General features: G+C 45.9%; 50 protein-coding genes (2 of these 50 running past the window's edge). 39 read left to right on the forward strand and 11 right to left on the reverse strand.

Features of this window, described 5'->3' with window-relative positions; genetic code table 11:
* The 16 genes in view from PRU_RS00450 to PRU_RS00525 are tightly spaced (at most 56 nt apart) and all read left to right on the forward strand, a layout consistent with a single transcriptional unit that may run on beyond the window.
* On the forward strand, nucleotides 1-602 hold the end of the coding sequence (locus PRU_RS00450; RefSeq protein WP_013064607.1) for a lipopolysaccharide biosynthesis protein. It extends 841 nt beyond the left edge of the window; 602 of the gene's 1443 nt are visible here — the last part of the coding sequence; the start codon falls outside the window, past its left edge; the stop codon is at nucleotides 600-602.
* The gene (locus tag PRU_RS00455; RefSeq protein ID WP_013065365.1) at nucleotides 599-1552 is read left to right on the forward strand and encodes a glycosyltransferase family 92 protein; all 954 of its coding nucleotides are present in this window, start codon (nucleotides 599-601) and stop codon (nucleotides 1550-1552) included. Before PRU_RS00450 ends, PRU_RS00455 begins: the two co-directional genes overlap by 4 nt.
* A complete protein-coding gene (locus PRU_RS00460) occupies nucleotides 1539-1949 on the forward strand; it encodes a sugar 3,4-ketoisomerase (protein WP_013063387.1) in 411 nt (136 codons plus the stop codon). Before PRU_RS00455 ends, PRU_RS00460 begins: the two co-directional genes overlap by 14 nt.
* Nucleotides 1915-2370 (forward strand): sugar 3,4-ketoisomerase, encoded by a 456-nt coding sequence (locus tag PRU_RS00465; protein WP_013065516.1) that lies wholly within the window; start codon nucleotides 1915-1917, stop codon nucleotides 2368-2370. Before PRU_RS00460 ends, PRU_RS00465 begins: the two co-directional genes overlap by 35 nt.
* Nucleotides 2363-3466, forward strand: a complete 1104-nt coding sequence (locus PRU_RS00470) for a DegT/DnrJ/EryC1/StrS family aminotransferase (RefSeq protein ID WP_013065674.1) — start codon at nucleotides 2363-2365, stop codon at nucleotides 3464-3466. The genes PRU_RS00465 and PRU_RS00470 overlap by 8 nt, the downstream gene beginning before the upstream one ends.
* The gene (locus tag PRU_RS00475) at nucleotides 3459-4403 is read left to right on the forward strand and encodes a glycosyltransferase family 2 protein (RefSeq protein ID WP_013063339.1); all 945 of its coding nucleotides are present in this window, start codon (nucleotides 3459-3461) and stop codon (nucleotides 4401-4403) included. Before PRU_RS00470 ends, PRU_RS00475 begins: the two co-directional genes overlap by 8 nt.
* A gap of 45 nt (nucleotides 4404-4448) precedes the next feature.
* Nucleotides 4449-5090 (forward strand): acyltransferase, encoded by a 642-nt coding sequence (locus PRU_RS00480; RefSeq protein ID WP_177168182.1) that lies wholly within the window; start codon nucleotides 4449-4451, stop codon nucleotides 5088-5090.
* Between the two features lie 4 nt (nucleotides 5091-5094).
* Nucleotides 5095-6204 (forward strand): glycoside hydrolase family 99-like domain-containing protein, encoded by a 1110-nt coding sequence (locus PRU_RS00485; protein ID WP_013065357.1) that lies wholly within the window; start codon nucleotides 5095-5097, stop codon nucleotides 6202-6204.
* On the forward strand, nucleotides 6197-7192 hold the full coding sequence (locus PRU_RS00490) for a glycosyltransferase family 4 protein (RefSeq protein WP_013063126.1): 996 nt from the start codon (nucleotides 6197-6199) through the stop codon (nucleotides 7190-7192). Before PRU_RS00485 ends, PRU_RS00490 begins: the two co-directional genes overlap by 8 nt.
* A gap of 33 nt (nucleotides 7193-7225) precedes the next feature.
* Nucleotides 7226-8278, forward strand: a complete 1053-nt coding sequence (locus PRU_RS00495; RefSeq protein ID WP_224083065.1) for an EpsG family protein — start codon at nucleotides 7226-7228, stop codon at nucleotides 8276-8278.
* A gap of 11 nt (nucleotides 8279-8289) precedes the next feature.
* Entirely contained in the window at nucleotides 8290-9393 is a 1104-nt protein-coding gene (locus PRU_RS00500) for a glycosyltransferase (protein ID WP_013065524.1), read from the forward strand.
* Between the two features lie 4 nt (nucleotides 9394-9397).
* Nucleotides 9398-10444 carry a polysaccharide biosynthesis protein gene (locus PRU_RS00505; protein ID WP_013063553.1) on the forward strand — a complete coding sequence of 349 codons (1047 nt, stop codon included), beginning with the start codon at nucleotides 9398-9400 and terminating at the stop codon, nucleotides 10442-10444.
* A gap of 11 nt (nucleotides 10445-10455) precedes the next feature.
* Entirely contained in the window at nucleotides 10456-11652 is a 1197-nt protein-coding gene (locus PRU_RS00510) for a polysaccharide biosynthesis C-terminal domain-containing protein (protein WP_013063405.1), read from the forward strand.
* Between the two features lie 11 nt (nucleotides 11653-11663).
* A complete protein-coding gene (wecB, locus tag PRU_RS00515) occupies nucleotides 11664-12830 on the forward strand; it encodes a non-hydrolyzing UDP-N-acetylglucosamine 2-epimerase (protein WP_013064153.1) in 1167 nt (388 codons plus the stop codon).
* Entirely contained in the window at nucleotides 12815-14089 is a 1275-nt protein-coding gene (locus PRU_RS00520; RefSeq protein WP_013065258.1) for a glycosyltransferase family 4 protein, read from the forward strand. Before wecB ends, PRU_RS00520 begins: the two co-directional genes overlap by 16 nt.
* Before the next feature lie 56 nt (nucleotides 14090-14145).
* Nucleotides 14146-14472: a WbuC family cupin fold metalloprotein gene (locus PRU_RS00525; RefSeq protein ID WP_306432711.1), complete on the forward strand. Its 327-nt coding sequence runs from the start codon at nucleotides 14146-14148 to the stop codon at nucleotides 14470-14472.
* A gap of 176 nt (nucleotides 14473-14648) precedes the next feature.
* Here PRU_RS00525 and PRU_RS15920 read toward each other — a convergent pair whose 3' ends face one another.
* Together PRU_RS15920 and PRU_RS15925 are read right to left on the reverse strand one after the other, a co-directional pair.
* Nucleotides 14649-14822 (reverse strand): hypothetical protein, encoded by a 174-nt coding sequence (locus PRU_RS15920; RefSeq protein ID WP_013064439.1) that lies wholly within the window; start codon nucleotides 14820-14822, stop codon nucleotides 14649-14651.
* 23 nt (nucleotides 14823-14845) lie between these two features.
* A complete protein-coding gene (locus tag PRU_RS15925) occupies nucleotides 14846-14992 on the reverse strand; it encodes a hypothetical protein (RefSeq protein ID WP_177168184.1) in 147 nt (48 codons plus the stop codon).
* 147 nt (nucleotides 14993-15139) lie between these two features.
* Here PRU_RS15925 and PRU_RS00530 point away from each other — a divergent pair, with 147 nt between their 5' ends.
* The 6 genes from PRU_RS00530 (at nucleotide 15140) to PRU_RS00560 (ending at nucleotide 21738) form a co-directional block, all read left to right on the forward strand.
* The gene (locus PRU_RS00530) at nucleotides 15140-16303 is read left to right on the forward strand and encodes an AAA family ATPase (RefSeq protein ID WP_041385480.1); all 1164 of its coding nucleotides are present in this window, start codon (nucleotides 15140-15142) and stop codon (nucleotides 16301-16303) included.
* Nucleotides 16304-16430: 127 nt separating this feature from the next.
* Nucleotides 16431-17456, forward strand: coding sequence for a DUF6371 domain-containing protein (locus tag PRU_RS00540; RefSeq protein WP_013063555.1), 1026 nt, complete (start codon nucleotides 16431-16433; stop codon nucleotides 17454-17456).
* Nucleotides 17457-17944: 488 nt separating this feature from the next.
* Nucleotides 17945-18526, forward strand: a complete 582-nt coding sequence (locus PRU_RS00545) for an HU family DNA-binding protein (protein WP_013064640.1) — start codon at nucleotides 17945-17947, stop codon at nucleotides 18524-18526.
* 339 nt (nucleotides 18527-18865) lie between these two features.
* Nucleotides 18866-19309, forward strand: a complete 444-nt coding sequence (locus tag PRU_RS00550) for an N-acetylmuramoyl-L-alanine amidase (protein WP_013064725.1) — start codon at nucleotides 18866-18868, stop codon at nucleotides 19307-19309.
* 243 nt (nucleotides 19310-19552) lie between these two features.
* Complete coding sequence (locus PRU_RS00555; RefSeq protein WP_177168185.1) at nucleotides 19553-20584, forward strand: MraY family glycosyltransferase; 1032 nt, start codon at nucleotides 19553-19555, stop codon at nucleotides 20582-20584.
* Nucleotides 20578-21738: an MraY family glycosyltransferase gene (locus PRU_RS00560; protein WP_013064767.1), complete on the forward strand. Its 1161-nt coding sequence runs from the start codon at nucleotides 20578-20580 to the stop codon at nucleotides 21736-21738. The genes PRU_RS00555 and PRU_RS00560 overlap by 7 nt, the downstream gene beginning before the upstream one ends.
* Nucleotides 21739-21770: 32 nt before the next feature.
* On the opposite strand, the gene PRU_RS00565 is transcribed toward PRU_RS00560, so the two are convergent.
* Together PRU_RS00565 and hflX are read right to left on the reverse strand one after the other, a co-directional pair.
* Entirely contained in the window at nucleotides 21771-23624 is a 1854-nt protein-coding gene (locus PRU_RS00565; RefSeq protein ID WP_013063857.1) for a DUF4954 family protein, read from the reverse strand.
* Nucleotides 23617-24948: a GTPase HflX gene (gene hflX / locus PRU_RS00570; RefSeq protein ID WP_013063118.1), complete on the reverse strand. Its 1332-nt coding sequence runs from the start codon at nucleotides 24946-24948 to the stop codon at nucleotides 23617-23619. Before hflX ends, PRU_RS00565 begins: the two co-directional genes overlap by 8 nt.
* A gap of 168 nt (nucleotides 24949-25116) precedes the next feature.
* Here hflX and nagB point away from each other — a divergent pair, with 168 nt between their 5' ends.
* The 5 genes from nagB (at nucleotide 25117) to PRU_RS00595 (ending at nucleotide 34069) form a co-directional block, all read left to right on the forward strand.
* Nucleotides 25117-25911: a glucosamine-6-phosphate deaminase gene (gene nagB / locus PRU_RS00575; RefSeq protein ID WP_013065079.1), complete on the forward strand. Its 795-nt coding sequence runs from the start codon at nucleotides 25117-25119 to the stop codon at nucleotides 25909-25911.
* A 49-nt stretch (nucleotides 25912-25960) separates the two neighbouring features.
* A complete protein-coding gene (locus PRU_RS00580) occupies nucleotides 25961-27880 on the forward strand; it encodes a glycoside hydrolase family 97 protein (RefSeq protein WP_013064376.1) in 1920 nt (639 codons plus the stop codon).
* A 110-nt stretch (nucleotides 27881-27990) separates the two neighbouring features.
* The gene (locus tag PRU_RS00585) at nucleotides 27991-30894 is read left to right on the forward strand and encodes a M16 family metallopeptidase (RefSeq protein ID WP_041385484.1); all 2904 of its coding nucleotides are present in this window, start codon (nucleotides 27991-27993) and stop codon (nucleotides 30892-30894) included.
* A 44-nt stretch (nucleotides 30895-30938) separates the two neighbouring features.
* Nucleotides 30939-32588, forward strand: coding sequence for a fumarate hydratase (locus PRU_RS00590; protein WP_013065116.1), 1650 nt, complete (start codon nucleotides 30939-30941; stop codon nucleotides 32586-32588).
* Nucleotides 32576-34069, forward strand: a complete 1494-nt coding sequence (locus PRU_RS00595; RefSeq protein WP_177168186.1) for a M6 family metalloprotease domain-containing protein — start codon at nucleotides 32576-32578, stop codon at nucleotides 34067-34069. Before PRU_RS00590 ends, PRU_RS00595 begins: the two co-directional genes overlap by 13 nt.
* 17 nt (nucleotides 34070-34086) lie before the next feature.
* Here the strand turns inward: PRU_RS00595 and clpB are convergent, their stop codons facing one another.
* A complete protein-coding gene (gene clpB / locus PRU_RS00600; RefSeq protein ID WP_013064463.1) occupies nucleotides 34087-36597 on the reverse strand; it encodes an ATP-dependent chaperone ClpB in 2511 nt (836 codons plus the stop codon).
* 202 nt (nucleotides 36598-36799) lie between these two features.
* Here clpB and PRU_RS00605 point away from each other — a divergent pair, with 202 nt between their 5' ends.
* A complete protein-coding gene (locus PRU_RS00605; RefSeq protein WP_228376356.1) occupies nucleotides 36800-39274 on the forward strand; it encodes a TonB-dependent receptor in 2475 nt (824 codons plus the stop codon).
* A 123-nt stretch (nucleotides 39275-39397) separates the two neighbouring features.
* Here PRU_RS00605 and typA read toward each other — a convergent pair whose 3' ends face one another.
* Nucleotides 39398-41200: a translational GTPase TypA gene (typA, locus tag PRU_RS00610; protein ID WP_013063277.1), complete on the reverse strand. Its 1803-nt coding sequence runs from the start codon at nucleotides 41198-41200 to the stop codon at nucleotides 39398-39400.
* A 278-nt stretch (nucleotides 41201-41478) separates the two neighbouring features.
* Here typA and rpsO point away from each other — a divergent pair, with 278 nt between their 5' ends.
* Nucleotides 41479-41748 carry a 30S ribosomal protein S15 gene (rpsO, locus tag PRU_RS00615; RefSeq protein ID WP_013063513.1) on the forward strand — a complete coding sequence of 90 codons (270 nt, stop codon included), beginning with the start codon at nucleotides 41479-41481 and terminating at the stop codon, nucleotides 41746-41748.
* Between the two features lie 76 nt (nucleotides 41749-41824).
* Here the strand turns inward: rpsO and PRU_RS00620 are convergent, their stop codons facing one another.
* From PRU_RS00620 to PRU_RS00630, 3 genes are all read right to left on the reverse strand, one after another.
* On the reverse strand, nucleotides 41825-42319 hold the full coding sequence (locus PRU_RS00620) for an S-ribosylhomocysteine lyase (RefSeq protein ID WP_013065540.1): 495 nt from the start codon (nucleotides 42317-42319) through the stop codon (nucleotides 41825-41827).
* A 42-nt stretch (nucleotides 42320-42361) separates the two neighbouring features.
* Nucleotides 42362-42991 carry a 5'-methylthioadenosine/S-adenosylhomocysteine nucleosidase gene (mtnN, locus tag PRU_RS00625; protein WP_013064410.1) on the reverse strand — a complete coding sequence of 210 codons (630 nt, stop codon included), beginning with the start codon at nucleotides 42989-42991 and terminating at the stop codon, nucleotides 42362-42364.
* A gap of 166 nt (nucleotides 42992-43157) precedes the next feature.
* Nucleotides 43158-43901 carry a TrmH family RNA methyltransferase gene (locus PRU_RS00630; RefSeq protein WP_013064064.1) on the reverse strand — a complete coding sequence of 248 codons (744 nt, stop codon included), beginning with the start codon at nucleotides 43899-43901 and terminating at the stop codon, nucleotides 43158-43160.
* A 94-nt stretch (nucleotides 43902-43995) separates the two neighbouring features.
* On the opposite strand from PRU_RS00630, the gene PRU_RS00635 reads away from it, so the two are divergent.
* The 4 genes from PRU_RS00635 to PRU_RS00650 all read left to right on the forward strand — a co-directional run bounded on the left by PRU_RS00635 (nucleotide 43996) and on the right by PRU_RS00650 (nucleotide 52674).
* Complete coding sequence (locus PRU_RS00635) at nucleotides 43996-46485, forward strand: YfhO family protein (protein ID WP_013063224.1); 2490 nt, start codon at nucleotides 43996-43998, stop codon at nucleotides 46483-46485.
* A 45-nt stretch (nucleotides 46486-46530) separates the two neighbouring features.
* Nucleotides 46531-49242, forward strand: a complete 2712-nt coding sequence (locus PRU_RS00640; RefSeq protein ID WP_013065594.1) for a bifunctional fucokinase/fucose-1-phosphate guanylyltransferase — start codon at nucleotides 46531-46533, stop codon at nucleotides 49240-49242.
* 85 nt (nucleotides 49243-49327) lie between these two features.
* The gene (locus tag PRU_RS00645) at nucleotides 49328-50221 is read left to right on the forward strand and encodes a GSCFA domain-containing protein (protein WP_013064645.1); all 894 of its coding nucleotides are present in this window, start codon (nucleotides 49328-49330) and stop codon (nucleotides 50219-50221) included.
* On the forward strand, nucleotides 50218-52674 hold the full coding sequence (locus tag PRU_RS00650) for a bifunctional UDP-N-acetylmuramoyl-tripeptide:D-alanyl-D-alanine ligase/alanine racemase (RefSeq protein ID WP_041385486.1): 2457 nt from the start codon (nucleotides 50218-50220) through the stop codon (nucleotides 52672-52674). Before PRU_RS00645 ends, PRU_RS00650 begins: the two co-directional genes overlap by 4 nt.
* Before the next feature lie 51 nt (nucleotides 52675-52725).
* On the opposite strand, the gene PRU_RS00655 is transcribed toward PRU_RS00650, so the two are convergent.
* Together PRU_RS00655 and PRU_RS00660 are read right to left on the reverse strand one after the other, a co-directional pair.
* On the reverse strand, nucleotides 52726-53196 hold the full coding sequence (locus tag PRU_RS00655) for a hypothetical protein (protein WP_139209046.1): 471 nt from the start codon (nucleotides 53194-53196) through the stop codon (nucleotides 52726-52728).
* Between the two features lie 43 nt (nucleotides 53197-53239).
* Entirely contained in the window at nucleotides 53240-53527 is a 288-nt protein-coding gene (locus PRU_RS00660; RefSeq protein ID WP_074683973.1) for a hypothetical protein, read from the reverse strand.
* A 379-nt stretch (nucleotides 53528-53906) separates the two neighbouring features.
* On the opposite strand from PRU_RS00660, the gene PRU_RS00665 reads away from it, so the two are divergent.
* The 6 genes from PRU_RS00665 to PRU_RS00680 all read left to right on the forward strand — a co-directional run.
* Nucleotides 53907-54554: a serine protease family protein gene (locus PRU_RS00665; RefSeq protein WP_041385488.1), complete on the forward strand. Its 648-nt coding sequence runs from the start codon at nucleotides 53907-53909 to the stop codon at nucleotides 54552-54554.
* Between the two features lie 2 nt (nucleotides 54555-54556).
* Nucleotides 54557-54724 (forward strand): hypothetical protein, encoded by a 168-nt coding sequence (locus PRU_RS15930; protein ID WP_177168187.1) that lies wholly within the window; start codon nucleotides 54557-54559, stop codon nucleotides 54722-54724.
* A gap of 127 nt (nucleotides 54725-54851) precedes the next feature.
* On the forward strand, nucleotides 54852-55112 hold the full coding sequence (locus PRU_RS15530) for a radical SAM protein (protein WP_013065593.1): 261 nt from the start codon (nucleotides 54852-54854) through the stop codon (nucleotides 55110-55112).
* 204 nt (nucleotides 55113-55316) lie between these two features.
* Nucleotides 55317-56108, forward strand: coding sequence for a hypothetical protein (locus PRU_RS00670; protein WP_041385489.1), 792 nt, complete (start codon nucleotides 55317-55319; stop codon nucleotides 56106-56108).
* A gap of 117 nt (nucleotides 56109-56225) precedes the next feature.
* Entirely contained in the window at nucleotides 56226-57494 is a 1269-nt protein-coding gene (gene ftsZ / locus PRU_RS00675; protein WP_013065677.1) for a cell division protein FtsZ, read from the forward strand.
* Nucleotides 57491-57671: the beginning of a hypothetical protein gene (locus PRU_RS00680; RefSeq protein ID WP_013064501.1), read on the forward strand. Its footprint extends 401 nt past the window's final position; the window shows 181 of its 582 coding nt (coding positions 1-181); the start codon lies at nucleotides 57491-57493; its stop codon lies beyond the right edge, outside the window. The genes ftsZ and PRU_RS00680 overlap by 4 nt, the downstream gene beginning before the upstream one ends.

Below are 57671 nucleotides of genomic sequence, written 5' to 3' on the forward strand. Positions count from 1 at the left end.
ATAGGGAGTTAACCAAAATGGTAACTTGCGTAATGACAATTATAAGTGGAATTCTAATTGTAATTGCCAAACCACTAATTATTCTCTTGTGGGGTGAAGCTTGGGTAGGATCTGTTATTGCTTTTCAGCTTTTGTTGTTAGCTAGTGTTATCGGCTATGTCCAATCATTAACTCTTGTGTTACTACAGATTGTTAATCAGACTGGATATACATTGAAATTGGAATTTTTGAAGAAACCAGTATACCTTGTTGTTATTCTCTTGTCCATACAATATGGGATGATAGGATTGCTGATAGCTTATGTTATTAATTCATTATGGGGTACTTTTGTGAATATGTCAGCGCCACAAAGATATTTATCATATTCTTATTTTGAGCAAATTAAAGATGTCCTTATTTATGTTGCTGCTTGGATTTTTGGTTCCATTCTTGTATGGGGATTTTCCTTGTTTGTTCATCCTTGTTACGTTGTTGATATAGTTTTTCGAATGGCAATAATGGCTGTAATATATGTTGGTTTTCTTGGCTTAATGAAAGATGAAGTTTTTATGAAATATAGTAAGCAGATATATCTAACCTGCAAAAATAAGTTAGCGTTATGAATAGAATCATTGCATATATAAAAACTTTAGGTTTGTTGTTAGAACTATTGTTTTGTAACTTCTTTCTTCGTCTTTTCTTAAGAAAACCAAACTATGATAAAAAATATCGTATAAGTCTTTGTGGCATTTTTAAGAACGAAGCATCTTTCTTAAAGGAATGGATTGAGTTCCATGAAATGATCGGTGTGGAGCACTTCTATCTTTATAACAATAATTCTGAAGATAATTATAAAGAAATACTTCAGTCATATATTGATAGAGGGCTTGTTACATTAGTTGATTGGCCTTATGACCAAGCACAAATAGCTGCATATCAGAATTTTTATGAAACTTACCGTCATGAAACTCAGTGGGTATCTTTCTTAGATATCGATGAGTTCTTTTGTCCGCGATATGCGAAAACGATAGGGGAGTGGCTTTCCACTATGGACAAGTATCCTGTATTGGTTCTTTATTGGCGGATGTTTGGAACATCTGGCAAGTTGCATCATAATAATGATGAATTAGTAATTGAGCAATACCATGTTTCTTGGGACCATTTATATCATTGTGGAAAATGTTTGGTTAATACAGACTATGGTATTTCTGTTTTTGATACTTCTACTCATCATCTTACACGTGTAAAATATCCCTTGTTTGGTGGTTTTTTCAATGTTACGGTTTTCCCTGCAAACCAATTTGGTTGGTTCGTATTTGACCCGATACATTTTGGACGTTTCTTTGATGAGTCAAAGTATTCCATACAGATTAACCATTATTGGTCAAAAGCCTGGGAAGTGTATGAAAAGAAACGGCGAATGACTGACGTTTACTTTAAGGAGAATCCAAAGTTAAACTTGTCATATTTCTATGAGCATGAGCATGAAAATCGAACAGAGAATCATACGATATTTAGATTTTTGATGCAATTAAAATTAAAAATGGGATTGTTTGATTATGAAAACAACTGATTGTAAGATATTGAATTTGCCAAAGATTGCTGATGGTAGAGGGAATCTTTCTATTATAGAGGAGTATAAACAGATTCCTTTTAAAATTTGCCGTTCATATTGGATTTATGATGTTCCTGGTGGTTGTGAACGTGGAGGTCATGCTTACAAAAAGAATACAGAGTTCATTGTCGCGCTTTCTGGTAGTTTTGATGTTGTGGTAAATGATGGGACTAATGAGCAGACTTTTCATTTGAACCGTTCATACATGGGATTATTAGTCCCCCAAGGTTTATGGCGAGTAATGAATAATTTTTCTACTAATTCATTGGCCCTGATTTTATCTGATACAGAGTACGATGCTGGTGATTATATAATGGATTATGAAGACTATAGAAAATGGAATAATCAAAGATAGACCTACGGTTTTTGATTGTGGCCTATATACATTAGAGAAGAATCACGAACCAGAGGGAAATTTAACATTCGTTTATAATGATGTGCATGTTCCCTTTGATGTGAAGCGTGTGTTTTACTCCTATGATATTCCTGGAGGCGAGTCTCGTGGTGCGCATGCTCATAAGGAATGTCATCAGTTTTTGATAGCAGCAAGTGGTAGTTTTGAAGTGGCGTTGGATGACGGAGTCAATAAACGTACGGTATTGTTAAACCGCCCGTTTTATGGGCTTCATGTTCCTCCTGGAGTTTGGGCTGCAGAACAAGGCTTTTCTTCTGGCTCAATTTGCTTGGTACTGGCTTCTGAGGGGTACTCTGAGGATGATTATATCCGCAATTATGATGAATATTTAGAATATATTAAGATACAGAATAATGGTTAAACTTTTGGATTTGCAGGCCATCACGGCTATGCATGGTGATGAAATAAAAGCAGCAGTAAATCGTGTGATTGATTCAGGCTGGTTTCTTCAAGGTAATGAAAACAAACAGTTTGAAACTGATTATGCTCAATATATAGGTACAGAACATTGTATAGCTGTAGCCAATGGTCTTGATGCATTGTATCTGTTGATGCGAGGCTATAAGGAAATGGGCTTGATGCAGGATGGTGACGAGATTATCGTGCCAGCTAATACGTATATAGCTACGATTATAGCAATCACCCGTAATAATCTTGTACCTGTTTTGGTTGAGCCTACATGGGAGAGTCTTGAAATTGATATTGATAAGGTTGAGGCTGCAATCACTCCTAGGACGAAGGGGGTGATGATTGTTCATCTATATGGCCGAATTGCCTATAATGATAAGTTAGGTGAGATATGCAAAAAGCATAATCTGAAGTTGATGGAAGATTGTGCTCAGAGCCATGGTTGTGCTTGGAAGGGAGTCAAGACAGGTGCTTTGGGTGATGCCGCAGCTCATAGTTTCTATCCTGGTAAGAATCTAGGTGCATTAGGTGATGCCGGTGCGGTAACAACTAATGACCCAGAATTGGCAGAGGTAATCCGGGCTTTGGCAAATTATGGCAGTCAGAAAAAATACGTATTTAAGTATGTAGGTATGAACAGTCGTATGGCAGAGACTGATGCCGCAGCTTTGGATGTGAAGTTGAAGTATCTGGATGAAGATAATCATTCACGTCAACAGTTAGCAGCTTATTACTATGCCAACATTAATAATCCGTTAATAACACTGCCCAAACGAATTGAAGATGAAAATAATGTTTATCATCAGTTTCCGATTTTCTGTGAGAAACGTGATGAATTGCAGGAATATCTAAAACAGAATGGTATCCAAACTTTAATTCATTATCCAATACCTCCTCATAAGCAGGAGTGTTATAGGGAATGGAATAATCGAAGTTATCCTATTACGGAGAAAATTCATGCTCAGGAGTTAAGTATTCCTATGAATCAAGTGGTTTCAATGGATGAAGCTGCAGAAGTGGTTAGAGTTATTAATAGCTATCATGGATAAGCATCCCATATTGTCGCTTTGTATTCCTACGAATGGTGCTGTGGAGTGGATACTCCCAGTTATTGAAAGTATCTATTCGCAGGGGTATGACAACGAAAAGTTTGAAGTGGTCATTACCGACAATGGTAAGGACTCACATTTACCTGTGCATATTGCTAAGATGAGTTATCCTAACCTCCGCTATAAGCAGACCACAGATGAAGGATTCTTGAATTTGGTAAGCTGCTTGAAAGAAGGAAAGGGATTGTTCTGTAAGATGATCAATCATCGCAGTGTGATGCTGCCTGGTAGCATCGCTGATATGGTTGCACTGGTAGAAAAATACAAGGATACCCAACCTGTTATCTATTGTTCTGATGGCAATATAAAGTGTGAAACAGATTTTGTTGAGTGCTCTAATATTGACGAATTTGTTCGTCACCTTTCATATTGGTGTAGTTGGAGTGCAGGTATTGGATTTTGGCATAAAGACATTCCGGTGATTCCCAATATCCAGCTTAATGAGATGTTTCCGAATGCCTCATTATTATTTGAAATTCGTAAAGAGTCCGAATATGTAATTTGGAACAAGAAATACGAGCAGATGTGTGATGACTCTGGAAAGGGAGGGTATAATCTGTTTCATACTTTTGGAGTTGTGCTACTTGATATCATCAAAGGTCTTTTTGATGACGGGCGTATAAGTTCTGAGGCATTTGGTATCGTCAAGAAAGATTTGCTTGGATTCTTAACCGAGTTGTATAAAAGCGAGGTGATACTACCTACTAAGCACACCTTTATTCTGAAAGATATCAAGAAAAATGTGGAGGTATATTATGGTGTGGGAGGTTATTGGCAAATGATAATTAAGGCCAATTTTTATGCCTTCTACACCTGTATTGTATCTATTGCGTCTAAAGTGTTGAAACCTATTCTGGCATCTTTTAATCGTAAATAGGTTATAATGAAATGTCCCATTTGGTATATTAGTTCGTTGAATATAATGATAAAGTTATCGATAAAGAAACTTCTTAAATGCTTGATGTGGATAGCCAGCAGGGTGTTTCCATACACATTGAGCGAAAGAACGCGAGCGTTCAGGGATGTTTTATACACCATGTGGATTTGTAATTATATCGGCCATATGGGGGAGCACTCAACAATCTCTAAACCATGCAGTCTTCAGGGTTGGGGACAGAAGCGTATTTCGATAGGCGATTATACCTGCATCCAGAGTCATGGCGTTCTCGGTTGTTGGGAACGGTATGGTGAACAGCGTTTTTCGCCTTCTTTGACGATAGGCAATCATTGCAGCATCGGTGAATATAACCATATCACAGTTTGCAATAAGATTACCATAGGCGATGGCCTTTTGACTGGACGCTTTGTATATATAGGTGACAATAGTCATGGGGGATTGAGTATCGAAGAAGCAACAGTACCTCCTGCTGAAAGAAAATTGTATTCTAAAGGAGAAATCGTAATAGGTAATAACGTTTGGATAGGCGATAAGGCCACTATCCTTGCTGGGGTTCATATTGGAGATAACGTAATAATAGGGGCAAATTCTGTAATAACAAAAGATGTTCCTTCAAACACAATGGTGGCAGGTGCGCCTGCTAGAATGATTAAATCATTAAATTGAATGTATGTCAAAACCAAGATTAATTGCATTATATTTACCTCAATTCCATCCATTTAAAGAGAATGACGAATGGTGGGGCAAAGGGTTTACGGAATGGACCAATGTAGCTAAAGCACGACCACTCTTTCGTGGACATTATCAACCTAAGGTGCCTGCAGACTTAGGCTTTTATGACCTTAGAGTGCCGGAGGTAAGAGAGGAACAGGCACGATTAGCAAAGGAGGCAGGAATAGATGGGTTTTGTTATTGGCACTATTGGTTTGAAGGGCATGAGTTGATGGAGCGTCCATTTTGGGAAGTTGTTAATAGCGGGAAGCCTGATTTCCCCTTCTGTATAGGTTGGGCTAATGAGACATGGAAATCCAAAATGTGGAATAAGGATGGTTCGCTAGGAGCTGGGACAAAGACATTAATTGAGCAAACATACAGCGAAGAGGATGATGTGGCGCATTTCAATGCTTTGCTGAAAGCATTTAAGGATTCAAGATATATTTTGGTTGATGGTGCGCCTTTAGTGTTTGTTCATAGGGCTACAGATATGCCGGAGCATACCATAAGAATATGGAATGAATTAGCTAAAGAAAAAGGCTTTCCTGGAATACACTTTGTAGGTAGAATTACCTTGTTGGAAAACTATGCTCAGGCAAAAGACTTGCTCCTAAAAAGAGGATTCAATGCTGTCACTGTTTCAAGATTAGGTTCTTCTGCTTTGAAAGAATCTTTATACGATAAACTACTGAGGAAATTTTGGCAGACCTTAAGATATAAAGGGTGTACTCATTTGATTTCATATAGTCAGGAAATTAAAACACTTTGTGATCCAGAGTTTGATTCGAATGAAGATGTATATCCGGCTATTTATCCAAATTGGGACCATAGTCCACGAAGTGGAAGAAACGGGTTTATTATAGTTGATAGTACTCCGGATTTGTTTGAAAAACATGTTGCTCAGGTTTTGGATGAGGTTAAGAGTAAACAGCCTGAGCACCAGATCGCCTTTATTAAATCATGGAATGAATGGGGAGAAGGTAATTATATTGAACCAGATTTAAAATTTGGTAATGGTTATTTGGAAGCACTTTCACGACAGATTGAAAAAGTAAGGTATGAATAAAAAATATCATGTGAATTTAATTTTTCGCATGAAAAATGCCGATTATAGTATAGAAAAGGTTTTTAAACCTTTACAACCAATTTTTGGTAGGCATTTTGTTGTTGATGATTGTTATGTGCCTTATTATAAGGTTTCATTATGGTCAATTATTTCTAATATGTGGTTTGCTTTTTGTCATAGAAAGGATATAAACCATATTACGGGAGTAATGCATTATTGCGCTTTACTATTGCCGAAAAAGAATACCATTATCACCATACATGACCTCAATCTTCCTGGAGCAGGACTCAAAAGGAAAATTCTGATGTGGCTGTTTGTGAAGTATCCTGTAAAAAGGGCTAACTATATAACATGTATAACAGAGGCAACAAAACGCGAACTTTTGGATGAATGTCCTAAAGCATCGGGTAAGGTGTCAGTTATATATAACCCAATATCTCCAGAATTCAAATATAGCAAGAAAGAATTTGATGTAGAAAATCCAAGAATCCTGCATATTGGAACTCGTGCGAATAAGAATCTAGAGAGAGTTATTGAAGCTTTGAATGGTGTGAATTGCTGTTTGGTTATTATTGGACAACTAAGTAATAATCAAAAGTTGCTGCTACAAGCCAATCATATTAATTATATAAACAAGTTCAGACTTACAGATCAGGAAATCTTAAGTGAATATAATTCTTGTGATATAGTGTCCTTTCCTTCTTTGTATGAAGGTTTTGGCATGCCAATCATTGAAGGGCAGGCTATAGGTAGGCCTGTTTTGACATCCCATAGGGCGCCGATGACAGAGATTTCTGGCGACGCTGTGATTTATGTAGATCCTGAGAGCGTGGATTCGATACGTCAGGGATTCCTGGAAATAATTAGAAACGAGAGCCTTAGGAAAAATATCGTGGCAAAAGGGCTGAATAATGTGAAGCGTTTCGATGCCGAAGTCATTGCAGAAAAGTATATGGCATTGTACAATATAATTCTATCTAAAAAGTAGCGCATGTATTATTTAGTCCTCTTTATATTGATAATGTTCAGCGCCATTGAGGTGGTGTCAGGTAAAAGAAGTGAGAGATGGTTTAATGTTTCTTACTTCTTAATGACCGTGATGGCTACATTCAGATATGGACAGATGGATGATTACTTTAATTATTATATTAACTATGAACATCCAGAAATATATGGACTTATTGATCCCTTGTTCGGATTACTGATTGGTGTTTTCAAAGCCTTTTCAATTGGTTATCCTGTTTTTATTGCATTGCTGTCATTGACATGTATGCTTTTGTCTTATCGCTTCTTTCATAAAGATTGCGGATTTAGTTGTCTGAGTTTGTTGACGTTCTATGGATATACCTTTATGTTGTGTCCGATGAGCTCTATACGTCAGGGGATATGCTTGGCATTGCTGATGTTTATGTTTCCTTGGATCAAAGAGAAAAAGTATAAGCAATTCTATTTCTGGGTGATTGTAGGTTGCTTTATCCATTTGTCTTTTATTGTTGCTCTGATTCTCCCTTGGTTGCTGAAATTAAAGATCTACAACAAGGTAATTGTCATTTATATGGCCTTAGGATTGACGGCATTTGCGATAGTGGGTATAAGCGTTACAACATTCTTACCGTTAGACCGACTGGCTACTTATCAAGAAGGAGAAGGGGCAAGTATCATCATACGCATGGCATTACGTATATTGATAATCATTCCAGTATTGCTATTTGAACCCGAAGAGGGAACTGATGGCTATTATGCAAAAGCTATTTGCCTAATAGGATATGCGATGTATTGTGTTTTGAGTTTCAACGATCTTGTGGCTGGCCGATTGGAATTTTATTTCAGATCTTTTATTTGCTTGTATGCAGCATTTCTTGTACAGAATTATGTTCGTACATCGCGTATGCTGGCAAATTTAGGATTATTGATGTTTGTTCATATCTTTTTGTGGATCAAGAATGTTGATGCAGCTATTGATAGAATGAATTATAAAGAAGGGATAACAGCATTCAATTTTCCATATATTTCAGTTTTCAACAAGGCGGAATTGAATGAATACTCAGGTGTTGATACCTTCGGACTTGAATAAGTGTAAGGATTATGATTATTTGTGTTTTGGCTACGGTCGCAACAGAGACTGGTGCATTAACAATATATAAACAATTTCTGAACGCTGTAGAGCGGTTCGGGGATGGGCATGAATGGCATATTTTTGTAGCTGATGGTATGCCTGTTCCCGTTATCAATCATGTCTTCTATCACGTATGCCATACTAAAGGTTTGGATAGAATGAAGTTTGATTTCTATGGTTTTAATCATAAAGTCAAGAAGATTGGGATAAAGCCTGATGTCGTGTTTTCGCTCCAGAATGGAAATGTGAGATGTAAAGCTGCAAGATATGTCGTTTATTTCCATCAGGCGCTTGCGCTTTCTAAATATAAGGTAAATATGAGAGATAAGTTTGCAAAGACTTATCTGTTTTACCATTATTTTTATCCGTTGTATGTCAAATTGTTCCTGAATAAGCGGACCTACATTGCTGTTCAGACTAACCAAATAAAGAAAGGTTTCTCGAAGATATTTCGCTTTCCGTTAGAAAGGATAGGTGTGTTTTTTCCAGATACGGATAAAATCGACATTGAAAGCCTGGGGGTATATCGATATGAGGAAGGTACTTCCGATTTTATATATCCTGCAACTCCGTTTACATTTAAAGAGCATATATCTCTTGCGTATGCTATGAAAGAAGCGTATAGGCGGAGCCCTGAGATGGCTAAGAAAATACGAATCCACTTTACCTTGGAAAAAGGAGAGATGGGTGAAATGGATAAGTATATCGTAGAGAATGGTTTAGAGCGAAACTTTGTATATCATGGAAGAATTCCTCACCAGCAGCTATTGTCGATGGTAAAGAGCTGCAATGGCTTGCTGTTCCCAAGTATGATAGAAACACTGGGTCTGCCTTTGCTCGAAGCCGCATCGTTAGGTGTGCCAGTTATTGCCAATGATTTGGAATATGTGCACGAGGTGCTGAGTGGGTACACAGGCGTAAAATATGTGGGAGTGCATCAATATGATGATTGGGCGAAACATATTCTGTCTTGTTGCTCTCAACAGCAGTATACTCCTTATTCATTGCCAGAAGATAATTCTTGGGAACGATTAATGAAATTAATAACAGAAGGAATAATACAAAATAAATAAGACAATGTCAGTATTTAAAGACAAAACACTCTTGATTACAGGAGGTACCGGCAGCTTCGGTAATGCTGTCCTGAATAGATTTCTCCGTACGGATATCGGAGAGATTCGTATTTTTAGTCGTGATGAAAAGAAACAAGACGATATGCGTCATGATTTTCAGGCACGTATGCCGGAGGTAGCTAACAAGATTAAATTCTATATTGGTGATGTGCGCAATAAGAGTACGCTGAAGTATGCTATGAAGGGGGTGGACTATGTGTTCCATGCTGCAGCGCTGAAACAGGTGCCAAGTTGCGAATTCTTCCCGATGGAGGCTGTGAAGACCAATGTGATTGGTACAGACAATACACTGGATGCCGCTATCGATGCTGGCGTGAAGTGTGTGATCTGCCTTTCTACCGATAAGGCGGCTTATCCAATTAATGCGATGGGTATCACCAAGGCTATTGAGGAGAAAATTGCTGTCGCCAAGAGCCGTTTGAGTGGCGACACCAAAATCTGTTGCACACGTTATGGAAATGTGATGTGCAGTCGTGGTTCGGTCATTCCTCTTTGGATTGACCAGATTCGCAAAGGTAACCCTATCACACTTACAGAACCTAAGATGACGCGCTTCATTATGTCACTCGAAGAGGCTGTTGACCTCGTGCTATTTGCCTTTGAGAATGGTAAGAATGGTGATATACTGGTTCAGAAAGCCCCAGCTTGTACTATCCAGACACAGGCTGAGGCCGTATGTGAGCTGTTTGGTGGTAAGAAAGAGGAGATAAAGGTGATTGGTATCCGCCATGGTGAGAAGATGTATGAGACGCTGCTTACCAAAGAGGAGGCTGCCAAGGCTATCGATATGGGTAATTTCTATGCGGTACCTGCCGACAACCGTGATTTGAACTACGATAAGTACTTCAAGGAGGGTGACGTGAAGCGTGCTACTATCGAGGAGTTTAATTCGGATAATACCCGCCGATTGAACTTGGAGGAAACAAAAGCTAAGATTGCATCACTGGAGTATATCCAGAATGAATTGAACGGTATTCCTAACCTCGTGTAAAAAAGAATATATTGGTTACAGGTGCAAAAGGTTTTGTTGGTAAGAACCTTTGTGCTACCTTATATAATATAAAGGAAGGCAAGGACAGAACTCGACCTGACCTGAAGATTGATGAAATCTTTGAGTATGACATTGATTCGACATCAGAGGATCTGGACGAGTGGTGCCAGAAAGCAGACTTTGTTTTCAATCTGGCAGGTGTGAACAGGCCGAAAGAAACTTCGGAGTTTATGGAGGGTAACTTCGGTTTCGCTTCGACATTGCTGGATACGCTGAAGAAATATGGTAATACTTGTCCGGTGATGTTAAGTTCATCACAACAGGCCTCGCTCACTGGTCGTTTTGGAAATAGCGAGTATGGTCGAAGTAAAAAGGCTGGCGAAGACTTGTTTCTGAAATATCAGGAGGAAACAGGTGCTAAAGTACTTGTCTATCGTTTCCCCAATCTGTTTGGCAAGTGGTGCCGACCAAACTATAATTCGGCGGTGGCTACATTCTGCAATAATATAGCTAATGATTTGCCGATTCAAGTAAACGATCCTTCGGTAGAATTAGAGTTGCTGTATATTGATGATCTGGTAACAGAGATGCTGGATGCCTTAGAAGGTAAGGAGCACCGATGTGAGTTTGATGGATTAGGGGTCCTGCCGAAAATTGAAGGCAGATATTGCTATTGTCCTGTTACCCATCAAGAGACTTTGGGCAAGATTGTTGAACTGATTAATAGTTTTGCAGAACAGCCTAAGACCCTGATGATACCAGAAATACCCGAGAATAGCTTCGCCAAGAAGCTGTATAGTACTTATCTGAGCTATCTCCCGAAAGAGAAAGTGGCCTTCCCTTTAAAAATGAATGTGGATGAGCGTGGTTCGTTTACAGAACTTATTCATACGTTGAATGCAGGGCAGGTGAGTATTAATATCTCGAAGCCCGGTATTACTAAAGGTCAGCATTGGCATAACACCAAATGGGAATTCTTTATCGTGGTGGCTGGTCATGGCTTAATACAGGAGCGTAAGATTGGTTCTGATGAAGTGATAGAATTTGAGGTAAGCGGTGATAACATCCAATGTATTCACATGCTGCCAGGATATACTCATAATATCATTAATCTCAGTAATACTGAGAATCTGGTGACAGTGATGTATTGTAACGAGATATTTAATCCGAGTAAACCGGATACATATTTCGAGAAGGTAAAAGAGTAAAAAGGTAAAAGATGGAAATAAAGCATTTTAAGAATGATGGAAAGCTGAAACTGCTGATTATCGTGGGTACACGCCCTGAGATCATCCGATTGGCAGCTGTTATCAATAAGTGTCGAAAGTATTTTGACTGCCTGTTAGCTCACACAGGTCAGAACTATGATTATAACCTGAATGGCGTGTTCTTCAAGGATTTGAAGCTGGCTGATCCTGATATTTTTATGGAGGCTGTTGGTGATGACTTGGGAGCCACCATGGGTAACATCATTGACAAGAGCTACAAGGTGATGGTAGAAACAAAGCCTGATGCCGTATTGGTATTGGGCGATACCAATTCATGTCTTTCTGTGATTGGTGCCAAGCGTCTGCACATCCCCATCTTCCACATGGAGGCTGGTAACAGATGTAAGGATGAGTGCCTGCCAGAGGAGACAAACCGTCGCATCGTAGATATTATCAGCGATGTGAATATGGCTTATAGCGAGCATGCCCGCCGCTATTTGGCTGATTGTGGTCTGCCTAAGGAGCGTACATACGTTACTGGATCGCCAATGGCTGAGGTGTTGCATCAGAATTTGGCAGAGATTGAGGCTAGCGATATTCATGCAAAGCTGGGTTTGGAAAAAGGAAAGTATATACTGTTGAGTGCCCATCGTGAGGAGAATATCGATACAGAGAAGAACTTTATGAGTCTCTTTACCGCTATCAACAAGATGGCCGAAAAGTACGATATGCCAATCTTATATTCATGTCATCCACGTTCAAGGAAACGCTTGGAGGCTTCTGGCTTCCAACTCGATAAGCGTGTTATTCAACATGAACCTCTCGGTTTTCATGATTACAACTGCTTGCAAATGAATGCTTTTGCGGTGGTTTCGGATTCGGGTACACTTCCTGAGGAGAGTAGCTTCTTTACCAGCGTAGGTCATCCTTTCCCCGCCATTTGTATTCGAACTTCGACAGAGCGCCCAGAGGCATTGGATAAGGCTTGCTTCTTCATCGCAGGAATCGACGAAAAATCGTTGTTGCAGGCTGTAGATACTGCTGTAACGATGAATCAGAATGGTGACTATGGTATCCCTGTACCTGATTATATCGAGGAGAATGTCTCTACCAAGGTGGTGAAGATTATCCAATCCTATACAGGGATTGTTAATCGTATGGTATGGAGAAAGAGCTGAAATCCCTGCATTATAGCCGTCCCTTGTCAAGGGACTCTAAAGGTATGGCGAAAGTTCTAATCTGTACAAATCATTTTTATCCAGAAACGTTCAGATGCAATGACGTTGCATTTGAACTGGCAAATCGTGGCTATGACGTGACGGTGCTGACAGCTATTCCCGATTATCCAAAAGGAAAATACTATGATGGGTATGGCATATTCCGTAAACGGCATGAAACGGTTAATGGTGTAAAGGTGATTCGTGGCTTTATCATACCTCGTGGTAATGGCGGTGGTATCAGACTGATGCTGAACTATCTGAGTTTTTTGATATCGTCCATATTTATTAGTATCTTTCTTGGACTCTTTAGAAAGTATGATAAGGTACTGATACATGAAACATCGCCTGTTATGATAGGCATTCCTGCAGTGATTGTGTCGAAAATCCAGAAGTTACCACTTTATTTCTGGGTGTTGGACTTGTGGCCAGAGAGTTTGCAAGCTGCTGGAGGAGTTAATAATAAGTGCGTCCTGAATGCGTTTGAGAAACTGACGACATGGATTTATAAGAACTCCAAAAAAATATTGATAAGTTCGAAAGGTTTTGAGAAGTCTATTCTTGAAAAAGGTGATTTCAAGGATAAAATCGTATATTTCCCCAATTGGGCTGATAGAGCTTTGGCTGTGAATGCAGGTTGCAAGATTCCAGAATTACCAAAGGGCTTTATAGTGATGTTTGCTGGTAACATTGGCGAGGCGCAGGACTTTGATCACATTATGGAAGCTGCGAACTATCTAAAAGATGAGCAGAGTATTCATTTCGTGTTTGTGGGGGATGGCAGAAAACGTCCTTGGGTAGAAAAATACCGGGATGAACATAAACTTCAGAATACAGTGCATTGGTTAGGAAGACATCCGGTAGAGACAATGCCATTGTTCTTTAGACAGGCTGATGTGATGCTGATGACCTTAAAAGACGTGAGCATTTTCTCGTTGACAGCTCCGGCAAAACTCCAGGCCTATATGTCGGCAGGCAAGCCAATTTTGGCTATGATGAATGGCGAAGGACCAAGAATCATCGAAGAAGCTTCGTGTGGCTTTTCTGTTGCAGCTAGTGATTCTCGCGCTTTAGCTGATACAATTGTAAAACTCTCAAAAATGCCTAAAGACGAATTGCTGCAGTTAGGTCAGAATGGCAAGTCGTATCAAAATACTCATTTTGACTTGAATAAATCTATAGAACATCTAATAGAGCTATTGGCTTATGAAGATAATTAATGAAGAGTTGTTGAACGAAGTATCGCAACAGGCAAAGGAAAGTTCCAAGGTTGAGGATGAATTATAACTTTCACGAAGATCTGAGTGATAAATGTCAGAGATTGTTGAATGCCTTAGAACCTGGCACCGTAATGCCCATTCATCATCATAAAGTGGATGAGATGTTTGTGATACTGAGAGGTTGCGTGCGGGTGACTATTCATAATGACAAGGGCGAGGTTATTCAATCGGTAGAACTTTCGCCTCGTAAGGGCAATTATGCTGTAAATATCAAAGCTGGAGAATGGCATTCTGTAGAAAGTCTTGAAGCTGGCACAATGATTATCGAAGTAAAAGAAGGTCCCTACATCCCCCATGAAATAGGTGGAATGCTTAAAGTTTAGATGCGAGGAGGAAGGCATCAGGTGTTATAGTTTCTCAATTTTGCAAGTGTGAGTTTTCTGCTGTTTGTCGTAGTTAATGCCGACAAGCAGCAGATTTTTTGTATATAGAACTACCCTCACTGGGTATTTTTGTTTCTAGCGGGAGCTTCATGGGTGGAGCTCCCGCTGTTGTGTTTTTACGGTTGGGTGACTAGGGCGAAGAGGGTTTCGCGGAAGCCTTGCAGGAAGATGGGGGGCTCGTTGGGGAAGGCTTCTTGGAAGTCGTGCTCCAGACTGTCGAGAACCTTGGCTATCAGTTGCCATTTCTGATAGGAACTGAGTCCGGGCTTCTGCAGGAAGTAACGGAGCACTACATAGCCCTGCCAAAGGGCTATTACACTGCTTTCGCTTTTAAAAAACGGTCCCGTGTCTTGCGACCAACATGGACATACTCGAGGTTACGCACAGTGGCCTGCGCGTCGTTGTCAATCATGCCTTTAATCAAGGCACGAAATGACGGTGTTGTCATCATTTTCTTCATTGTATTTGTTAAATGTAGTTTAATTTGTGTCCCCCTAATGGAGCACAAACGGAGCGCAAAGTAACTGCTTTTTTCTTATATTTGCGCCATCAGACCATAACTCAACTGTATTTTTTACATCATTTAATCATTAACATCTTAACAATTATGCAGAACCTAAAAAATGTGGTGTTTAATCCAGATGTGGGGCATCTGATTCGTGGCGAGCTTTGGCTGGCAGGCATTTCCTGTGAGCAGGAACAACGACTGAAGCAGCTGGAGCAGCGACGTATTACACCAATCACCAAGTTACGGCCGATGGAGTTCCTGTTCCGCTTGTCGGGTAAGCCCTGCTTTGCCCGTGGCGAACTAACAGGACTATCTGGTAAGGCCAAGAGCGGTAAGACATTTGTTTCGAGTATCTTGATGGCACTATGCTTTTGCAACCAGTTGCTCTCCGTAGAGCGGATCGAGCAGAAAAAGCTGCACGTGTTGTGGTATGATACCGAGCAGAGCGAAGAGTCGACGCAAGACATCCTCAAGCATCGTATCATACCACTCACAGGCATACCCGAAGACCGGTTCCCGATGGAGCAGATGGATGTGTTTAACGTGCGTGGCGAGCCCATGAATGAACGCTTAGGCCTATTGGAGCTGTTGGTGATGCGCTATCAGCCCGACCTGGTGGTGCTGGATGGTATTCGCGACCTGGTGGCGGATATTAACGATGGCGTGGTGGCTCAGGACACCATCGAACGGTTGATGCGCCTGGCATCGGAAAACCACTGTGCCATCGTGTGCGTGCTGCACCAGAACAAGAGTCAGGAGGACAAAAACCTGAGTGGTTGGATTGGTACAGAACTGAAGAACAAGGCCTTCGAGGTGTACGAGTGTTCCAAGAACTCGGAGCATATCTTTACGTGGGGACAAACGGATACACGCAAATACACCATCCCGACACCATTGCAGTTTGCTGTGAATGATGACGGACTGCCGTATCAATGCAGCCACGAGCAGCTACTGGAGGCGCAGTTCCGCAGTCAGCAGAAGATGGTCGATAAATTGCAGGGCTCGAACAAACTGCCCGATATGAATCCGAAGTACGTACACAAGGAAGGCCGTAAACATGTGTTCGACGTAAAACAGCTGTTTATCGATATCATGCAACCCGGACTGGTATATTCCGAGGAGCAACTGAAGCCGCAGATTTTCGATCTGACAGGCGCCATCAAACCTAAATTGCACGATGAGATACTGCAAAAGGCGGTTGAAGAAAACGTGATAGTGTGTGTAACGAATCCCTTTGGCAAAAAAGAATATGGCCTGCGGTGAAGCGCTAACGTTCCCCACATACTACATTCTCTCTCGTAGAGAGAATTACGTATGGGGACTTAGCATTCACCTACGGAGGAAGTAAAAATGCAAAAATTGAAAAATGTAAGAATGTAAAAATAAAAAAATGAAATACAATGAATTAGATCTTCAAAAAATCCGCGAGATGCCCATATTTGATGTATGCTCGAAATTGGGCATTACGCTGAAAGGAAAGGGCAAGATTACCAAACGTACCCTTTGCTGGCACCACAACGACAAGCACCCATCAATGCATATCAACAAGGACAAGAACATCTACAAATGCTTTGTTTGTGGCGAGGGCGGCGATGTGATTAAGCTGGTGCAGGAATACGAAAATTTAGATTTTCTAGAGGCTTGCGATTGGTTGGTAAAGGAGTTTGATGTGATATTGACAAACCATACTGTTCAAAACCATGTAAAAAGCAAGCCATCTGCACCTCCACCACCTATTGTGGTGCCGTTGGATACAGCTTTGGTAACTAAATCCAAAGGTCTGGGTTCCGAGTTTTGCAAAGCAGTGGTGGCTACAGGCTACCTGAGCGAAGGACAGCTACGAAATGCAGCAGAACGCTATCAGCTAGGCTACTCAAAAGAGGGCGGCGTTATCTTCTGGGAGATTGACCAACAGCAGCAGGTGCATACCGGCAAGATTATGTATTACCAACCCGATTGCCATCGCGACAAAGAGCATCATCCTACATGGGTGCATACCATCCTGAAACAGCAATTACCTGCTGAATACGAACTGCAGCATTGCCTTTTCGGACTGCACCTGCTAAATGAGCGAACAGAACGGGTGGCGATTGTGGAATCGGAGAAAACGGCGGTAATTATGTCGGAGAAGTTTACGGATTTTGTATGGTTATCGTGTGGTGGTATGCAGATGCTGAAACCAGAGCTGTTAGCACCATTAGTACAGTATCGCATCATCATCTTTCCAGATGCAGATCCTGAGGGCGAAGCATACAAGCAATGGACCGACATCGTAAATGAGGCACAGCGACTTTACCGGTTTCGTTATCCCATTCGCTTATCGCCATTGCTGGAACAGAAAACTACCAAAGAACAGAAAGAACGCAAAATTGATATAGTAGATTTTTTATTTGAACAAGATGAAAGCCATGTATAAATCAGAACTCGCCAGATTAGCTGGCGTGTCACCCAGAACTTTTCAGCGCTATATGGTTTCTCGCCAAAACGTTCTTGCGACTATGGGCGTAAGTCTTCATGCTCATCTGCTGCCCCCTCAGGCTGTAAAATACATATGTGATGACTATGGCATAGAAATATGAACTTTTTTCAGCCAAATTCGGCCAAAAACAGACAGAAACAGACAATGAGTTTTCGAAATGTTGTATCTTTGTAATCGGTAAGCGAGCCAAGTGATACCGAGTCATCTACGGGTCATTGAGACTATCTTTTCGAGTCATTAAGAGCATCTGAACACCTCATTGAGATAATCCCTTAGGGGGTATAAAGACTATCTGAACGACTCATTAAGACTATCCGGATAGCACGTTAAGATGGTCTCCTCGCCAGCCATATACTTTCGCTCGGCCTTGCCGCTTTTACAAAGGCGTCAGCCGACTAAAAGAAACCATTTAAAATTTTAAAAACATGAGTCAAAAATTTATCAAGTCGCAGAACAAGAACAGTTCAAGTCAGGCTTTCGGCAAGTACTTTGCACAGGCCGTGTACGACAACCACTTTGTGGGAACTGAAGAGTTGGCAGATTTCATCCAGCGCCAGGCTTCAGTGAAGAAGAGTGACATCAAAGCCGTACTTCAGGAGTTGGGTGAGGCCCTGAAGCACTTCTTCGAGATGGGCCAGAAAATCAAGCTCAACGGTATCGGCATCTTCAAGGTGGGTTCCTCCAGCATCGGTGTAACGAAGCTCGAGGATTGCGGTGCCCAGACCATCACCACTCGCCGTATTCTGTTCCAGCCCGAGACCAGCCGTGTGGTGGTTGGCCAGGAGAAGAAAGAAGACGGCAGTGTGAAGCAGAAGTACGTAAATGCCATCTCGCTGCTGAAGGACGTAACCTTCGAGGAAACTCACGACAACGCTATGAACGTAGAAACAGAACCATCGGGTTCGGGCTCATCGAATTCAGGTAACAGTGGTAATACCAGCGGAGGAGGCAATACCGGTGGCGCTGGAAATAACAATCCCCCCAGCAACGAGCCTATTGGTGATTAAACCGTAAATCATGGAAGATAGCAGATGTGTCCGGGGCAAAGCGATACCATCCCGGTGAGAACACTGAAATCAATTCTCCGCTCGAACTTGTTCGCTTTTACAAAGCAAAGCGGCTAAAAGAATTCTCAATTTTCAATTGGTATGAACGCAGCCTGCGCATCTGCTTCTTCCTTTTTCATCCATAAACTTTATCCATTAAAAATCGTATTAAAAATGAAAATCAAGTGGTCAACAATTAAGCAAATTATCAAGATTGCTGCAACCATCATCACTACTGTAGCTGGTACACTGGCAGTTCAGAGCTGCGGCCCCAGTTTGTTCTAATTAAACCCGTAAGTTATGAATAAACAGTTGAAGCCTCTTAAGAAAGTGCTACTGCTTGTAGTGCATTGCACGGCTACCAAGTGTAACCGTCCATTCAGTGTTGAGAACCTGATTGCCTGCGGCGAAGCCAAATATGGTCAGTGTTCCTACCATTATTATGTGCGCAGGGATGGTGAGGTAATACCGCTGCTACCAGAAACCGTGCAGGGGGTACATGCCAGGCATTACAACTACTGCTCGCTCGGCATTGTGTACGAGGGCGGATTGAACGAAAAAGGCCAGGCTTATGATACCCGCACCGAAGCTCAGAAACATGCGCTCTATGAACTATTGAAGGAACTGACAGGAGAATATCCCCAAGCCCGCATCGTAGGCCATTGCGAACTACCCCATGTAGCCAAGGACTGCCCCTGCTACCGGCCCAGCTGCGAGTACGCCAATCTCCAGCCCAAGTGCTGAAACCTAACGGTTAACACACGCCCCTAAGAAGAACAACGCTCCTTAGGGGCGTTTTCATGTTTTTTTTGTCGTTTGACAAGAAGAATGTTGCGTTATAATTTGTATATTTAAAAATTTAGTATTACCTTTGCGGCGGATATTAGCAGTGGAATTTACTAAATGTTATATTACTCAATCATTATACCGCTATTGTTGGCTACCTCTCTGGCACTTTTTATTATCCCACGTATTATTATGGTAAGTGTGAAAAAAGAACTGATGGGAGAGGAGACAGTAGTGCGTGACGGAAAAATCAGACGAAGGGTTCCCAGATTCGGGGGCGTTTCGCTTTTCCCTATTCTTGTTGTTAGTGTTGGACTGCCCTTGGCATGCACCTTCTTCCTGAACGACCAGTTCTCGACAAATGCAGAGAATAGCACCTATTTTGTGCAGTTTATGTTGATGATGACTGGGCTGACAGCTATGTATATGGTTGGTGTGATGGACGATCTGGTAGGTGTATCGCTCAAGTCGAAACTCGCCATCGAGCTGTTGGCTGCGTTATTAATACCTCTGTCGGGTTTGCGTATCGATCATCTGGACGGTTTGTTAGGCTTGTACGAGTTGTCGTCGTGGATTAGTATCCCGCTAACAGTGATAGCTGTGTTGTATGTATCGAACACCGTATCGATGCTGGATGATATTGATGGCCTGGCATCGGGAATGGTTATGATTGTTTTTGGCGTGATGGCCGTATTATGCGCGATAGCCAATCAGTATCTGCTGTTGATGGTATGCGTAGCCATGGTAGGTTTGTTAGTACCATTCCTGTTCCGCAATGTGATGGGATGGCGAGTAGGGTGGCGTAAACTCTTCTTTGGTGACACTGGCGGATTGACGATTGGCTATCTGATGGCATTCGTGGTGATTGCCGTGAGCCATATGAGTGGTAAGGAATTGCCAGTTGGGATTGGAATGGCCTGCTTTGGTACACTGCTGATACCAATGTTTGACGTGATGCGTGTGGGTATCACCCGACTGGTAAACGGAAGAAATGTGTTTAAGAGTGGCGATAAAAATCATATACATCACCGACTGATGCTAGCAGGCTTGAAGCCTAGACAGGTATTGGTGGTGGTACTATTGATTACATTCGAGTTCATCTGCCTGAATATGTGGGGCGTTTGGAATGGATGGAATCTGTCGTTGCTGTTAGTGATTGATGTTTCGGCCTGGTTCCTGATGCAGGTTGTGATTATGTATTATAAAAATCGTGCGGGGAGGGACAAATGCTGAATTATATATTCGATATATTAATTAAGGCCGGGGCTGATGTGGATGCCCTGAAGCTGACGTATGCTACGGCTGTGCCTTTCGTGCTGTCGGCTTTGCTGGGCTGGTTGTTCGTGCCCAGAGTGCTGCTGATTAGCCGAAAGAAGAAGCTGTATGATATTCCTGATGCCCGAAAGGTGCATAAACAGCCCATACCTCGCTTGGGTGGTATTACCTTCTTCCCGGTACTGCTGATGAGTTTCTGCTTGTCGATTGGTATCTGGATGCTAATGCATCTGTATGGTGGCTTTACGCAAGTGTATATTCTGATAGCGCGCTTTATCATGTTGGCTGTGGGTATGATGGTGCTTTACCTGACGGGTGTGGCTGATGATTTGATAGGTGTTTCGTATAAGGATAAGTTTGTGGTGCAGATATTATGCGCTTTGCTGTTCCCCTTATCGGGCTTGTGGATACATGATTTGTCGGGCTTGTTCTGGCTGCACGAGATACCTGCTTGGATAGGTATGCCGCTTACCGTATTCCTGGTGGTTTATATTACCAATGCCATTAACCTGATAGATGGCGTGGATGGACTGGCATCGGGTTTATGCTCTATTTCGCTCTTTACTTTGGGTATGGCTGCTGCCATTAAAACGCAATATCTGTTCTGCATGATTTCGTTTAGTATGCTGGGCGTGCTGCTACCTTTCTGGTTCTATAATGTGTTTGGCAATGCCGAAAAAGGCAAGAAGATATTTATGGGTGATACGGGTAGCTTAACGTTGGGCTATCTGCTGAGTTTCCTATTGGTATATATGGCCAGTCTGGATAAGATGGGATTCCCTAGAGGTATGTTGCTGATGGGCTTCTCGACTATGATTATCCCGTTGATGGATATTCCGCGTGTGATGATGGCTAGAGTGCGTGAGGGTAGAAATCCGTTTACGCCTGATAAGAATCATATCCACCATAAGCTGATGCGAACAGGTATGAAGCCATTCTGGACAATGGTTACGCTTTTAGTTGTAACCGTTTTCTTGATTGCCTTTACCGTAATTACAGTGAAGTTAGAGGTGGATAAAACGCTGATTCTGGTGGTTGATATCTTGTTAGGTGTAATGCTTCATCTGATTATCGATCACTTTATAGCGAAGAAAGAAAAGCAAAAGAAATAATAAATCCCCAGCCGAGCGGCTGGGGATTATTGTTAGTTCTCGTAGTCAATCTCGTGGTCGAGTTTGGAGAGGAAGTCTTCGTAAACGTCCTGTTCGACGTCGCCCATCTGGAATTCTTTTTCGGCATCCTTGCGGATCTCGGCAATCCAGGCGCGGCGGGCTCTGACGTAGTCCTCACGAATGCGCTCACAGGCGGCCTCGTCGAGTTCTTCGAGCTGGTAGTAGTCCAGAATCATCTGATAACTCCATGCCCAGCGGTAATCGCTGTAGTTGTTGTTGATCTCAACAAAGCGGTCGAGTACATCGTGGATATTGTCGATGTTGCCATTTTTGATGTCCTCAACCAAGCGCTGCTCCTCGCTCTCGGGCAGCAGCAGTCCGCTCATGTCAATCCAGCGGCCCTGGCCTGTGGTGCTCACGGGCTTGCCAATATAACCCTCCTTCTGGGCACGCTTCAGTACGGCTCCCATATAGATGCGCAGGGCGATATCGTAGTACTTTAATCCCTTACGCAACGAGGTGGCATTGATGACATACTCGTGGAAGTTATAGGTAGTGACGTTATCACCCGATGCATGGCGCAGGTCCTTCAGAATCTGGATACCCTGCATAATCTCACCTACGGTGAAAGGTGAGAGCCAGTCGAAGTTGATGATACTCTTACGCGACTGCTTAGAACGCTTATCACGTTTGGGCCATTTCTTGATATCACGATACAATCCCACGGTGGTGATGTTACGACCTGGTACCAGATAGCAATCGTCGCCATAAGCCAACAGGTAGCTGAATGGCAGATTGCGGGTGTCGGGGTGGTGCATCAGCTTACCAAAGCACACCGAGAAAGCACCGATAGTGGCAGGCATCAGCACGTAAGCACCCGAGGCGGTCTTGGTGCCGCGCTCCAGCGTACCATAGTGCATGGGGCCCATCTTATAAGCGTGGTTTGAGAAGTTGGTGTTAGAGCCAGCGTTATAGAACGAGAACTCGCCACCAATCAGCAGCGAACTCTTATGGTGAGAGGCTGAGAATGGGCCGCAGAAAGCAGCACAAGCCTCGCCATTGGCCATGAACGAGTTGGCAAAGAAAAGCGATGCCTCGGCGGTAAAGCCATTGGTAATCTGACAGGCCTCGCCTACGAAGCAATCCTGCATTTTTACTGAGTTGTTGATTGAGCAACCATCACAGATAATCGAATTTTCGCAGATAACACCTGTGCCGATAAACACAGGGGCATCCATTGAGCTCATCACCGTACACTCTGAAAGGCGTGCTGCGCCACTAATCTCGCAGTCGCCTTTGATGATGGTGTTGGTGATATCCTTGGCATTGATAATCTTTACGTTGTTACCGATATAGCCGCGGTCGGGGCGCGAAACACGCAGCTCGTCCTCGATCATCTGCTGGAGGGTTTGCTTCAGGTTCTTGTCGTTGTTATGCTTCACCATGAACGATGCCAGCTGTGAGTTCAACTCGCGGAAGATGGTGACATTGCCATCGCCCATCTCGTTGAGTACCGAGATAACAGAACCTTCACCATAAGTGGCATCATCGGTGGTCTCAAGCGTACATATATTAGATATGTAACAGTCGTTACCGATGGTGTAGTTATTGATGTAGTTGCCAATCTTCTCGATAAGGCAGTCGTTACCTACCGTGACGTTGCGCAGGGTGGCATCGTTGATACCAGAGTGCTTGGTAAAGCCCTTGCTTACCTCGACCATCTTGTTGAATGCGCCTAAGCGGATGTCGCCATAGAACATCACACGATGGAAATTGTACGGTTTAAAGTTCTCGTCGACTAAAACACGTTGCCAGTCCTCAGCCCAGCACACGTTGTTCTCCAAAACGTCGATTTCGTTCTGGGTTAGTTGTCTGTAATTACTCATAATCTTGATATAAAAAGTCGTTATAGGGGTATTTCTGCACATGCAGCTCACGTACTCGTTTATACAGAATGTCGCGCAGTGCATCAATATTATCCTTTTGTTTGGCCGAGATGAACAGGCACTCCAGGTAGTGCTGGTTCTCGCCTGTGCGAGCCATCCAGGTCTTTTCCAAATCTTCGAGTGTCATGTTCTCCTTGGTGGCAGGTGTCAGGTCGTCCTCCTCTTTTTCCACCCAGGTGTAGGCATCAATCTTGTTGAATACCAGCATGGCGGGTTTATCGGCACAGCCTAACTCCTTTAAGGTCTCCTCAACCACACGGATCTGATCCTCGAAGTCGGGGTGGGAGATATCTACCACGTGTACCAGCAGGTCGGCCTCGCGCACCTCGTCGAGGGTGCTCTTGAACGATTCAACCAGGTCGCTGGGCAACTTGCGGATGAATCCAACGGTATCGGCCAACAGGAAAGGCAGGTTATCGATGGTCATCTTACGTACGGTGGTATCGAGTGTGGCAAAGAGTTTGTTCTCGGCAAACACCTCGCTCTTGGCCAGCAGGTTCATCATGGTGCTCTTACCCACGTTGGTATAACCTACGAGGGCCACACGAATCAGGCGACCACGGTTCTTACGCTGAGTGGTTTTCTGTTTGTCGATCTCGGCCAGGCGCTGTTTCAACAGGGTGATGCGCTGCAGAATGATACGACGGTCCATCTCCAGCTGGGTTTCACCAGGTCCACGCAGTCCTACCGAACCTTTTCCGCCACCTGAACCTGAGCCACCACCCTGGCGCTCCAAGTGGGTCCAGAGTCGCTGCAGGCGGGGCAGCATATAGCGATGCTGAGCCAGCTCAACCTGTGCCTTGGCCTCGGCGGTCTGGGCGCGCATAGCAAAGATGTCGAGAATAAGCGAGGTGCGATCCAGAATCTTAACCTGCAGTTCCTTTTCGATATTACGCATCTGCTTGGCACTCAGCTCATCATCAAAGATGACCATACCTACAGGCTGTGGGGCATTCGACTCGTCGAGCAAACCCTCGGCAAACAGCGAGGCATCCTGCTCATCCAGCCACTCATCGTAGGCATCCTGGCATTGCTTGATATATTCTTTGATTTCGAGCAGTTTACCGCTACCTACATAGGTGGTCTGACTGGGTCCACCCACTTTCTGGGTGAAACGCTTCACGGTAACTGCACCGGCAGTATCTGCCAGGAACTCGAGTTCGTCGAGATATTCCTTGGTCTTAGCCTCGTTCTGTTCCTTGGTAATGAGTCCCACCAGTACGGCAGTCTCTGCTTTTGCTTCTGATATTACAAACTCTTTCAATGGACTATTTACTATTTTTCTATTTTACAATTATTTTTCGGCACAAAATTATAGAAAAATCTTCGCGACAGAAAAAAATCCGTGTTAATCCGTGTTAATCCGTGCCTAAAAAGAATATTTCGTTGTATTTTTGCACGGAAATAGAAATAAACTAAAATCAAATAGCGTATGAGAGTTATTATTCAGAGTGACTATCAGAAAATGTCACAGTGGGCCGCAAACCACGTTATTAAGCGTATCAACGAGTTCAACCCAACTCCCGATCACAAGTTTGTACTGGGATTGCCAACCGGTTCATCGCCAGTAGGAATGTATAATGCACTGGTTGAGGCTAACCGTGCAGGTAAGGTGTCGTTTAAGAATGTGATTACCTTTAACATGGACGAGTATGTTGGTTTGCCCGAGGCTCATCCTGAGAGCTATCATGCTTTTATGGCCCGCAACCTGTTTGATCATATCGACTGTCCCAAGGAGAATATCCATATTCTGAATGGTAATGCCCCTGATTTGCAGGCTGAGTGCAAGCACTACGAGGAGATGATTAAGCAGGCTGGTGGTATCGACCTGTTTATCGGTGGTATCGGTCCTGATGGTCATATTGCCTTTAACGAGCCAGGTTCATCACTGCGCAGCCGTACTCGTATGAAGACTCTGACTACCGACACTCGTATTGCTAACAGTCGTTTCTTTGGTGGTAAGCCCGAGAATGTACCTGCCCACGCTCTGACCGTAGGTGTTGGTACCGTGATGGATGCTCGCGAGGTCATGATTCTGGTAAATGGTCATGGTAAGGCTCGCGCTATGCAGGCTGCTGTTGAGGGTGCTGTGAACCACATGTGGACAATCTCGGCTCTGCAGATGCATGAGCACGGAATCATCGTAAGTGATGAGGAGGCTGCTGATGAGCTGAAGGTTAGCACCTATAAGTACTTTAAGGATATCGAAAGCGACCAGCTTTTGTAATATTAAACATTAAACATTTAATATTTTGAAGAAAATATTTTTATCAATAATGCTGGCGTCATCAGTCCTTTGTTGGGCTGATGACGTTCGTGTTTCATCACCTAACGGGAGTTTGGTGGTGACAGTGAGTGATGCAGAAGGAAAACTGAGTTATACGGCTACCCTTGATGGTAAGCAGATGTTGGCACCATCGGCCTTGGGTTTGCAAACCAGTCTGGGCGACCTGACTAAGGAATTGTCAATTGTAAATTCTCAATTGTCAACTGTAGCTAATAGCTACTCGATGCGTGGCACTAAGGCCTCGAAGGTGGATTACAAGGCCAATGCCTTGACCATCAATCTTCAGAACAAGGATGGTGTAAAGTTCAGCATCCTGTTTCAGGTATCTGACAATGATATCGCCTACCGCTACCAGATGCCACGACAGACTATCCGTCGCCGTGAGTACAAGCGTGTGCGTATTCTCTCAGAGGTGAGTGGCTTTAACTTCCCTGAGGGTACCACCACCTTTATCTCACCACAGATTGGCCCGGAAACTGGTTGGGAGCAGACCAAACCTTCGTATGAGGAGGGCTACTCTAACGATGCACCCATGGATAAGGCCTCGCAGTATGGTCATGGCTACATCTTCCCTGCGCTGTTCCATCTGCCTACTGGTTGGGCACTGGTGAGCGAGACTGGTGTTACTAGTGGCTATTGTGGTAGTCATCTGAGTGATTATCTGGCAGGTAGCGGCTATACCGTGGCATATCCCGATAAGGGCGAGAACAATGGTTTTGGTACCGACTTTGCCGCTATTCCCCTGCCAGGCGAAACACCATGGCGCACCATTACCTTGGGCAGCACCTTGAAGCCAATCCTGGAGACAACTATCAGCTACGATGTGGTAGAGACCCGTTATCAGGCTTCGACTGATTACAAGGCTGGACGCTATACCTGGAGCTGGCTGATTGGTCAGGACAACTCGATTAACTACGACGATCAGGTACGCTTTATCGATCTGGCTTCGGCCATGGGCTTTGAGTACTGTCTGGTGGATAACTGGTGGGACCAGAATATCGGTCGTGAGCGTATTGCCGAACTCTCGAAATATGCCCAGAGCAAGGGTGTACACCTGCTGATGTGGTATAACAGTAATGGTTTCTGGAACGATGCCCCACAAACCCCACGCAACTGCATGAACACCGCCGTTGCCCGTGAAAAGGAGATGAGCTGGTTGGAGAGCATTGGTGTGAAGGGTATCAAGGTAGATTTCTTTGGTGGCGACAAGCAGCAGACCATGCAGCTGTATGAGGATATCCTGAGCGATGCCAATCGTCATGGTTTGCAGGTGGTGTTCCATGGTTGCACCGTGCCTCGTGGCTGGGAGCGCATGTATCCTAACTTTGTGGCTTCGGAGGCTGTGTTGGCTTCGGAGAACCTGTTCTTTGGCGAGGGCGCTACCATCAGCGAGGGCTTCGACCTGACGTTGCATCCCTTCTGCCGTAATGCTACAGCCTCAATGGACTGGGGCGGTATTATCATGAACAAGTTTATGTCGACAGATAACAAGAGTCGCCACTCACGCAAGACTACCGATATCTTCGAACTGGCTTCGGGGATCACTATGCAGACCTCGGTACAGTGTGTAGCCATGCAGCCTAACAATCTGCAGGAATTACCACAGTTTGAGATGGACTTTTTACGCGAGTTGCCCACCACTTGGGAGGAGACACGCTTTATTGATGGCTATCCCGGCAAGTATGTGGTGATGGCACGTAAAGCCACTAATGGCAAGTGGTACATCGCTGGTTTGAATGCCCAGAAAGAACCACTCGCACTGACTCTTGATTTGAAGGCGTTTGGTGACCTGACTAAACTGCTTGTTGACGATAAGCAGATGCAGCCAGTACAGACAGCCTTGAAGAAAGACAAGAAGGGAAAGATAAAAGTCGTTATTCAGCCGAATGGCGGAATGATTATTAAATAATATCAAGGAGCATTTTTTTATTAAGAAATGCTCCTTTTTATTTGCAAATGTCGCAAATAATACCTACCTTTGCGGCTGAAATAATTATTATTATCAATATTTTATTATTAATGAAAACTAAATTTTTACTGACTATCGCAGCCATGGCACTTGGAATGAGTGTCCAGGCTAAGGATTTCAAGTACGTCACCGTTCCCGGCGACAAGATGCAAACCCGTATGTACACATTGGATAACGGCCTGAAGGTGTTCCTGAGTGTGAACACAGAGAAACCACGTATCCAGACTTATATAGCCGTACGTACAGGCTCAAAGAACGACCCTGCCGAAACCACAGGATTGGCTCACTATCTGGAGCACCTGATGTTTAAGGGCACCAAGCAGTTTGGTACAAGTAACCCAGAGGCTGAGGCCCCATTGCTGGCTGAGATTGAGCAGCGCTACGAGGCTTATCGTAAGCTTACCGATCCTGAGGCTCGTAAAAAGGCATATCACGAGATCGACTCAGTGAGTCAGGTTGCTGCCAAGTACTTTATTCCTAACGAGTACGACAAGCTGATGGCTGCTATTGGTGCTGAGGGTACCAACGCCTACACTTCGAACGATGTAACTTGCTATACCGAGAATATCCCATCGAACGAGATTGATAACTGGGCAAAGATCCAGGCCGATCGTTTCCAGAATATGGTGATTCGTGGTTTCCACACTGAGCTGGAGGCTGTGTACGAGGAGTATAACATCGGACTGACCAGCGACAGTCGTAAGCTGTTCGCTACCCTGAGCAAGTTGTTGTGGCCTAACCATCCTTATGGCACACAGACCACCATCGGTACCCAGGAGCACCTGAAGAACCCATCAATCACCAATATCAAGAACTACTTCAACAAGTGGTATCGCCCCAATAACGTGGCAATCTGTATGGCTGGTGATTTTGATCCTGATAAGACCATCGCTATCATTGATAAGTACTTCAGCAGTTGGAAGCCAGGTGCTGATGTAAAGCAGCCAACCTTTGCACCACTGCCAGCTCTTACACAGCCCAAGGATACTACCATCGTAGGTCCAGAGGCCGAGCGTGTATGGATGGCTTGGCGTGCCAAGCAGGCCAATGCCCTGCAGGCTGATACCTTGCAGCTGATGGAGGATGTACTGAGCAACGGTCGTGCCGGACTGTTCGACCTGGATTTGAACCAGACCATGAAGGTGCAGAGCGCCAATGGTGGTTGCGAACTGTTGAGAGACCATAGCGCTTTCTTCCTGATGGGTACCCCAAAGCAGGGTCAGAGCCTGGAAGAGGTTCGTAGCTTGATGCTGGCCGAGATTGACAAACTGAAGAAGGGCGACTTCCCCGAGAACCTGTTGCCCAGCATTATTAATAACAAGAAGCGTAGCTACTATCAGCGTCTGGAGAGCAACGAGGGTAGAGCAGATATGTTCGTGGATGCCTTTATCAACGAGGTTGACTGGAAACAGGAGGTTGAGAGTATCGACCGTATTTCGAAGATTACCAAGCAGGAGCTGGTTGACTTTGCCAACAAGTTCTTTACCGATGGATATGTAACCGTATTCAAGAAACAGGGTGTTGACAGCCTGCAGAAGAAGATTGATAAGCCTGCCATCACCGCCATCCCTACCAACCGCGACATGATGAGTCAGTTTGTGAAGGATGTACAGAATGCTGAGGTAGAGCCCATCCAGCCACGATTTGTTGACTTTAAGAAGGATCTGACCATCGCTAAGCTGGGTAAGAGTCTGCCTTTCTACTACGTGAAGAATAACGATAACGGTTTGTTCAACCTGGTATTCTTCTACGAGTTTGGTCAGAGTGCTGATAAGCGCTACGATGTAGTGGCTGATTATATTAAGCTGCTTGGTACCGACAAGCAGAGTGCCGCTGAGCTGAAGCAGAAGTTCTACGAGCTGGCTTGCGACTGGTCGATGAATGTAGGTACTGAGAATATCACCGTTAACCTGTCGGGTTTGAACGAGAATATGCCTGCAGCACTGGCTCTGCTCGAGGACCTGTTTAAGAATGCCAAGGTAGATAAGGCCGCTTACGATCAGATGGTGAATCTGACTTTGAAGCGTCGTAACGATACCAAGAAGAGTCAGGGTGCCTATTTCTCACACCTGTATAGCTATGCTACCGTTGGCGAGCGTAATGCTTATCGCGACCTGGTAAGCGAGCAGGAGTTGAAAGATACCAATCCACAGGTATTTGTTGATCTGCTGAAGGGCTTGAGCAATTACACCCATAAGGTGGTTTACTTTGGTCCGATGAGCGAGAAGGAGGCTGTTGCTGCTATTGCTAAGGCTCACCGCACAGCCAAGAAGTTGGCTGCTATCCCAGAGAACAAGCCATACCTGAATGCACCTGCTACCCAGAACGAGGTTCTGATTGCACCTTACGATGCCAAGAACATCTACATGCGTATGTACCACAATGAGGGTCGTAGCTGGAATCCTGATGAGGCTGCTGTACAGGAGGTATTCAACGAGTACTATGGTGGCGGTATGAACGGTATCGTATTCCAGGAGATGCGCGAGGCTCGCGGTCTGGCTTACAATGCCTACGCTTACTATGCTCAGCCCAGCTGGAAGGATCGTAAGGAGTTCTTTATGACTCATATCATCACCCAGAATGATAAGATGAGCGATTGTATTGCACACTTTAACGAGATTCTGAACAATATGCCTGCTAGCGAGGCAGCCTTTAAGATTGCCAAGGATGCTGTTACCAAGCAGATGGCCAGCAACCGCACTACCAAGATTGGTATCTTTAATGCCTATCTGAGTGCTCTGCGCCTGGGTCTCGACTGCAGTCTGGATGAGATTATCTACAAGAACCTGGATAAGGTAACCCTGCAGGATATCGTGAACTTTGAGAAGCAGCAGATGGCCAACAAGCCATGTCGCTATATCATCTTAGGCGATGAAAAGGAACTCGACATGAAGACACTCGAGAAGATCGGTCCTGTGAAGAGACTGACTACCGAAGAAGTTTTTGGATATTAAACATGAAAGATTAAACATTAAACGTTGATTAAACAAATACGATTATGGCTAAGACAGTTGAATTTAAGTATGCGCCCATGTTCCAGGTGGGCGAGGACAAGACGGAATATCGTCTGTTGTCGAAAGAAGGCGTATCTACCGCCGAGTTTGAAGGAAAGCAGATCGTGAAGGTTAGCAAAGAAGCCCTCACTCTCTTGGCCCAGCAGGCATTCCACGATGTGGAGTTTATGCTGCGTCGCGAACATAACGAACAGGTGGCTAAGATCCTGACCGATCCCGAGGCCTCTGAGAATGATAAGTATGTAGCCCTGCAGTTCCTGCGCAATGCTGAGGTGGCTTGCAAGGGTATCCTGCCTTTCTGTCAGGATACAGGTACTGCCATCATCCATGGTGAGAAGGGACAGCAGATATGGACTGGTTTCGAGGATGAAGAGGCTCTGAGCCTTGGTGTGTTCAATACCTTTACTCAGGACAACCTGCGCTACTCGCAGAATGCTCCTCTGAACATGTACGACGAGGTGAACACTCGTTGCAACCTGCCTGCACAGATTGATATCGAGGCTACCGAGGGTGCTGAGTATAAGTTTGTGATGGTTGCTAAGGGTGGTGGCTCTGCCAACAAGACCTACTTCTATCCCATGACCAAGGCTACTATCCAGAACGAGGGTACACTTATCCCATTCCTGGTTGAGAAGATGAAGAGTCTGGGTACAGCTGCATGTCCTCCATACCACATTGCATTCGTAATCGGTGGTACATCAGCCGAGAAGAACCTGTTGACAGTGAAGCTGGCTTCTATCAAGTTCTACGATGGTCTGCCCACAACAGGTGATGAGACTGGTCGTGCTTTCCGTGATATCGACCTGGAGCAGAAGCTGATTAAGGAGGCTCAGAAGATTGGCCTGGGTGCCCAGTTTGGTGGTAAGTACCTGGCTCACGATATCCGCGTAATCCGTCTGCCTCGTCATGGTGCCAGCTGTCCTATCGGTATGGGTGTATCTTGTTCGGCTGACCGCAATATCAAGGCTAAGATTAATGCCGATGGTATCTGGTTGGAGAAGATGGACTCTAACCCAACAGAGCTGATTCCTGAGGAGCTGCGCAAGCCAGGTGAGGGCGGCAAGGGTATCGAGATCGACCTGAACGAGGGTATCGATGCTGTACGTGCTGAGCTCTCAAAGTATCCTGTAAGCACCCGTGTAAACCTGAAGGGTACCATCATTGTGGCTCGTGATATCGCTCATGCTAAGCTGAAGGCTCGTCTGGATGCTGGTGAGGGAATGCCTGAGTACTTTAAGAAGTATCCTGTACTGTATGCAGGTCCTGCTAAGACTCCAGAGGGCTATCCTTGTGGTTCGATGGGCCCAACCACCGCTAACCGTATGGATCCATACGTTGATGAGTTCCAGGCTAATGGTGCATCGCTCGTGATGATTGCTAAGGGTAACCGTTCTGATGTTGTTACCGAGGCTTGTAAGAAGCATGGTGGTTTCTACCTCGGAACCATCGGTGGTGTAGCCGCAGTTCTCTCTAAGAGCTCTATCAAGAGCATTGAGTGCGTAGAGTACCCAGAGCTGGGTATGGAGGCTGTATGGAAGATTGAGGTTGAGGACTTCCCCGCATTCATCCTGGTTGACGATAAGGGTAATGACTTCTTCAAGACCCTGAAGCCATGGACACCTTGCGCAAAATAATACTGTTTGCATTTGTGTTGCTGGTGGCGGTTGCCACCAGCGCACAAGAGCGAAAGCCTTGTGTACTAAATATCCCCACTGATAAAGCTAAGACCCGCGGGGTGCTTAGTTTTCCCGTTCAAGATTGGGATCCGCAGAAAGTGTATCGTCAGGCTGTGGTACTGATAACCTTTGCCGATTGCGATTTTTCGATGGAGGATCCTGCCGCCTATTACCAGCGTTTGTTTAATGAGAATGGCTATAACGAGGGTTATGGTTTAGGCTCAGTGGCTGATTATTTTCGCGATCAGTCAGGTGGACTTTTTAACTTGCAGTTTGACATCTATGGCCCTATTAAGGTCGGCATCAGTGCAAAAGGTTCTTATAATAACTATGGCTTTAATGCTATGGAAGAGGCTTTGGCGGCATTGGATACCTTGACCACTCAAGACTTCTCTGTTTACGATTGGAATGGAGATGGTGTGGTTGAACAGATGCTGTTTGTGGCAGCTGGTATTTGCGGAAACCAGGCTTCGGGTTACATTTGGCCTAACACAGATTATACTACTTTTAATGCCCCAGGAAAAAAGGAAATGGTGAATACCTGTATAACTTGTGAACTGTGGAGAGACAGGACACTATGTGGTATTGGTACCATTTGCCACGAGTTTGCCCATTGCTTAGGGTTGCCTGATATCTACCCTACGAGTAGTTCAAGCTATTTCTCGGTGGTGGATGAGTGGGACCTGATGGATGGGGGAAACTACACCAACAAGGGTTGGTGCCCACCCAACTTATCGATCTTGGAGAAAATGCTCTTGGGGTGGGGTACACCTACCGAACTGACAGAACCCACTACTATCACAGAAATGAAGCCTGTAAGTGAGGGAGGGGCAACCTATTTAATTCGTAACTCTGGCTGCACAAACGAGTACTATCTGCTGGAGAATCGAAGACAAACTAAGTGGGATTATGGTATTCCTGGCAATGGCTTAGCAATTTTTCATGTAGATTACGATCAGGAAAGGTGGCATTTAAATGAAGTAAATATCGCTGATACCCTTTTCCGTTACGATTTGTTCCATGCGGATGGTAAGGATTACCTGACTTGGGATCCCAAGAATAATGGCAAGGATTTGGGAAAATATACGATGGACGACTGGTTGCGTAACAGGTACCTGAGTACCTCGACTTATCCTTATACCAATCCCGAAACGCAGTTGATAAACGATGTGCTGAATGATAGCAGTACACCTGCATCTACCGTGCATAATAAGAATGTTGAAGGTGCCCTGCTGATGTCGAAGGCTATTACCAATATCCGTATTGCTGATGATGGTACGGTATCATTCGACTTTATGAAGGGCACATCGGGTATCCAGCCGATTATCGAGGTAACGGATACTGATAATCGTTGGTACGACCTGCAAGGGCGCCAGCTACAAGGCGAACCACGCCATAAAGGAGTTTATATACATAATAGAAAAAAGGTTGCCCGATAACTCGAGCAACCCTTTTTTTAGTTTCTAAAAATCAGTCCTTCGCCGTATTCATCGATGATGATAGGTTTGGTGCGATCCACCTCATCCGACAGGATCTTCTTCGACAGGTCGTTGAGCACGAACTGCTGGATGGCACGCTTTACAGGACGAGCACCATAGTCGGGATCGTAACCCTGCTCGGCCAGATAGTCGATGGCCTGTGGTGTACACTCTAAGGTGATGCCCTGAGGTGCCAGCATATCGGTAACCTTCTTCATCTGCAACTTCACTACGTCGGCAATCTGTTCCTTGGTAAGAGGTGTAAAGGTGATAATCTCATCAATACGGTTCAGGAACTCTGGGCGCATAGTGGCTCTGAGTTGCTCACGGGTGGCGTTCGAGGTCATGATAATGATGGTGTTCTTGAAGTTGGCGGTACGTCCCTTGTTGTCCGTCAAACGTCCATCGTCCAGCACCTGCAACAGAATGTTGAACACATCCGGATGGGCCTTCTCAATCTCATCGAACAGCACTACCGAGTAAGGCTTGCGGCGCACGGCCTCGGTCAGTTGTCCACCCTCGTCGTAGCCTACGTATCCTGGAGGCGCACCAATCAGTCGGCTCACGCTGTATTTCTCCTGATACTCGCTCATGTCGATACGCGTCATCATGGTCTCGTCGTTAAACAGATAGTCGGCCAGGGTTTTGGCAAGCTCTGTTTTACCTACACCTGTGGTACCAAGGAAGATGAAGCTGGCGATAGGACGCTTGGGATCCTGCAAGCCAGCACGACTACGGCGCACAGCATCAGATACGGCAATGATGGCTTCGTCCTGACCAATCACACGCTTGTGCAACTCATTCTCTAAGTGCAACAGCTTTTCGCGCTCGCTCTGCATCATCTTGGTTACGGGGATACCTGTCCAGCGGCTTACTACCTCGGCGATGTCATCGGCGGTAACCTCTTCGCGAACCAGAGAGTTATCGCCTTGGGCATTGGCCAGCTGACTCTGGATATGTGCAATGTCGTCCTCAAGTGCTTTCAGTTTCGAGTAGCGTATCTCGGCTACCTTGCCGTAGTCGCCCTCGCGCTCGGCACGTTCTGCCTCCAGCTTCAGGTTCTCAATATCCTGCTTGTCCTGTTGGATTTTGTTGATGAGTTGGCGCTCGCCTTCCCACTTGGCACGGAACTGGGTTTCCTGTTCCTTCAGTTCGGCGATGTCCTTATCCAACTGTGCTATCTTCTGGGTGTCGCCCTCTCTTTTGATAGCCTCACGCTCGATTTCGAGCTGAGCCAGTCGGCGGGTAATCTCATCCAACTCCTCAGGTACCGAGTCGCGCTCCATGCGCAGTTTTGCTGCGGCCTCGTCCATCAGGTCGATGGCCTTGTCGGGGAGGAATCTTTCAGAGATATAGCGCTCTGAGAGTTGCACGGCAGCGATACAGGCATCGTCCTGGATACGTACCTTGTGGTGGTTCTCGTAACGTTCCTTCAAGCCTCGCAGAATGCTGATAGCACTCAGTTCATCGGGCTCATCTACCATCACGGTCTGGAATCGGCGCTCCAGGGCCTTATCCTTCTCAAAGTATTTCTGATACTCGTTCAGCGTGGTGGCACCTATGGCACGCAGTTCACCACGTGCCAGGGCAGGTTTCAGAATGTTGGCTGCATCCATGGCGCCCTCGCCACCACCTGCACCTACCAAGGTGTGGATCTCGTCGATAAACAGGATGATGCGGCCCTCGGCCTTGGTCACCTCGTTGATCACACTCTTCAGGCGCTCCTCAAACTCACCTTTGTACTTGGCACCTGCTACCAGTGCACCCATATCCAGCGAGTAGAGTTGCTTGTCCTTCAGGTTCTCGGGCACATCGCCACGCACAATACGACCAGCCAGTCCCTCAACGATGGCTGTTTTACCTGTACCAGGTTCACCTATTAATATAGGGTTGTTCTTGGTGCGGCGACTCAGAATCTGCAGTACACGACGAATCTCATCGTCGCGACCAATCACTGGGTCCAGCTTGCCTTGGCGGGCCAAATCCACCAGGTTCTTGGCATATTTCTCCAAGCTCTGGTAGTTATCATCGGCACTCTGCGATTGCACCTTCTGTCCCTGGCGCAGCTCCTGGATAGCCGCCTGCATATCCTTCTCGGTACAGCCGGCATCCTTCATGATGCGCGAGGCAGTAGAATTAACTTTCAGCAGGGCGAGTAGGATAGGTTCTACCGATACAAACTCGTCGCCACCTTTCTGGGCTACCTCTTGCGCGCGCACGAGTACATTATTACTATCACTGGAGAGATAAGGCTGACCAGCACCCTGTACTTTGGGCAGATGCTGTATCTCCTGATCTACCAGTAACTCTATCTGCTGGGCATTTACACCCAACTTCTGGAAGATGAAGGTGGTTACATCCTTCGCCTTCTCTATCACACCTTTCAGTATGTGTACAGGTTCTATCACCTGCTGACCATTCATCTGGGCCGCGTTCACCGCCTGCTGAATGGCCTCTTGTGCTTTAATTGTAAACTTGTCGAATGTCATAATATGCTCCTTTCTGTTTTAATGTTTAATCTTTAATGTTTAATGTTCAAAGCTTATGCCTAAGGCTTTTTGTCTGACAAAATGGCATTGATGTATGTCTGTTTGTCGTAGTGCTTCTGAAAATCCATATAAATGTGGATTGCTCAAGTTGCAAAAATTGCGTACCTTTGCAGCGCAATTAAGAACATAAGTTGTAAAATTGATGAATAAGAAGATTGTTTTCGTGCTTTTGGCACTGGGTGGTCAGCTTTCGGTAATGGCCACTCCTCTTAGAAACTTGGATACTGAGGAGCTCAGCGATTCAAGTAAGGTTATCGACCTTGACGAGGTTGTGGTGGTATCGCAACCCAAGGAGCAGGTGCGCCTGCGCCTTCAGCCAGTTAGTAGTAATGTGTTTGGTAGTGAGCAGTTGCAGCAGTTGCATGTTCACGATTTGAGTCAGCTTTCGCAGTATGTGCCATCGTTTGTGATGCCATCGTATGGTTCGCGCCTCACCTCGTCGATGTATGTGCGTGGTATTGGTTCGCGTATCAACAATCCTGCAGTGGGTGTGTATTACGATAACATCCCCCTGATGTCGAAGTCGGCTTTCAACAACCATTTCTATATGTTGGATCGTGTAGATGTGCTGCGTGGTCCTCAGGGTTCGCTCTATGGTCAGAATACCGAGGGTGGACTGGTACGTATCTATTCTAAGAACCCTATGAATTATCAGGGTACTGATATCCGTTTGGGTATCGGCACTGGCTTATATAGTAATGTAGAGGTGGCTCACTACCATCGTCCATCAGAGAAGTTGGCATTCAGCGTGGCTGGATTCTACAGCGGACTGAAAGGTTTTATTAATAATCAGAACTTCGACCAGAAGAACGACCTGACCAACGAGGCTGGTGGTAAGCTGCGCCTGATTTGGCAGCCTAACAAGCAACTGAAGTTCGACTGGACTGCTGATTACCAGTATGTAAACCAGAATGGTTTTGGTTATGGCGAGTTCCATCCGTTCGCTTATCTGCCAACACTATATAGCTCAACATTTATGCCTGCAGATGAAACAGTTCAGGATCCTGCAACCACCATCATGAACGGTTACAAGCGTAACATGTTTACCACAGGTTTGAACATTGGTTACGAGACAGAGAGCCTGCTCTTTACCTCAACCACCAGCTATCAGTACCTGAACGACCTGATGCTGATGGACCAGGACTATATGACAGGCGATTATCTGCAGCTTCGTCAGGCTCAGAAGATGAACGCCATCACTCAGGAGTTTGTGCTGCGTAGCAACAACAAGGGTCTGATTCGTCAGATATTCCCCAGTCGTTGGCAGCATGCTACAGGTTTGTTCGCTTCGTACCAGTGGCTTAACACCAATGCACCCGTGCTCTTTGGCGATGGCATCACAGGTCCTATCGGCAATGCGATTGCCAATGCCATGAAGAACTCTATGCTTCAGGGTATGATTGGTCGCTTTATGGGGCAGGGAATGAGTGCTGAGGCTGCTAGGGCTGCTGCTCAGGCTGCAGTAGATAAGATGGGCGTAACCATGACTGCCGAGATGGCTGTACCTGGTGAGTACAAAACTCCAACTTGGAACTTTGCTGCTTTCCACGAGAGTAACATCCTGTTGGGCGACAACTGGAAACTTACCCTTGGTTTGCGCTTTAATATAGATAAGGTGAAGATTGAGTACGATGCGCTGGCCTATATGAACATGACTGGTGGTACTGCTAATGCCACAGCTACCTATCACCTCACTTCGCATGTACAGGACAGTCGCTCTAAGAGCTACACCCAGCTATTGCCAAAGATTGGTCTTACCTATACCTTCGACGATTCAATTGGCAATATCTACGCATTGGTATCAAAGGGCTATCGCGCTGGTGGTTACAACTTCCAGATGTTTAGCGGTGTGCTGCAGACTGAGTTGAATGCGCATCAGCAGGACGCTATGCGTGGTGACTACGATGTGGAGCACACTGCTGCCGACTATGATGCTATCAACGAGACTATCGCATATAAGCCAGAGGAGAGCTGGAACTATGAGATTGGTACCCACCTGAATCTGTTTGGTGGTAGCACTCACTTCGATCTGGCTCTGTACTACATGCAGATTCGTAACCAGCAGTTGTCGATCATGGAGCCAAACAGCAACTATGGTCGTATCATGGTTAATGCTGGTAAGAGTCACTCATGCGGACTTGAGGCAACTCTGCGCGGAAAGGCTGCCGACAATGCTCTCGACTGGGCTGTAACCTATGCATACACAAATGCTAAGTTTGATGAGTACCAGCATACCGTAGGTGGTTCAACATCTCCAAATACGGATACATTCGCTGGTGATTACGATGGCAACTATGTGCCATTCGTTCCTCAGCACACTCTGAGCGCTATGGTCGACTGGCATATCGGCAAGTTCACCATTGGTGCCAATATGAATGGTCAGGGTAAGATCTGGTGGGACGAGGCTAACACCTACGCACAGAAGTTCTATGCTGTAGCTGGTGCTCATGCTGATTACGACTTCGGTCCAGTGCTGGTATCACTCTGGGGACGTAATCTCACCAACACGCACTACAATACGTTTGCCGTTGCATCGAGTGCTGTAGGTGGAACTCACTACTTTGCTCAGCGAGCAACACCTATCCAGGTTGGATTAGACGTTAACATCCACTTCTAAGCATAAAAAAACCTCGCCGATTGGCGAGGCTTTTTTTTGTGCTATATAAACCTTATACTTTATTAGCCTTGACCTACGGTCGAGCCTGCTTGCGTTCGGTAATCGATGCAAGCATCATTACGCTCACTGTTTCGCAGCCTTCTTACGCTGGTCGTGATCCAGAATCGTTTTGCGCATACGCATCGACTTTGGTGTTACCTCAACCAGCTCATCGCTCTTGATGTACTCCAGGCACTCCTCAAGACTCATTACGGTCTTTGGAATAATGCGAGCCTTATCATCGGTACCCGATGCACGTACGTTAGTAAGCTGCTTAGCCTTACATACGTTTACTACCAGGTCGTTATCGTGAACATGCTCACCAACTACCTGACCCATGTAAACATCCTCACCTGGATCGATGAAGAACTTACCACGGTCCTGCAGCTTATCGATGGCATAAGCAAAGGCGTTACCAGTATCCATCGAGATCATCGAACCATTTACGCGGCGCTCAATCTCGCCCTTGTATGGCTGATACTCCTTAAAGCGGTGGGCCATGATAGCCTCGCCCTGACTGGCTGTGAGCACATTGGTACGCAGTCCGATAATACCACGTGATGGGATATCGAACTCGATATTTACACGCTCGCCCTGACTCTCCATCGATGTCATCTCACCCTTACGACGGGTTACCATATCAATCATCTTAGATGAGAACTCCTCGGGCACGTTGATGGTGAGCTCCTCAACAGGCTCGTGCTTTACACCGTCGATCTCCTTGTAGATTACCTGAGGCTGACCAACCTGCAACTCGTAGCCCTCGCGGCGCATGGTCTCAACCAGCACTGAGAGGTGCAGCACACCACGTCCTGATACAATCCACTTATCGGTGCTATCCTCGAAAGGTGTCACACGCAGGGCCAGGTTCTTCTCCAGCTCCTTCTCCAAGCGGTCGTTAATATGGCGCGATGTAACAAACTTACCCTCCTTACCAAAGAAAGGCGAGTCGTTAATCATAAACAGCATCGACATGGTAGGCTCGTCGATAGCGATAGGAGCCAGTGGCTCTGGGTTCTCCAGGTCGCAGATGCTATCGCCAATCTCAAACTTGTCTAGTCCGATTACAGCGCAGATGTCGCCACACTCTACCTGCTCGGTATGTACGTGTCCCATACCCTCAAAGGTGTGCAGCTCCTTAATCTTAGTCTTCTCCATGGTGCCATCGCGGTGTGCAATGGTAACCTGCATGCCATCCTTCAGGGTGCCACGGTGTACACGACCTACGGCGATACGACCCTGATAGCTCGAATAGTCGAGCGATGTGATGAGCATCTGAGGTGTTCCTTCTTCCTTCTTTGGGGCGGGAATCACCTCTACGATTTTATCAAGCAGATAAGTGATATTGTCGGTAGGCTTCTGCCAATCCTCGCTCATCCAGCCATTCTTAGCCGAACCATAAACCACGGGGAAATCCAACTGCTCCTCGGTGGCATTGAGCGAGAACATCAGATCGAATACCATCTCGTAAACCTCCTCAGGGCGGCAGTTAGGCTTATCTACCTTGTTAACTACAACGATGGGCTTCAGACCGATTTCGAGTGCCTTCTGCAGCACGAAACGTGTCTGAGGCATAGGACCTTCGAAAGCATCAACCAACAGCAGACAGCCATCGGCCATGTTGAGCACGCGCTCAACCTCGCCACCGAAATCCGAGTGTCCTGGAGTGTCGATGATATTGATTTTAACGCCTTTCCAATTGATACTGACGTTTTTTGAAAGAATGGTGATACCACGCTCGCGCTCCAAGTCGTTGGCATCCAGTACCTGATTGCTGAGATTCTGTCCGTCACGGAACAGGTGTCCAGCCAGCATCATCTTGTCCACAAGGGTTGTTTTTCCGTGGTCAACATGAGCGATAATTGCAATGTTTCTGATATCCTGCATACGAAAATACTTAAATTCGGGTGCAAAGTTACAAAAAAATAGGCACGGATTACACGGATTACGCGGATTTTTTAATAAATATCACAAAAAAATATCAAAAATCAGTGTTAATCCGTGAAATCCGTGCCAAAAAATTTGGAGGAATGGATAAATTGTTGTAATTTTGCAGCCGCATTTCGGAAAATCCGGAGCATTTGACGACGTAAACCCACTGGTGATTAGGCGGGAATCGCGTTTGAAAAATGTTATTGCAACAATTTTTTAATCACATTAAAATTATGTATTTAGACAAGGCAAAGAAAGAGGAGATCTTCGGTCAGTATGGTAAGAGCACTACTGATACTGGTTCTGCAGAGGCTCAGATTGCACTCTTCAGCTACCGTATCTCTCACCTGACAGAGCACCTGAAGAAGAATCACAAGGACCACAACACTGCACGTTCACTCACCATGCTGGTAGGTAAGCGTCGTAAGTTGCTGAAGTACCTGTACAATAACGATATCAATCGTTATCGTGCTATCATCAAGGCTCTGGGTCTCCGTAAGTAATATTCGTACTTACAACCAAGAAAAGAAAATCCCCATCTCAATCGAGGTGGGGATTATTTTTTATGTTGCTGAAGGATTAGGCATCGGCAAACACCTTACCATCTTCGAGTGTAATCTGCAGTTTGGTGTACTCGCAGTGGAAATCGTTCTTCAGACGGTCAAGATAGCGGGCGCACTCCCATTTGCACATGGGCAGATCGTGCAGCAGATAGTTGCCACAAGCCTCGGGACGTGTTGCAGGCACCTCGTCCTGTGTCAGTATCCACTCCAGGCACTCCATCGTCAACTGGCGCATGTCCTCAACGGTGTATTCACCCGTCATAATGATGTACATACCTGTGAGGCATCCCATCGGACCCACATATACCACATCCTCCTTGGCGCGCGAGTTACGGAACCACGTGGCCATCAGGTGCTCGATACTGTGGATAGCAGCAGGGGCAACAGCAGGCTCCTTATTGGGTTCGGTAATGCGTAAATCAAAAGTGGTAAAACCTTTATCCACACGCGATACGTAGATACCTGGCTTCAGGTGCGTGTGGTCGATCGTAAAACTCTGTATAACTTCCATTTTTCAATTTTTACATTTCCTAATTTTTTCATTTTTACATTTTCAAAGGCTTTCGATGAAAGTCTTGGTGGTTTGGAATGACTTTTCGGCTACGGTATCCCAGAAGTTGTGGTATTGCGAGGCATCGGTGTCGCGCAGGGGGATATCGCTGATGACGCGGAACGAGATAAAGGGCACCTTATAGATGTGGCATACCTGCGCGATGGCACAGCTCTCCATATCTACAGCCTTGGCCTCGGGGAAGTGACTTACTATCTCGCGCATCTTTTCCTTAGAATCCACAAACCAGTCGCCAGTCACAATCAGTCCGGGCTTGGCACCTGCCAACTGGGCTTTCTCAAGCAGGTAAGGGTCGGCCTGATAACGGGCTGGCAAGCCCTGCACCTGACCATATACGGTGTTCTCGTCGATGGCATAGCCACAATACACATCGTGGTAGGTCAGCTCCGAACTAACCACTACATCCTGCAGGTTGATGTCGTCGCCATTACCACCAGCGCAACCACTCGAGATAATCACGTCGGGCTTATACTGGCGAATCATCTCTACTGCCTGGATAGCGGCATTTACAGTGGCAATACCACTCTTTTGCAGAATCACTTTATCTTCGGGGAATAATGGACGGAGCTGCTTCAGTTCCTTGTCCATCGCTACTATCATTCCAACTTTCATACGTTAAACATTAAACATTAAACATTCTTTTAGTCGGCGTTCCGCCTTTGTAAAAGCGGCAAAGCCGAGCGAAACATTTATTTTTTTGCAACGGACTACAGGACTTTAGGATTTTTTTTACCTGTGATAATCAGTCTTGTTAGTCCTGTTGTCCGTTGCTAAATTCTCATTTGCTATTACGCTGGCGCACTGCTTCGTACATCAGGATAGCGGCTGATACGCTTACGTTCAGCGAGTCTAGGCGGCCCAGCATGGGTATGCGGATATGGGCATCGGCGGCCTCTCGCCACTGGTTGGTAAGGCCCGTGCTCTCGGTGCCCATCACAATGGCGGTGCCCTGCGTCATGTCGTAATCGTAATACTCGTACGAATCCTGCAACTGGGCGGTAAGAATCTTGATGCCGTGCTCCTTGAGGAAGGCGATGCACTCCTGCGACGAACAAACGGCTGTGGGCACGCAGAACACACCACCGATACTAGCACGAATCACGTTGGGATTGTACATATCCGTCAGTGGGTCGCACACGATGAGGGCATCAATACCAGCCGCCTCGGCACTACGCAATATAGCCCCCAGGTTGCCAGGCTTCTCCACACTCTCCAGCACCACAATCAAAGGGCTCTCCTTCAACTGCAACTTTTCCAGTGTGTGCTCCTTGCATCTCACCACGGCAATGTGGCCCTCGGTACTGCCGCGATAGGCCATCTTTTCATATACCTGCGGCGAAACGTTCTTGTCGCGGATGTACTCCTCAACCACCTCGTAGCCGCAGGCTTTACAGTGCTCTATCTCGCGCTGGCCTTCAACCACAAAAAGTCCCTCCTCACGACGGAGCGACGACTTCTGCTGCAGGGCTACTACGTGCTTAATCTTTGCGTTTTGTACGCTTGTAATGATTGTTTCTTCCATATTTTGCTGCAAAATTATAAAAAATCCGTGAAATCCGTGTAATCCGTGCCAAAAATTTAATACCTTTGCAGGCAAATTAAATAATTTGCAAGTTATGACATTATTGAAAAAATGGCTGCCCGATATGTTGGCAGTGTTGTTATTCGCCGTTCTGGCCTTTGCGTATTTCTTCCCTGCCGATATCGAGGGACGTATCCTGTACCGTCACGATGCCTCAGCTGGTCGTGGTGCTGGTCAGGAGGGTATCGAATATATGCAGAAAACAGGCGAGCGTAGTCGTTGGACCAACGCCCTGTTTGGTGGTATGCCTACCTACCAGATGGCTCCCTCGTATCATTCTACCGATAAACTCAGTACAATGACCAAGATCTACCATCTGTTCTTACCCGAGAATGTGTGGTATGTGTTTGCTTATCTGTTAGGATTCTATATTTTGCTGCGTGCTTTCGACTTCCGTCAGCATCTGGCAGCCTTAGGCTCTATCGTGTGGGCCTTCAGCACCTATTTCCTCATCATCATTGCTGCAGGTCACATCTGGAAGGTGTGGGCTTTGGCCTATCTGCCACCATTGATTGCAGGACTTGTGCTGGCCTATAGGGGCAAATATCTGTGGGGCTTTGTGCTCACAGCCATTTTCACTGCTTTCGAGATCAATGCCAACCACGTGCAGATGACCTATTACTATCTGTTTATCATCCTGGCCATGGTGATTGCCTGGTTGGTAGATGCCATCCGCAAGCATCAGTTGGCTGCCTTCGGTAAGGCCACTGCCGTGTGCATCGCAGGTGCCGCCATTGGCGTGTGCATCAACCTCTCAAACCTCTACCACACCTGGCAGTACGGTCAGGAGTCGATGCGCGGTAAGAGCGAACTGGTAAAGAAGAATTCGGCCAACCAGACCAGCAGTGGTTTGGAGCGCGATTATATCACACAGTGGAGTTATGGTATCGACGAGACCTGGACCCTGCTCATTCCTAACACCAAGGGTGGTGCTTCGGTGCCCATGAGCGAGAGTAAGATTGCCATGGAGAAAGCCGATCCTACCTACGAGAGCATCTACCAGCAGATTGGTCAGTACTGGGGCGAACAGCCTGGTACCAGCGGTCCTGTGTATGTAGGTGCCTTTGTGATGTTCCTGTTTGTGCTGGGACTGCTGATTGTCAAAGGTCCTATGAAGTGGGCTTTGCTCGCTGTTACCATCCTGTCGATACTCCTGTCGTGGGGGCGTAACTTCATGGGCTTTACCGATTTCTTCCTCGATTATGTGCCCATGTACGCCAAGTTCCGTACCGTGGCCTCGATATTGGTGATTGCCGAGTTCACCATCCCCTTGCTGGCCATGATGGCATTGAAAAAACTGTTCGACGAGCCCGAGGGCTTTAGCAAGTACAGCAAGCCTATCTACATCAGTTTTGGTGTTACCGCAGGCTTCTGTCTGTTGTTTGCCCTGATGCCAACCACCTTCTTCGATGGTTTTGTTTCATCCAGCGAGATGCGTGCTCTCAGCACCTTGCCACAGGAGCACATCCAACCACTTATCAGTAATCTGGTTGATATGCGTACAGCCGTGTTTACAGCTGATTGTTGGCGTTCGTTCTGGATTATCGTGGTGGGCATGGTATTGCTCATGGCTTACAAATATCGCAAACTCAAGGCCGAATATACCATCGGCGCTATCCTGGTGCTCTGCCTCATCGACCTTTGGCAGGTAAACAAGCGTTACCTGAACGATGAGATGTTTGTGCCCCAGAGCGAGCGCGAGGCACCCCAGCAGATGTCGCAGACCGATGAGCTCATCCTGCGCGATAAGGCCCTGGATTACCGTGTGCTCAACCTGGCATCAAATACCTTCAACGAGAACGAGACATCTTACTACCATAAGAGCATTGGTGGTTACCATGCTGCCAAGCTGCGCCGTTATCAGGAGATGATAGAGCAGTATATATCACCCGAGATGCAGCGCCTGATGAATGCTGTGGCCGAGGCTGGTGGCGACATGACTCAGGTTAAGGGCGACAGCATCTGTCCTGTTATCAATATGCTCAACACCCGCTACTTTGTGTTCCCACTGCAGGGTGGCCAGACAGTGCCCATCCAGAACCCCTATGCTTTGGGTAATGCGTGGTTTGTTGATAAGATTAGCTATGCCAAGAATGCCAACGAGGAGATTTTGAAGGTGGGTCAGATTGACCTGCGTCACGAGGCTGTGGCCGACGAGAAGTTCCAGGCACAGCTGGGTGATGCTGTTGCACAGGATACCACCAGCACCGTGGATATCAAGAGCTACGAGCCTAACCAGCTTACCTACGAGGTTAACTCGGGTAAGGGTGGTGTAGTGGTATTCTCCGAGGTTTACTATCCCGGCTGGACTGCTACCATCGATGGCGAGCCTGCCGAGTTGGGTAGGGTAAACTACATCCTGCGTGCCCTCAATGTAAAACCAGGTAAACACGAGGTAGTGCTCAGCTTCTTCCCCAAGTCGGTTGATACTACCGAGACGATTGCCTATACAGCGTATGCTATACTGCTACTGGTGCTGGCAGGAGCCGCCTTCATGGCCTACCGCCGCAAAAAGAATGGTTAAGGCTCTTGGCGAGCTGAATGTTCAATGTTCAATGTTCAATGTTCAATGAAAAAATTGCTCTCATTGCCACCAAACTTGGTGGACAGTTTCCACGATGTAACCGGATTGAGTCGTGAGGAGTATTTCTGTACCAACGATCCAGTTGGTCATAAGTTGGGTAGTGGTGGCGGAACCACCTGGCTGTTACAGGCCTGTATGACTACCGAGGATGGCACCTCGCTTGCCGAGTGGCTGCCCCGCGAAAAGCGTATCTTGCTGCATGCCGGCGGACAGAGTCGTCGCTTGCCCTCGTATGCCCCATCAGGTAAAATCCTTACCCCCGTACCCGTGTTCCGTTGGGAGCGTGGACAGCGCCTCTCACAGGACTTGCTCAGTCTGCAGCTGCCCCTTTACGAGCAGATGATGGATATGGCTCCCGAGGGCATCCACACCATGGTGGTAAGTGGCGATGTGCTGGTGCGCACCTCACAGCCCCTGCAACCCATCCCCGATGCCGATGTGGTGTGCTATGGCTTGTGGCTCGATGCCTCAGTGGCCAAGAACCACGGTGTGTTCGTAAGTTCGCGCAAATCGCCCCAGGTGCTTAAGCATATGCTGCAGAAACCCAGCATCGAGACCCTGAACGAGCTTCAGAAAGATCATTATTACCTTACCGATATCGGTATCTGGATGCTGAGCGACAAGGCCGTTGAACTATTGGCTAAAAAATCAATGGCAGATCCAAATGGTCCATTGTCAATGGTCCGCTCCAGCTCTGCTGGCTTGCAAGGCAAGAATGGTCAATTAAAAGAGTACGATATGTACTCTGAGTTCGGTTGTGCTTTGGGTACCAACCCTTCGTTGCCCGACGACGATCTGAAGGATCTTAAGGTGGCCATCGTACCCCTGCAGGGTGGCGAGTTCTACCACTTCGGTACTTCGCGCGAGATGATCTCATCTACCCTCCGCATTCAGAATCTGGTAAACGATCAGCGAGAGATTATGCACCACGATCGCAAACCGCACCCCAGCTTGTTTGTGCAGAATGCCGTTTGCAAGTACAAGTTTACCGAGGACAATACCAATATATGGATTGAAAACAGCGACGTGAGCGAGGGCTGGACCCTGAGTCACGACAATATTATAACAGGTGTACCCCAGAACCACTGGAAGGTAAACCTGGCCCCAGGCGAGTGTATCGATGTAGTGCCCATTGGCGATACCGAATACGCTGTGCGCCTGTATCATATCGACGATAAGTTTGCTGGTGCCGAACAGCAGAAACAGCAGTTCCCTGTAGTGGCCGACCTTGAGGCCCTGAGCATGCTGCAAACACTGGATGGCCTGGCACTCGTTACCAGTCGTATGATTTCGGCCGAGGAGATTAGTACCGAGGCCAATCTGCATCGCTTGTTCGATCAGCGTAAGGCTTTCCGCAAACTCAACTGGAGTGCGCTGGCCAAGAACTGGAACCACAGTGTGTTCTACCAGCTCGACCTGGCCGATGCCAAGCGCGAGTTCGACGAACAGCACATCGAGATGCCCCCTGCACTCGATGCCGATGCACCCCTGATGACGCGCATCCACGATGCCATGTTCCGTGGCGAAAGCGAAAAGGCCTTTGCGCTTTTACGTGAGGGCTTACTCGATACCAACGATTATCAGCAGATACCCCAGCTCAGCGTGGCCGACGACCAGATTGTTTGGGGTCGTTCACCCGTGCGTATCGATATCGCAGGTGGTTGGACCGATACCCCTCCTTACTGTCTGATGGAGGGTGGTAATGTCATCAACCTGGCCATCGAACTCAATGGTCAGCCCCCGTTGCAAACCTATGTGCGCCCCTGCCAGGAGCCCCGTATTGTGCTGCGTAGTATCGATCTGGGTGCCATGGAGGTAGTAGAAACCAGCGAGCAGTTGCGTGATTTTATGCACGTAGGCTCACCCTTCTCAATCCCCAAGGCCGCCTTGGTATTGGCTGGCTTTGGTCAGCGTTCGCTCAAGGATGAGTTAGCTGCCTTTGGCGCAGGTATCGAGCTCACCCTGCTCAGTGCCATCCCCGCAGGCAGTGGCTTAGGCACCAGCAGCATCCTGGCTGCTACCGTCCTGGGTGCGCTCAACGATTTCTGCGGCTTGGGTTGGGATAAGAACGAGATTGGTCATCGCACCCTGATGCTCGAACAGATGCTTACCACAGGTGGTGGTTGGCAGGATCAGTTCGGTGGTGTGCTGGGTGGCGTAAAACTGCTGCAAACGGGTAGGGGCTTTGCCCAGAACCCACAGGTGCGCTGGTTGCCCACCGATCTGTGGACGCAACCCGAATATCGCCCTTGTCACCTATTATATTATACAGGCATCACGCGTACGGCTAAGAGCATCCTGGCCGAGATTGTGCGCCGTATGTTCTTGAACCACGGTGGCGAGCTGCGCCTGTTGCGCCAGATGAAACAGCATACCCTCGACATGTACGAGGCTATCCAGCAGAACGACTTCGAGCGAATGGGCTTGCTGGTACGTAAAACGTGGGCACAGAATCAGGCCCTCGATGCAGGTACCAACCCAGCCGATGTGGCTAAGCTCACCAGCTTGATCGATGACCTCTGCTTAGGTTACAAACTGCCTGGTGCAGGTGGTGGCGGCTATCTGTATATGATAGCTAAGGATCCCGAGGCCGCCGCACGTATCAAGCAGATTCTTTCTGAAAACAGCATCCGTAAGAACGCAAGATTTGTTGATATGGCACTATCCACAACAGGCTTGCAAATAAGTAGAAGTTGATATTTAGCAACGGACTACAGGACTTTAGGATTTTTACCCGCGATAATCATCTTGTTAGTCCTGTTATCCGTTGCAAAAAGAAAATATGGAGTTTAGAACGATAGTTGATATAGATGACCCTGGGTTTAGGATAGGGGCTTGCGAGGAGATGCTCTTCGTAGGGTCGTGCTTTGCCGATAAGATAGGCGCACGCTTTACTGATGAGAAGTTCCGCACCATCGTTAATCCCTTTGGCGTGATGTATAATCCCGCCTCCATCCTCCATACCATCCAGCGCCTCTCCGCTCAGCCCGATTTGAAATCCGTCAAGACTGCATTCTTGACCCTCGGCACCAATCACGTTTATATTCTCAATGAAACAGGCGAGATAGTAGATAACTGCCAAAAGCGCCCCCAGTCGCTCTTTACCGAGAAGGAACTCACGGTAGATGAGTGTGCCGATTACCTGCAGCAGGCCATCGACATCCTGCATGCCGCCAATCCCGATATGCGCATCGTGCTCACCGTTAGCCCCATCCGCTATCGCAAATACGGCTACCACGGCTCCCAGCTCTCCAAAGCTACTTTACTCTTGGCCGTCAATAAGGTGATAAAAATGTTCCGCTCGGCTTTGCCGCTTGGCTCGTCCAAGAATGTTCAATGTTCCGCTCCAGCTCTGCTGGCTTGCAAGGCAAGAATGTTCAATGTTCATTACTTTCCCGCCTACGAAATCATCAACGATGAGTTGCGCGATTACCGCTTTTATGCCGATGATATGCTGCACCCCTCATCGCAGGCCGTAGAGTATATCTGGCAGCGATTCTCCGAAGTGTATCTCAGTCCCGAGGCCAAGGCATTCCTCAAGGAGTGGCAACCCCTCAAGGCCGCGCTTAATCACAAGCCGTTCAATCCCGATTCGGATGAATATCGCATATTTATGGATAAAACTATGTTAAAAATTTCCGAGTTGCAAAAAAAATACCCTAACTTTGCAGTATGAAATACAGTATAGAAAAGGTTACCACGCTCATAGGAGCGCGACGATATGGAAACACTGAGGCTCAGGTAAGCTGGTTGCTCACCGATAGCCGTAGTCTTTGTTTCCCCGAAGAAACATTGTTTTTCGCCCTGAAAACACAGCGTAACGATGGTCATCGTTACATTCAGGACTTGTATAACCGTGGTGTGCGTCAGTTCGTAGTCGAACAGGTGCCCGAGGCTTACGAAACCCTTTATCCGCAGGCCAACTTTTTGCGAGTGCCTCACACATTGGCAGCCCTGCAGCGTTTGGCCGAGCGCCATCGCGACGAGTTCTCGCTGCCCATCGTAGGTATCACCGGCTCTAACGGTAAAACCATGGTCAAGGAGTGGCTTTATCAGTTGCTGTTGCCCTCGCAGCGTATTGTACGTTCGCCTCGCAGCTACAACTCACAGATAGGTGTGCCCCTCTCGGTATGGTTGCTCAACGAGCAGACCGAGGTTGGAATCTTCGAGGCTGGTATCTCGCAGCCAGGCGAGATGATGGCCCTGCGTGATATCATCCAGCCCACCATCGGCGTGCTCACCTCGTTAGGTGCCGCCCATCAGGAGAATTTCCGTTCGATGGAAGAGAAGTGCATGGAGAAACTCGAGCTGATGCACGATACCGAGGCCATGGTATATTGCTCTGATAACGATATCGTGAGCCGTTGCATCCGTCGCATGAACTATAAAGGCGAGAAAATCTCGTGGAGCACCTGCGATCAGCAGGCCGCCTTCTATGTTAAGAGTGTCGAGAACTCGCACATCACCTATATTTGGAAGGAAGAGGAGAACTGCTTCGATATCCCATTTATCGACGAGGCCTCAATCGAGGATTGTATCACCTGTGCAGCCGTAGCCTTGCGCTTGGGTCTTACCCCTGGCGATCTGGCCGACCGCATGCCTAAGCTCGAACCCGTGGCCATGCGCCTCGAGGTTAAAGAAGGCCAGCGTGGTTGCATCCTCATCAACGACTCGTACAACTCTGATATCAACTCACTCGATATCGCCCTCGATTTCATGAATCGCCGCGAGGAGTTGAAGAAGCGTACCCTTATCCTTAGCGATATGTTCCAGTCGGGTCTTTCGCCCGAAAAACTCTACGCCCAGGTATCCGAGTTGGCTGTTAAGCGTGGCATCACCAAGTTTATTGGTATCGGCGCCCAGCTCACTGCCCAGGCCGATAAAATCCAGATTGCCGACAAGCAGTTCTTTGCCGATGTAAACCACTTCCTGGGTAGCGATGCCTTTACCGGTTTGCGCAACGAGATGATTCTCTTGAAGGGTGCCCGTCCTTTCGGTTTCGATCAGATTACCGAGCAGCTCGAGCAGAAGGTTCACGAAACCATCCTCGAGGTCAACCTCAATGCCGTGGTCGAGAATCTCAACTACTATCGCTCGTTCATGAAGCCCGAAACCAAGATGGTGTGCATGATCAAGGCCGATGCCTATGGAGCAGGAGCCGTCGAGATAGCTAAGACCCTGCAGGATCACCGTGTTGACTACCTCGCAGTGGCAGTGGCCGACGAGGGTGTTACCCTCCGTAAGGCTGGCATCACCGCCAATATCATGATTATGAACCCCGAGATGACCGCCTTCAAGACCATGTTCGATTACGACCTGGAGCCCGAGGTATATAGCTTCCGCTTGCTCGATGCCCTCATCAAGGCAGCCCGCAAGGAGGGTATCACCGGCTGGCCTGTACATATCAAGCTCGATACAGGTATGCACCGCTTAGGCTTCGATCCCGAGCAGGATATGGATGAGCTTATCGATCGCCTCACCCATCAGCAGGCTGTTATTCCCCGTTCCGTATTCAGTCATTTCGTTGGTTCCGACAGCGACGATTTCGATAATTTCTCAACCTTGCAGTTCAAGCGTTTCGAGATGGGCAGTCAGAAACTTCAGGCCGCCTTCTCGCACAAGATTCTGCGCCATATCGACAACTCTGCCGGCATCGAGCACTTCCCCGATCGCCAGTTGGATATGTGTCGTTTGGGTCTTGGCCTGTATGGTATCGATTCGCGCGACAACCGCATTCTCCATACCGTCAGCACCCTCAAGACCACCATTCTGCAGATGCACCAAGTGCCCAAGAGCGAAACCGTGGGCTACAGTCGCAAGGGCAAGCTGACTCGCGATTCTGTCATCGCTGCCATACCTATTGGCTATGCCGATGGCTTGAACCGTCGTTTGGGCAATCGCCACTGCTACTGTCTGGTCAACGGTCAGAAAGCTGAGTATGTGGGTAATATCTGTATGGATGTGGCCCTGATTGATGTCACCGACATCCCCTGTCAGGAGGGCGACCAGGTAGAGATCTTTGGCGAGCACCTGCCCGTTACCGTGCTCAGCGATGTGCTCGAAACCATCCCCTATGAGGTCCTCACCGGCATCAGCAACCGTGTAAAACGCGTTTATTTCCAGGATTAAACTTAATCCTATATACAACTACAAGTCAGGGAGTGCAGTTATGTACTCCCTTTATTGTATGTAAGCGTCTATCTGTGCGGCAATGTCGCCAGCCAGTACGGCACCGTAGCCCACACGGAGCTCGATAGTGGGACGAAGCGGGTCGTTGGTACCGATGATCACAGCATACTCGTCTATGGTGTAGGGCGTGGCCATGTTCTTTGACATCACGCACTCCAGACTGCTGAGTTTCAGCTCTTCGCCGGCGATAATCGCAATGTCATGGTTGGGATAGAATAGGATAAGGGCAGGGAGCTCGTTGGCTCGCGAGGCATCCAGCACCACCACGCCGTCGGGTTCTCCGTATCTCTGTTTTGCCTCTTCCACCGTGGCGTAGGTCACCCTTGGAACAGCCGTCCGCTCCTTGCGCTTGATGATGAAGTAAGCGAAGGGGGCGATAACCAGCAGCAACAGTAAGTACGGTCCAAAGCCAATGGCTAACATAATGCCGGCAACGACGGCAAGAATCGTGTTTCGTTTCATAAATAGTCTGTTATTTGTCTTTACCGAAAAATCGCTGGCAAAGTTACGCATTCTCCTCAAAAAGCTGTCTATCAAACTCCTCGGAAGAAGTCCAATGTACCTGTCCGTTTCTTAAATTCTCTTCAAACTTATCTATACTTTCAATAGCCTCTTTTTCTGATGAAGGGCCAATGATGGGATACTTTTCCCAGTTCAGATCGTCAATCCAGTCGTGGACGGCAGTAATGCCATCTACCGAGTTCGAAGCAACGCTTGCTGCTGCAGCTGTAGGTTCGCATGCCATGTTGGTATTGCTTTCCTCTTCGATTTGTGGATATCTTTTTTCTTTCATTGCGCTTTGTTTTATGGTACAAAAATAAAACATTATTTTGTAATACCAAAGTTTTTACTACTTTTTAAACCTTGCATAAACTATTGTTTCGTAAATGTACTAATGTACCAATGTACCATTGTTGATAGAGTCAGATTAAGCATAATTACTTCACAATTAGCCAGTTTTGTGCAATTATATATATTTTTCTGTTCAAAAACACATTTCATTTAATATTTCTTCGTATATTTGTACACGATACGTCTAATGAATGGCGCCAATAGCTAAAACGAATGGATATGGAAATACAATGCCTGTTTGAACAAGTACTCTATGAGATTGCACGCCACCTCGACGTGGATGTGAAAGAATTGTTTATGTCATAAAAAACTTATTGAATATGAACTATTTAATAAATCAGTGTATTTATCCAATTATGGATGGGATTGATGATGTAGGACAGGGCTTTTTGGCTGATGGTTATTTTATAACAGCAGCACATATTATTAAGGACTGTCCTAAGTGTTTTGTCAAAATTGGAGGTATTACATATAAGCCTATTGAATTTACTCCAGTATTTCAAGGAGAAAGGGATATTTGGAATGATGAGACTCAGCATGATGTTATTATGTATAAGTTTAATAAGGTTCCAAGTCCTTTGCATTTATCTGCAAGAAAGGTAACATTTGAAGACACTTTAAGAAGCTATTGTATGTCTGTCAGATATGATGATAAGAGTAACCTTTACTACAATGAACTGTCTGTAGAAGAAGTTATACTAAAGAATCAAGGTACAGAAAACTATCTATGGTGTGAAGCTAATAGGTTTGAAGGTAGTAGTGGCAGTCCTTTACTTATAGATAATGAAGTTGTAGGTATTATGCATAGTGGAAATAATAATGGTATATGTACATTTCTTAAGGTTAGATCCTTCATACTACCACCAGAACCTAGAAAATATAAACTCTTTGATAAACCTAGTGAGCCTTGGACTCCAGAATATTTCAACAAGAAGGCAGAAGAACAAATTAATGATGCATTTGAATAGCTATGAATATATTTAATAAGTTGATTACCTATAATAAAGAAGGAAAATGTGAGAATCCTGTTGCTCTTAAAGAAAAACAGGAAAGAGAAAAGCTCGCTTATAGAGCAAAGACAATGGGAAGATGGCAAGTTTCAAAATTCTTAGAAGTTAGAAAATTCTATAGCAAATAGATAATATGGGAAATATAAAAAAAGAAATGATGATTCTAGTCTGGAGGATCATTTAAGATCCCTAAACTACAAGATTGTTCCTGACTATATCTATCAAACATCAATTCTGGGAATCAGTCGTTTAAGAATGGGTACTGATGGGCATGGTATAACAACATTGGTTGCCTTTAATGGCTGTCCTCTTAGATGTAGATATTGTCTAAATCCTGAATGCCTAAATACGAGTAAGAAAGTAAGACGTTTGCTTCCAGAAGAAGTAATGGACGAATTAAGAAAAGACGAAATGTTTTATTTAGCTACTAAAGGCGGAGTGACCTTTGGTGGTGGAGAACCTTTGCTGAATAGCCAATATATTAAGGATATTCTAGAATTGGGTGCCAGGAGTTGAAATGTTACAGTAGAAACCTCACTGAATGTTCCAAGAAAGCATCTAAAACTGTTATTGCCATATATAAATGAACACATCGTGGATATATTGGAGTATCCTGGATTCGATATAGTATGGGCAAAACATTGTGAAGACACAAATTGGTATCCTAAATTTGAATAGTTGTTGCGAAAAAATAGTATACTTAAAATTAAAAATATTATTATGAGAACGAGCATTGTATTGTTTGTGATGGTGGCCGTAGTTATCACTGCGTGTGTGCCAGGGGAAAAAGCCCCTATGCAAAAAGGTATCTTAAAATGCGAATCATCGTTCTTTGGAGATAGCACTGCCGTCTTTATGGCGAATACCTTGCAAAATGGGTATAAAATATCAATCATCCACAATAAGCAGTTGGACTTAATACATTTCGAAAGAGGTGATTCTATAAGCCAATATTGTGCAATTCATAAGCTCCCTTTCGACCTAAGATATTATGAAGAGGACTCAATCGGAGTCTTCCAAACCGAGTTGAACATCCCGGTTTTAAGATTAGATACATTGGGAGGGACTAAATATGCTCCTGATATGTTCTTTATGGACGTAAACTTTGATGGAGAAGAAGATTTTATTGTTGCACATGAAGGATATAATAGGACTTATTATGCCTGTTTCGATTTAGTTAATGGTAACAGATATGGTTCGTGCCCTGGGCTTCTCGAATCAAACAATGAACCGCCTTACAATAATATTGTCTCTGGTATTTATGAACAGCCATCCTATACCGTCTTTGACCGAAAGAAAAAAGAAATCTACATAAAGGAAACTATGGGATGCTGTTCCTATTATGAAACATGGGCAAAATACTTTGAAGGAGACAATTATGGTAATGAAGCAAAAGTAAAGATCACCAAGGAAGTACATCACGATTGGTGGGCTGATGGGACAGAGCATGTTGAAATATATAAGCTGATTAATGACTCCTTAAAATTGGTTGAAAACAAAGTCGTTGAGTAAATACTCAGTGTTCAAAGGGATGCCCATTGCCATGTTTTTCTAATCGCAAGCCTTGCGGAGATTTGGAAGTGTGGAGATAGTTTTGTAATTTTGTAGCCAAATTAAATATATTGGATTATGGGTGATACTTTACCATTTTTTGAGAACGAGATTAAAGATACGATGCAAGGCATCATCAAAGTTGTAGGCGTTGGCGGAGGTGGCTGCAACGCTGTACGTAATATGTGCAACGAGGGCGTGGTGGGTGTTTCTTTTGCGGCCTGCAACACGGATAGTCAGTCGTTGAAAGGCTCGCCTGTTCCAGTAAAAGTCCTGATGGGTGAAGGCTTGGGAGCTGGCGGTGATCCTGAAATCGGCAAAGCTGAGGCTGAAAAGAGCTTGGACTCTCTTAAGAAGATTCTAAGCGATGGTACTAAGATGGTGTTTATCACTGCCAGTATGGGTGGTGGTACAGGCACAGGCTCTGCGCCTGTTGTTGCCCAGGTGGCAAAAGAGTTGAATTTGCTTACTGTTGGTGTGGTGACGATTCCTTTCTATTTTGAGAAAAAACAGAAGATTGTCAAGGCCTTGAAGGGCGTGGATGAATTGAGGAAATATGTGGATGCTATCTTGATTATCAATAATGAACGTCTGTGTGATGTCTATTCTGATTCTGACATCTCGCTGAAAGAGGCATTTGGTAGGGCTGACAATATTTTGAAGGATGCCGTAAAAGGTATCTCGGAGTTAATCACAGTGCATAGTGAGGGCTCTATCAATCTTGACTTCCGTGATGTGGAAGCTACGATGAAGAATGGAGGAGGAGCTATCATGGCAATGGGACGTGCTAGTGGTGATCATCGTGTGGAAAAAGCGATTCTTGATGCACTGAATTCCCCTTTGCTTTATGGCAATGACATTGGCAAGGCCAAACGTATCCTATTTAATATCTATGCCAGTGAGGAGCATCCCATCTTCGTGAGGGAGATGCAGGAGATTGATGACTTCTTTGATCAGCTGGATCCTAATATCAGCGTTATCTGGGGTACTTCAACGGATGATACCCTGGGTGAAGATGCCAAGGTGACGATTCTAGCTACTGGATTGGAGGATGATATGCGCAAGGAGGTGAAATCGAATGTACATCGTACTGATGATGATTTCTATGAGGAATTGATTCCAATGCTATATAAGCCTGCAAAAAAGCCAACGCCAGCGAAAGTTCTTGTTCAGGAATTACCTTTTGAGGTAGAACCTGCCCCTGAGCCAGAACCAGCTGTGGAGGAGCCAAAAGTGGAGGAAGAATCTGAGCTAGAACCTGTGAAAGAACAGGTGATAACAGAGTCGCCTACGGTTAGTAGATGGAAAACGTGGTTGAATAACATTATGAAGGATGTGACAGAATGAATGAGCTGCTAACACCAGAAGAGCGGGCACTGGAGGTAAAAAGACTCGTGAACCAGCTGCAGGCAGAGGGTAGGACAGACCTTTTGCTACATGCCATTGGTGTGCCCTTGCTTGAAGAACTGAGGATTGAGGCAGCCAAGGGGCGTTTGAGTCGACTGGTAATAACAAAGGATTATC

It is taken from the genome of Xylanibacter ruminicola 23, assembly GCF_000025925.1.
In the GTDB taxonomy this organism is placed as follows: Bacteria; Bacteroidota; Bacteroidia; order Bacteroidales; family Bacteroidaceae; genus Prevotella; species Prevotella ruminicola.

Coding starts and splice junctions, on each gene's coding strand:
- PRU_RS00635 (WP_013063224.1), top strand. CDS start 43,996: ATGACATTATTGAAAAAATGGCTGCCCGATATGTTGGCAGTGTTGTTA.
- PRU_RS00530 (WP_041385480.1), top strand. CDS start 15,140: ATGCAGAACCTAAAAAATGTGGTGTTTAATCCAGATGTGGGGCATCTG.
- typA (WP_013063277.1), bottom strand. CDS start 41,200: ATGCAGGATATCAGAAACATTGCAATTATCGCTCATGTTGACCACGGA.
- mtnN (WP_013064410.1), bottom strand. CDS start 42,991: ATGAAAGTTGGAATGATAGTAGCGATGGACAAGGAACTGAAGCAGCTC.
- PRU_RS00645 (WP_013064645.1), top strand. CDS start 49,328: ATGGAGTTTAGAACGATAGTTGATATAGATGACCCTGGGTTTAGGATA.
- nagB (WP_013065079.1), top strand. CDS start 25,117: ATGAGAGTTATTATTCAGAGTGACTATCAGAAAATGTCACAGTGGGCC.
- PRU_RS00500 (WP_013065524.1), top strand. CDS start 8,290: ATGATTATTTGTGTTTTGGCTACGGTCGCAACAGAGACTGGTGCATTA.
- PRU_RS00605 (WP_228376356.1), top strand. CDS start 36,800: ATGAATAAGAAGATTGTTTTCGTGCTTTTGGCACTGGGTGGTCAGCTT.
- PRU_RS00495 (WP_224083065.1), top strand. CDS start 7,226: ATGTTCAGCGCCATTGAGGTGGTGTCAGGTAAAAGAAGTGAGAGATGG.
- PRU_RS00505 (WP_013063553.1), top strand. CDS start 9,398: ATGTCAGTATTTAAAGACAAAACACTCTTGATTACAGGAGGTACCGGC.
- clpB (WP_013064463.1), bottom strand. CDS start 36,597: ATGACATTCGACAAGTTTACAATTAAAGCACAAGAGGCCATTCAGCAG.
- PRU_RS00630 (WP_013064064.1), bottom strand. CDS start 43,901: ATGGAAGAAACAATCATTACAAGCGTACAAAACGCAAAGATTAAGCAC.
- PRU_RS00460 (WP_013063387.1), top strand. CDS start 1,539: ATGAAAACAACTGATTGTAAGATATTGAATTTGCCAAAGATTGCTGAT.
- PRU_RS00545 (WP_013064640.1), top strand. CDS start 17,945: ATGAGTCAAAAATTTATCAAGTCGCAGAACAAGAACAGTTCAAGTCAG.
- PRU_RS15530 (WP_013065593.1), top strand. CDS start 54,852: ATGGGTACTGATGGGCATGGTATAACAACATTGGTTGCCTTTAATGGC.
- PRU_RS00475 (WP_013063339.1), top strand. CDS start 3,459: ATGGATAAGCATCCCATATTGTCGCTTTGTATTCCTACGAATGGTGCT.
- PRU_RS00485 (WP_013065357.1), top strand. CDS start 5,095: ATGTCAAAACCAAGATTAATTGCATTATATTTACCTCAATTCCATCCA.
- PRU_RS00480 (WP_177168182.1), top strand. CDS start 4,449: ATGATAAAGTTATCGATAAAGAAACTTCTTAAATGCTTGATGTGGATA.
- PRU_RS00455 (WP_013065365.1), top strand. CDS start 599: ATGAATAGAATCATTGCATATATAAAAACTTTAGGTTTGTTGTTAGAA.
- PRU_RS00650 (WP_041385486.1), top strand. CDS start 50,218: ATGAAATACAGTATAGAAAAGGTTACCACGCTCATAGGAGCGCGACGA.
- ftsZ (WP_013065677.1), top strand. CDS start 56,226: ATGGGTGATACTTTACCATTTTTTGAGAACGAGATTAAAGATACGATG.
- PRU_RS00655 (WP_139209046.1), bottom strand. CDS start 53,196: ATGAAACGAAACACGATTCTTGCCGTCGTTGCCGGCATTATGTTAGCC.
- PRU_RS00565 (WP_013063857.1), bottom strand. CDS start 23,624: ATGAGTAATTACAGACAACTAACCCAGAACGAAATCGACGTTTTGGAG.
- PRU_RS15930 (WP_177168187.1), top strand. CDS start 54,557: ATGAATATATTTAATAAGTTGATTACCTATAATAAAGAAGGAAAATGT.
- rpsO (WP_013063513.1), top strand. CDS start 41,479: ATGTATTTAGACAAGGCAAAGAAAGAGGAGATCTTCGGTCAGTATGGT.
- PRU_RS00520 (WP_013065258.1), top strand. CDS start 12,815: ATGGAGAAAGAGCTGAAATCCCTGCATTATAGCCGTCCCTTGTCAAGG.
- PRU_RS00590 (WP_013065116.1), top strand. CDS start 30,939: ATGGCTAAGACAGTTGAATTTAAGTATGCGCCCATGTTCCAGGTGGGC.
- PRU_RS00585 (WP_041385484.1), top strand. CDS start 27,991: ATGAAAACTAAATTTTTACTGACTATCGCAGCCATGGCACTTGGAATG.
- PRU_RS00540 (WP_013063555.1), top strand. CDS start 16,431: ATGAAATACAATGAATTAGATCTTCAAAAAATCCGCGAGATGCCCATA.
- PRU_RS00640 (WP_013065594.1), top strand. CDS start 46,531: ATGAAAAAATTGCTCTCATTGCCACCAAACTTGGTGGACAGTTTCCAC.
- PRU_RS00620 (WP_013065540.1), bottom strand. CDS start 42,319: ATGGAAGTTATACAGAGTTTTACGATCGACCACACGCACCTGAAGCCA.
- PRU_RS00550 (WP_013064725.1), top strand. CDS start 18,866: ATGAATAAACAGTTGAAGCCTCTTAAGAAAGTGCTACTGCTTGTAGTG.
- PRU_RS00670 (WP_041385489.1), top strand. CDS start 55,317: ATGAGAACGAGCATTGTATTGTTTGTGATGGTGGCCGTAGTTATCACT.
- PRU_RS15925 (WP_177168184.1), bottom strand. CDS start 14,992: ATGAAGAAAATGATGACAACACCGTCATTTCGTGCCTTGATTAAAGGC.
- PRU_RS00580 (WP_013064376.1), top strand. CDS start 25,961: ATGCTGGCGTCATCAGTCCTTTGTTGGGCTGATGACGTTCGTGTTTCA.
- PRU_RS00465 (WP_013065516.1), top strand. CDS start 1,915: ATGAAGACTATAGAAAATGGAATAATCAAAGATAGACCTACGGTTTTT.
- PRU_RS00525 (WP_306432711.1), top strand. CDS start 14,146: ATGAATTATAACTTTCACGAAGATCTGAGTGATAAATGTCAGAGATTG.
- PRU_RS00560 (WP_013064767.1), top strand. CDS start 20,578: ATGCTGAATTATATATTCGATATATTAATTAAGGCCGGGGCTGATGTG.
- PRU_RS00470 (WP_013065674.1), top strand. CDS start 2,363: ATGGTTAAACTTTTGGATTTGCAGGCCATCACGGCTATGCATGGTGAT.
- PRU_RS00665 (WP_041385488.1), top strand. CDS start 53,907: ATGAACTATTTAATAAATCAGTGTATTTATCCAATTATGGATGGGATT.
- wecB (WP_013064153.1), top strand. CDS start 11,664: ATGGAAATAAAGCATTTTAAGAATGATGGAAAGCTGAAACTGCTGATT.
- PRU_RS00490 (WP_013063126.1), top strand. CDS start 6,197: ATGAATAAAAAATATCATGTGAATTTAATTTTTCGCATGAAAAATGCC.
- PRU_RS00660 (WP_074683973.1), bottom strand. CDS start 53,527: ATGAAAGAAAAAAGATATCCACAAATCGAAGAGGAAAGCAATACCAAC.